Consider the following 57671-nt stretch of genomic DNA (forward strand, 5'->3'; position numbering starts at 1 on the left):
GAGCGATAGCCGTAGCAACCCCCGCTATGTTTCCTGTTCCCACTGTGGCGGACATTGCCGTCATCAGTGCCTGAAAGTGTGTGATGTCGCCGGGTTCGTCGTCGTACTCTTTGCGTTTAACAAGTGCAAGCCAAAGTGCGTAAAAAAGTTTAGTAAACTGAAGAAAACGAAGATTTAATGTGAGGTAGATGCCTGTTCCAACCAGAAGCACAAGGAGCGGTACGCCCCAGATAAAGCCTCCGATGGTATTTAATATGTTTTCAAACTGTTCCAAATAAAACCTCCTTCTTTTGACTGTGTTAAACTTAACATTAATCATAGAAAATCTCAATACATTAAGAACGTGGATTCATCTGACAGATAGGTGAAGTTTGTGATTTGGAGAAATTTAATTAAGTTTAGTTATTCTGAACAGTTCGATTCGTATGCAATCATAGCTTTTTTGCGTTCCACGCCCCAGCGGTAGCCAGTTACGGCTCCGGTCTCACGCAGAACTCTGTGACAGGGGATGAGATATCCGATGTTGTTGCGTCCCAAAGCTGTGCCGACGGCGCGGGAAGCTTTCGGCATGTTTATCATGCGGGCAATGTCGCTGTAGCTGGCGAATACGCCTGTCGGAAGGTTAAGCACTGCAGTCCATACTTTTATCTGAAAATTTGTGCCTTTCATGAATATTTTAATGCCGTCAGTATCGTTTGAGAAAATTTTTTGGACGGTACCCTGTACTGCGTTATCATTTCTCACCAAATTCGCGTTAACCCATTCGGATTTAAGCTGTTCGAGGGCATCATCGGCGAACGAGAGCCCGCATACGCCTCTTTCTGTCAGCGCAGTGAGACATGTCCCGAACGGTGTCGGTTGAAAACCGTATGTTATGGTCAGTCCCGCGCCCATGGATTTATATTCGCCGGGGGTAACCGCGTCAATGCTCACGAACAGGTCGTGCAGGCGTGACGGACTGCTCAAGCCTACGTCAAACGCGGCATCAAGAACCGGGCGGGATTCGTCCAGAAGTTTCTTTGCCGCCTGAATTGTCAGGCACTGCATGAACCTCTTGGGGCTTATCCCCGCCCAGTCCGTGAAAAGTCTCTGAAAGTGGTACTGGCTGAGGTTGAGGTGTGCCGCCACCTCGTCCAGTGTCGGCTGGCTTTCTGTGTGTGCCTCAATATACCTTATTGCCTTTTCGATACGTTCGTAGTTTTCCATGGCTCTAAACTATATCATTGCCGCAAAGGTTGCCACCCGATTCTTGCTCTATTGCACTTTTGCGAAAAGTTCCAGTATCCTGCCTGTCGAAAGTTCGCCTTCGGTCTCTGATGCCTTTTTGCATATCCTTATCAGTGCCGATGCCTGCTGACCGGAGAGGGTTATGCCTTCATTAGCGAGTATCTCTGCCAGAGCGGAACGCCCCGACTGGCTTGTGAATCCCATTCTGTCGTTTTCTGTTCTGCCGATTGCGCTGAAATCCATAGGGCGGTATGCGCCCTTTGTCATATGTTTTGTCTTTGCCGCGCCGTCCTGATGGATACCGCTTCTGTGCATGACCACCTCTTCCCCGAAAAGCGGCGCCTTCTGGTGTATGGGTGTTTCAGAAAGCTCTGCTATGCGTTTCGCCGTCTGTACGAACAGTTTAATGTTAAGCCCTGTGTCCACACCGCAGTTGTTCAGTACCGCCGCTATCTCGAACAGGTTCGCGTTGCCCGCACGTTCGCCGATGCCGTTCAGGCATGTTTCAATCTGAACGGCTCCTGCGAAATACGATTCCACAGAAGTTGCGGTTGCCATGCCGAGATCGTTGTGACAGTGGACGGAAGCCACGATGTGTTCAGGCAGAGCAGAAACCACCTTTTCCACCATATCAGTAAACAGATACGGGCGGTATCTTTCAACTGTGTTGGGCATGTTTATTATGTCCGCGCCCGCATCGGTACATGCGAGAAATGTTTCTGTGACAAAATCGAGATTTTCCATGCAGTCACCGAAATGTTCAGCGGTGAACTGCACCTCTCCTCTGTTCTTTATGAGTGATCGGGCGTATGCAACGGATTCCGCTGCGAGCTGCTTCACTTTTTGCGGGTGTATCTTAAGAACATGTTCCATGGTGAACGGACTGAGCGCCAGAACTATATGTATGCGCGGTGTCGCCGCATGAGCTATGCTCTCGTATGTGGTCTTTATGTCCTTTTCCACAGCCCTTGTGAGCGCACCCACTGTGATGTTTCCGTCCGCCACCTCGGCTATTGTCCTGCATGTTTCAAAGTCCATTGCCGATGCCGAGGGGAAGCCAGCCTCTATCTTTTCAACACCTAGCCCGCACAATAGCCCGAACACTTCCAGTTTTTCTTCCAGATTCCAAGGTTTCGCGAGTGATTGATTGCCGTCTCTGAGTGTCGTGTCGTGAAAGACAGGTGCTTTTTTCATGTCATTCCTCCTGTGGGAAAGATTATAAACCTTGCAGCAGCTGAAAATCTAACGATAATATGACTATGAATATCGTAAAACAGACAAATTTTAAACCTGTCGAAACCGGTTATGTAATCGACGGCTCAAGACCTGTAATGACCTTTGTTGCAGAGATACACGGTCAGATATGTCCTGATTTCCATGAGCATCCCAGAGGACAGCTTATGTATGCCAGTGCCGGAGTGAAGAAAGTTATAACTGAGAAAGGTATGTGGGTGGTTCCACCTCTGCAGGCGGTTTGGATTCCGGGCGGTGTTTCCCACAGAGCTGAATTTTCAGGCAGAACACTGGTGAAAAATCTTTTCTTCGACCCGTCGTGCGCCCACAGGCTGCCTGACAGATGTTTTGTTATGTCTGTAAGCCCGTTTCTACGGGAGCTGATAGCGAAATTCTGTAATACTTCAGATAGTGATAAGCTGGCTAATTTATCTGCTGTTTTAGTTGATGAGATAGCGGAAGCGAAGGAGGAGCCTTTCTGTCTGCCTGCTGCTTCCAGTCATCTTCTGGTTCGTATAATGCAGTATCTTGACGAGAATCCGTCATGCCGGAAAACCCTTGATGAATGGGCTGTCGAAGCGAACACGAGTCCGCGCAATTTCGCCAGAATGTTTCTGAAAGAGACGGGTATGACTTTCGGAGCGTGGCGGAAGCGGCTTAAGGTGATCAAGGCGGTGCAGATGATGGACAGCGGCATGTCTGTTACCGAGACGGCTTACGATCTCGGTTATCAGAGTATCAGTGCGTTCATAGAATCATTCCGCAAGGAGACGGGCAGTCCGCCCGCCAGATATTTAAAGTCTAGTGATTCTCAATAAAAGCGTCAACCTGAGCATGCCATGCGTCGGGGTCGCACTCACCAGCCGGCGTGTCGGTGCCGAACAGCAGGTCGGGCAGATAACGCGGAGTTTTCCCGCCGTTCTTCATAGCCTTAACGCAGGATACGCAATACACTGCAACGTCCTCTGCGGGCATCTCGTTCCCGCGTTCACGCATCTTTTCAATGACCTGTTCTTTTGGCAATACACCGTAAAAGCTGTCGCCGCAGCATTTACCTTCGGTTCCCGTGCGCGCCGGTTCGACGATTTTTATATTCATCTTTTCCATTATAGAGCGCACGGATTCGTGCATCTGGGGATAGAGTCTTGTGGGGCAGGCGTCAAGCACAGTCATGGTTATCCCGCCGTAGTTCGGGAAGCTGAAATCCGGGTCGCGGTCGATAAGTTCCCAAAGTGATATCGCACTGACGTCATAGTACAGAGTGTCGTAACGGCGTATGCATCCCGAACAGACGCAGACCAGCTTTGTTTCCTCTGTGACATTAGGGTCATGGTGACAGCAGGTCTCATGCACCTCGCCTATGTTGTATCTGTGTCTCAGGTATGCGGAAATTTTGTCTGCAAGGTCAATGTTATGGATGAAAAGCGCACAGCCGGGCGCGAAAACTGTTTTCATATTATTCTCCTGATGAGGATACAGATTACAGCTAAATAAGAGATGTTTCCACCCGATTCTTGCGGAAAAAAATCCGCTCTTCGGAACGATTAAAAAAAGAAGGATTCAGATCGCCGCGTCGCTGACGCTCCTCGCGAAGACGAAAACTGTCTCTGCAATGGTTTTAGCCCGAAGCAGTCTTATTGCGGAAATAAGAAAGGGCGGAGAATTTCCGCCCTTCAGAATGTGACATGTATAAGGAGGTTATTTCAGGTTCATTTTATAATTATGGCACTGATTGCAGAATATAACCGAAGGCTCATGTGTTTTGTGACACTCTGTGCAGTCTATTTCGCCTAAGTGCGAATCGTGAGGGTTGATAGCAGTTTTTCGGTAACCTTTGCCATATCTTCCTGAGTGCCGTGGCACTCCACGCAGGCTTCAACATCTGCGGGTGAATCCGGTGTTTCAGTTTTGTGGCAGTCAACACAGGCAATGCTGTTCTCTTTGTGTTTGCCCTTAAGCTCCTGTGCGACGGCACCTGAAACAACAACGGCGATGAATGCCAGAACTGTAAGTATTATTATAGCTTTAAGTTTCATAATATCCTCATCGGTGAAAAAGGGGGAGGCTTTGCTCCCCCGCAAAAATTAAGCTTTTTCTTTTGCTGCTCTTTGTGCCGCAAGTCTGCCGAATGTGAGACAGTCTGCAACTGCGTTACCGCCGAGTCTGTTTGTTCCGTGGATACCGCCTGTAACTTCGCCTGCGGCATACATACGTTTGATGATGTTTCCGTGAACGTCAACCACCTGACCTTCGGTGTTTATGCGCAGACCGCCCATAGTGTGGTGAATTGCGGGCTGAACGGGGATCGCATAAAAAGGTGCTGTGAGTATCGGTTTTGTGAGGTCGCGTCTGTTAAATTGCGGGTCTTTTCCTGCTTTAACATACCCGTTGTACTCACTGATAACTTCAACAAGAGCGGCTGGGTCGAGCTTGACCTTCTGCGCGAGTTCCTGAAGCGTATTCGCTTCAAACGCAAGACCGAGTTTGATATAGTCAGCCACTTTGCCTTCATATGTTTCCTGGCTGCCGATAAGTATCGCATACTTTTGCGGCTGCTGGAGGATGGCTGCGGAGACCACGTCCCTTCTGTCAAGATCCATTACGAATCTTTTGCACTGGTTATTTATCAGTATGAATCCTGTTCCCCGCAGCCCCTCGGTGATGAGGATATTACCCTTTCCGCTTTCAGTGCGCGAGAGGGTGGGGTGAATCTGGATATAGTTGATTCCGGCTGTGTCTGCGCCTTTGTCCATGGCGGCTACCATTGCCTCTCCTGTGGAAGCGTCTGTGAAGTTGGTTGTTGCATAGCCTTTCAGTGAAGGGTCATACCTTTCAACCATCTCCGCACTGCCTCCGAATCCCCCTGTGGCGACGATAACAGCACGTTTTACGCGGACATATTTTTTCTTGCCGTTCTGATCGACATAAAGCCCCTGCATCTCTTTTATGCCGTCTTTGTCCTCAACAATGACGAAGTCCAGCACGTTAGTTTTTTTGCGAAGCGGTATTTTGAGTTCTTTTGTCTGGTTGTAAAGCAGTTTGACAAGCCCGCCGCCGTATTCGTTTGAAACTGCGTGGGCTCTCTTTTTAACTGCGCCGCCCATAAAGATGACTTTCGGGAAGGGTGCGCCGATGGATTTAAGCCATTCGACAGAGTTTGTAACCTCGTCGGTAAGTTTTTTCACCATCGCGGGGTCGTTTTTGAAGTCGCCGCCTTTCATAGTATCCTGATAGTGCAGTTCATGGCTGTCGTCCATGATGCCGAATTTATCGCGCTGGACCGTTGTTTCAGCGGCGTTCAGCCATGCTGTTGAAAGAACGGAGTTTCCGCCCACCAGTGCGCGTTTTTCAAAGATAACGGGATCTGCTCCGTTCAGTTTGGAATGACATGCGGCTGTCAGACCTGCGAAGCCTGAGCCTATGATAACCGTGTCAAGTGTTTCGTCCCATTTTATCTTGTCCGCGTTACAGAAAACCTGTGCGGATGCATTGGGAGCCGAGAATATTCCGGCAGTAACAACAGATGCCACTGCGCCTTTGATAAAGTCACGTCTTTTAATATCACTCATCTTCGTCCTCCATAGTAGCAGTTAAGACTTTGTGACATTAAAATGACTTAAAAATTACATTAGTTCAATAATACCAAAATACTGTTGATTTTGTCATTTCCGGTGATTTTGCTCATTTTGCTCACGGGTCAGTTTTTGTAGAATATACGTTCGGGTCTGCCCACCGTTCCGTAATCTATGTCCGCATACAGAAAACCGGAGGACAAAAGATATTCCAGATAGCGCCTTGCCGTATTGCGGCTTGCTCCTATTGCTTTACCGACCTCTTCTGCCGAAAATCCTTTTCCGTCGGTGTTTTCAAAAACGCCGCATATCTTTTTCAGGGTTATCGGGTCTATCCCTTTCGGGCTGTCAGCAGTTTCAGCGGTTTCAGCCGCAGGGTGGATTATGCTGTCTATCGTCTGCTGTTCCAGAAAGGCGCATCGGGTCAGCTCGTGGCGGAAACTGCGGAATTTCTCCAGCGATACCTTGAAACGGTCGAATATCACCGGTTTTACGATATAGTCGAATGCTCCGCCTCTCAGGGCTTCCTGCAGAAGATGCACCTCTTTTGCCGCTGTTATAAGGATAAAATCAACGCTTTTCCCCTGCTGTCTGGTCTTTTTCAGAAAATCTATTCCGTTTCCGTCAGGAAAGAACAGATCCAAAAGAACAAGCTCCGGTTCCAGAACATCTATCATATATTCTCCGTCTGCAAGGCTGTTTGCTATGCCGGTGACCTCAAATCCTCCGACCTTTTCCAGAAATCGCCTGTGCAGTTCAGATATCTTTACGTCGTCTTCAATAATAAGAGTTCTGATAGAGTTCATGTTATACCTCTTTCGGGATGCTTATACGGAATTTTACACCGCCAAGTTCGCTTTTTGACATTCCTACCGAACCTTTCAGCTCTGTCAGTGCGCGGCTGACAAGATAAAGACCTATGCCTCTGCCTTCGCCTTTCGTGCTGACTCCTTTGTTGAAAATATCTTCCGGAAGTCCGCCGCCCATACCCGTACCTGAATCCTCCACAGTGAAAATAAGGGATGAACCGGTATCCTGCATGGACATTACAACACGTTTTTCCGGCGCCTCCTGCACGGCATCGAAAGCGTTGTCCAGCAGATTGCCGAGGATGGTCACAATTTTTTTTCTGTCGATGCGGGGCGGTATATCCGCCATACTGCTTTCCTTTGAAATCACGAAATCAATTTTAAGCTCCCTTGCTCTGTTGTATTTTCCCATGACAACGGCTGACACAACCGGATCCGGTATTGCAGTGTTAACGGCGGACATCATATCCTGATATTCAGCAGTTTCGGCAAGGATAATCTCCTGCGCTTCCTGATAAGCGCCCAGCTGGATAAGTCCTGATATCGTATGGAGTTTATTTGAATATTCATGTGACTGTACCCGCAGCATATCGGACAGGCTTTTTACCCTGTTGAGTTCCTGTGAAAGAACTTCAAGTTCGTCTTTTCGCCGGAACGTTATAACAGCACCCTGTATTATGTCCATATACATTACGGGCATTATATTGCAGAGAACTGAAACCCCGTTGATAAATATTTCGCTGTCCTCTGTATTTCCGCCTGAAAAGAGAACTCTGTCCACCTGCTCGGATGGGAATATTTCATTCAGGTCGCGGTCTGTTACATCGCCGCTTATGTTCAGCGCCCTTACGGCGGATTTGTTTATCAGCCGTATTTTTTTATCTGCATTGACCGCTATGACTCCGGGACGGACAGATTCTATGACCGCAGTCCGTTCTATGAAAAGATCGGCTATCTCTGTCGGTTCAAGTCCCAGAGTGACTTTTTTCTGATAGTTTGCGATGAGAACAGCGGCTGTCAGACCTGTTACGAGCATCATGAACACGAATACCAGCGGTTTTTTCTGATGCTCAAAGATTGTTGCCTGTACGTTGCTTTTAAGATAACCGACGGCGACAAATCCGACTGTTTTTCCATGGCTGAATATCGGCGTTATGCCTCTGATAGATGGACCAAGGGTTCCTACAGATTCCGAAACATATGATTTTCCTTTAAGCAGTGCGTCGTAATAATCCAATCCGCTGAATTTTTTTCCTATGTTTTCAGGATTCGGGTGTGAAAGGCGCATACCGTTTATGTCGGCTATGACTATATAACGTGCATCTGTGGATTTGCGTATACTCTCTGCAAGTTCCTGCATCCCGCCGCTTCGGTCGCTTCCGGCTGCCGCTTCCTGAACTTCCGGCAAAGAGGCTATCGTTTCCGCTATACGGAGTGCTTTGTCGCCTATCTGTATCTTAAGAAAGTCGGCAACCATTCCGGAAAACAGTATTCCGCTGAAAAATAATTGCAGAAGAACAACAAATGATATCATAATGAGCATCTGCATACGGATAGGCAGGGAGTAAAACTTCTTTTTCATATGTATCACCTTACATCATTATATTGACACACAGGTTTTATCTTGACAATCTTAGAGTGACAGGAGGCTTTATCATGAAGGTTATAGGACTTATCGGCGGCATGAGCTGGGAATCATCCGCAGAATATTACAGACTGATAAATCAGCGGATAAAGGAGAAACTGGGCGGGTTCAGCTCGGCTAAGTGCCTTATGTATTCAGTGGATTTTGCGGAGATTGAGGCTCTTCAGGTGCAAGACAGATGGGACGAGGCGGGGGATATCCTTGCCGATGCCGCAAGGCGTCTTGAGGCTGGTGGCGCGGATTTCATACTGCTTTGTACGAACACGATGCACAAGGTTGCGGACAGGATACAAAACAGCGTGAAAAGACCTTTCGTCCACATAGCTGACGCAACATGCGCCGCCATCAAAGCGCAGGGACTGAAAAAGGTGGCACTGCTCGGCACCAGATACACCATGGAACAGGATTTTTATAAACAGAGGCTTATCGACAGCGGACTGGAAGTTATAGTGCCTGAAAAAGAGGACAGGGATACAGTCCACAACATAATTTATGAAGAGCTGGTTCAGGGTGTTGTAAAGCATGAATCAAAATTGCGTTATCAGCTTATCATAAACTGTCTTCAGAAAAGAGGGGCAGAGGGCGTTATTCTCGGTTGTACGGAGATAGGATTGCTTATAAAACCGCAGGACAGCCCGATAGCGGTTTTTGATACGACGGTTATACATGCGCAGACGGCGGCTGATATGGCTCTTTAGTTTTCCAGCCCCATATGTTTCATGAACTCCCTCAGAAGCCTCGGGCGGTACTTGTCCTGATGTATGATGAAATAGAACTGCCTGTGCATGTTCATGAACGGGGTGTTCAGGGTCTTTATCCTGTTCAGCCGTATCATATCCGAAAGTACGTTTTTTGAAAGACAGCTCACCGCGTCGCCGCCCGCAACGGCGGTCATTATCGCCTCGTTGTGCTCCATTTCGCAGAGCACGTCCAGTTTTATGTCATGCGCCTTTATCTGTGCCTCCAGAACCCTTCTGGAACCGGCGCCGTATTCCCTCATTATCCATCTGCAGTTTTGCAGATCGTCCTTTGTGACCTCCTCTTTGCTTGCCAGCGGATGATTGGGGGAGACACAAATGGCAAGCTCGTCCTTAAGCCATGGGAGAGCGCGCAGTGTGGGCTGACAGCAGCATTTGTCTATTATGCCCGCGTCGTCTTCAAACCGCAGAACCCTGTCGATAATATCCTGACTGTTGCCTATGTGTATGTTGATGTTGCCCATTCTGTTCTTTTCAATGAAGCTGGTGATGTATTCCGGCATGACATAATTTGCTATGGACGGAATGGTTCCCAGAATGACGTTCCCGCAGAGGCAGGGTTTTTCAGAGAAGAAAGTGGCAAGTTCGCAGGATTTTGACAGTATTTCCGCCGTTGTTTCAAGTATGGCGCTGCCCTTGTCGTTGAGAATCAGCTTTTTGCCGACACGCTCAAAAAGCTGTTCGCCCAGCTGATGTTCAAATTCTTTCAAAGCCATGCTTGCAGCCGCCTGTGTAATGCACAGCTTATCCGCCGCAAGTGAGAGACTGCCGAGTTTTGCAGTGTAGTAAAAAGTTTCAATCTGCCTGATCGTAATGTTCATATAAGATTCCCTTATATGCGAATCAAGTATTATTGATTGGATAATAATATTTATAGTGCTATTGTTTAGTAAAAGCAAGACAGTTTTAAATTGTAATTAATTTTATCCTTCATTATTCGCAACTTGCGGCAACAGTCGCACTGTGTTCAAACATCAGTAATTCACCAATGTTCATTTAATTAGTGCGCTTAACTATGATTATGCGCAGACAGTATTTTTGCGCGGTTGGTAGGCGATGAGATAATCGCATAAATATCAATATATACTTTTAATACTTTTTTTCTGAGAGGTAACACATGAAGACTTTGAACAGAAGGGATTTTATTAAGGGAGTGGCTGCTTTGTCAACTGCCGCCGTATGCAGTGTGGCATCGGGCAACGCATTTGCGGATGAGGAAAAACCTGCCGAAACGGCAGTCCAGCCTGACGCTGTGGAGCCTGCGGCTTCGGCAGAACCCGGTCAGACGCCGAAACTGCCTTGGGGCAAATATCAGGAGCTTGATCCGGAATATGTGCGCAAGCTCGGACACCTAGGCTATTATCTTCAGGAGTGCGCAGGGGGCGCTTTCTGGGGTATAATGACAGCGCTTAAAGAGAAAGTCGGTTATCCTTATACTACTATTCCCCTGCCCTCCATGGATGATTTCATGGCGAATCTTGACAATAAAAAGCACGGGATGCAGGTTCCCATGTCATATGGTGCTGGCGGTGTCGCCGGATTCGGTACTCTCTGCGGTGCGCCAAACGGTGCGGCCTGCGCTATCACATACATACTCCCCATGGAAGAAGCTGAAAAGCTCATCCAGAGACTGCTCAGATACTATGAAGTAGAGGAATTCCCCACAAAGGAATCAAACGATATGGCAGTGCATCACGAATTTTACCCTAAAAAGATGAAATCCGATAAAGCGCTTCTGCGTTCCGCCAGCGATTCTGTCCTCTGCCACGTCAGCGTCGGCAAATGGTGTGAAAAATCAGGTTATGCCAGCGGCTCAAAAGAACGTGCCGAAAGATGCGGACGTATCACAGGCGATATTGCGGCAATGGCTGTTAAGATGCTGAACGCACACATGAAAGGCGAACTGGACGCTGTTTTCCCCATGAAGCTTTCGCACGATACTGTGGGTTGCATGACATGCCATGACAAGGGTGAAAAATTTGAAACAGGTCAGTTCACCAGAGGCAAAATGGATTGCGGCGACTGTCACGACGAAAAGATGGAACCGCACAGAGGTCCCAACACACTTAAAACAGCATACGGCACTGACGTAACCACGTTTGCGGGCGCGGCTGTTATAGGAACCATCGCGGGTATAGGTGCTCACGCCGTCAACAAACGCATAACTAAGGGGAAAAACGATGACGAAGAATAATACTGTCGAGGTCAAAAGACACAGCGTTCTTTACAGGCTTCTGCACTGGGCGATAGTCCTTGAAGTGCTTCTGCTTCTTCTTTCCGGTTTCGGTGTCAGCGAATACCTGCACCTTTCCCTTTTTACAAGGAGTGCCGGACGCAGTCTGCACCTTGTGCTTGGTTTTGCATGGATGGGAACCATTACTTTCTTTCTTTATTACTTCATCGTCAGTGGTGAATACAAATGGTTCGGGGTTTCAAGGATAGGTTATTCCATCGACTTTTTCATGCACGAGGTAAAAACCTTCGTTGCTGGCGAAAAGGTGCATAGTCCCGTAAAATATGACGCTCAGAAAAAGAGATACGTTGAAAAGATAGTCCCTACAGAGGTAGTTGCATGGTGGGGCTGGTTTGTGCTGTGGATAATGATGGTTCTCACCGGACTTGCTCTGGTGTTTCCTTCAACGTTCGACATCGTGAACAGATTCTGCCATGCAATAGTTCCCAGTCTCGGCGCGCAGGCGGCGGCAACAAGACTTGTGCATATTTTCGTATCGGTCTTTATGGTAATTTTTGCGATAATCCATGCTTACGCGTCATGGATATTCGGTATGGTAGGCTCTATGTTTTCGGGAGTTAAGCGGGAGAACACCGGACTTCCGGAAGAGCAGCAATAAACATCTCATCATCCTTTTGCCTGCCTTCAACGGCAGAAGAAAAGCCCGCCTTTAGCAAGCGGGCTTTTTTAACATCTGGTCTCTATTAATTATGAATATCTGGGACTTTTTTTACATCTGCTTTTTTCTATACTGTTCACAAATATGCAATTGTTATTGATTATTCGGGAGGGAAAAGGTGAAGCTTAAGTCCAAGATAATCTTTGCGGCTCTGTCCGTGATGGTGCTGACTGTTTTTATTATCATTTTACAGACCGGAAGAAAGACCTACAACATACAGGTAAACATGACGGAAGACGGGCTTAAAAAAGAGACCGATATCCTGTCGCACACTATAAACATGTGGGTGCAAGAGCATAAGAGCGTTATGGAAGGGATCTCGGCAAGCGTCGGGGTTGAAGGCATAACCGACGAAGAGGTTGTGAAGGCTCTGAAGCCTTTTAACGGAAAAGATGATTTCCGCTCGTTCTTCGTTCTTTTCGACACGGGCGGCAGATATGTTCAGTCGGAAGGCTGGATTGCTCCGGCAGACTGGAACCCGTATACGCTGGAATGGTATCTGGATGTCAAAAAAACGGAAAAGACGAGCATCTCGTCCCCTTTTGTACATAAACAGTATAAGGTTCCCACTGTGGTTATCTATGCTCCCGTAAAGGTGAACGGTTCTTTTGCCGGAGCGATCAGCAGTACCATGAATATAGATTCGCTCATGGATCGCGTACAGAAAAAATACGGAAAATCAGGCTACAGTTTTATTATCGACAAAGACGGGATAATGGTTGCAAACCCGAACAAAGAACTCATCCTCAAGGCGAATGCATATGACAAGATGCCAGGTTTCAGAGAACTTGTGTCAAGCTCTCCCAGTGGAAAATACGAATATACTTTCGATGGCGTGGAGAAGATTCTTTATTACTCGGTTGTATCCGAAAACGGTTGGGTCTGTGCATTTACGATAGATAAGAATGAAATTTTGGAACCGCTGAAACAGCAGACCTTTGCAGCTGTTTCTATCGGTATATTTATGCTTATGCTCAGTGCTGCCGTGCTTACAGGTGTTCTGGTTTACGGCTTTAAGCCGTTGAACAGACTGGTCAGCATGTTCAAAGACATCGCACAGGGCGAGGGCGATCTTACGAAAAGACTGGACGATAAAGGGAAAGATGAACTCAGCGAGGCGGGTCTGTTCTTTAACAGATTTATAGAGAAGCTTACACTGATACTTAAAAAGATAAATGAGCTTTCAAGCGGTGCCGCCGTGCAGAGTACGGAAATCACTAAAAATATAAATATCATATCCGGCGAGCTTAACAAACAGTCGGCTGACGTTCTGAGCCTTGCGGGCGCCATAGAAGAGATGAACACCACTGTTTTGCAGGTGGCGGAGAATGCCAACACTGCCGCTTCTCAGGCGCAGATAACCAAAAACAGCGCAAGGGAGGGACAGAATTCTGTAGTCGATACCGTTGAAATGATGAACAAAATAAACGAGTCCGTCAGCCGTTCTGCACAGGTGATTGAGAAGATGGCGGCTTCCGTCAGCCAGATAGACGAGATTACCACCGTGATTAACGACATTGCAGACCAGACAAACCTGCTGGCGCTTAACGCTGCTATTGAAGCGGCGAGGGCAGGAGAACACGGCAGAGGTTTTGCCGTTGTTGCGGACGAGGTGCGCAAGCTTGCGGAAAGAACCCAGACTGCCACAGGCGAGATATCAAGAATGATATCAGAGATACACGGAGAATCAAAAGTAGTAACCGAGAGCATCCGTCAGGGTGTGCAGATGGTTGAAGAGGGGAAAGGTGTTGCAAGAGAGGCCAGCGGAAAGCTGGGAGAGATAATTACAGCGGCTTCGGTGACCCTTGACATGGTAACGCAGATGGCGGCGGCATCGGAAGAACAGGCTGCTGCGACATCCGAGATAAGCGCCAATATATCGGATGTTTCAACGGCATCCGCAAAAGCGGCTGAACAACTTAACGGACTTGTGGATATTGCAAACGAACTCAATACTCTTTCTGATAACCTTAAGGATACCGTCGGAGTATTCAAACTTAAATAAAGTGTTGTAAACTCAGCTCCAAATGATGTTTGACAACTTTTCATCATCCTTCTGTTCTGTCTGAAAAGGCAGACAAAAAAGCCCGCTTACGGCAAGCGGGCTTTTAATTTATCAGTAGGTTTCCACATCAGGGTCGGCAACGTCCTCCGGACGCACCGGATGCCTGAATATATAATATGTCCATGCCTGATAGATAATGACTATCGGCACAAAGATAAGCACAACGAATGTCATTATGGTCAGTGTGTACTGGCTGGAAGAGCTGTTGAATGCCGTGAGCGAGAACTCCGGTGCAATGTTTGAAGGTATCAGATTCGGGAAAAGCCCGATGATGCCTGTGAACACTGTCAGCACTATCCCCGCACAGGACAGCAGAAACGCCTTCACTCCTTTCATGAATCCGGCAGCGATGAATGCCGCCGCACAGAGTGCCACAACCAGAAACCATGCGGGCAGTTCCATATAGTTTACAAACAGGTATGTGTCAAACCATGTGTAGATGAGGAAAAGCAATATCACAGCCAGCATAAGCAGGAACAGTTTTTTGTGTGTTTCTTCCGCTTTTTGCTGTAAATCGCCCGTTGTTTTGCAGGAAATCCACAAGGCACCGTGAAACGCGAAAATCAGTACGAACATGATGCCTGTCAGCAGAGCATACGGATTGAGCAGCAGAAAGAAATTGCCCTCGTAAACGAACTCTCCGTTGACCATGTTGATGGGGATGCCGCGGAAGATGTTTCCGAACGCAACTCCGAAAAGCAGAGATGCGAGGAAACTGGTTGTTACTATGACCCTGTCCCACGTCTTGCGCCATCCGTCGCTGTCTTTTTTGCCGCGGAACTCAAATGCAACACCTCTGAATATCAGACAGAAAAGTATCGCCAGAAGCGGCAGATAGAGCCAGCTGAACATGTATGCGTAGGTTGTGGGGAACGCCGCAAAGGTTGCGCCGCCCGCAGTGATAAGCCATACTTCGTTTCCGTCCCATACGGGACCAAGAGTGTTTATAATAACCCTTCTGTCGGTGTCGGACTGTGCCAGAACTGGCAGAAGCATGCCAGCACCGAAGTCGAAACCGTCCAGCATGAAATAGACAGCCCACAAAAGCCCCCAGAGGGCAAACCAGATGATCTGTAAGGTAGAAAGTTCCATCTTTGCGCCTCCTTATGCCTTTTCAGGTCCTTTTTTTGCATATTTTGCCAGAAGCATGAAATCTATTATGCCCAGCAAACCGTAGAACGCCACAAAACCCACCAGCGAAAGCACAACGTGCGCCACTGTAAGGTTTTTTGAAACCGCGTCCGATGTTTTCATCAGTCCGTATACTATCCATGGCTGTCTGCCGACCTCGGCGACTATCCAGCCCACCTCTCCCGCAATATACGGGAGCGGAATCGAGAACAGCAGAACTTTCAGAAACCATGGTTTGTCCTGAATTGTTCCCTTTCTGATGAAGAACAGCGCAAGCGCCGCCGCCAGAATGAAATAGGTGCCAAGCCCCACCATCGCCCTGAAACTGAAAAACGTCAGTCCCACGGGCGGGCGCATATCAGGCGCGAATTCTTTAAGTCCCTTCACTTCCGCATTCCAGTCGTGGAATGCAAGGAAGCTTGCCAGTTTAGGGATAGGCAGTATCTCTATTGTGTTGCGTTCATTTTTGCTGTCGGGAATCGCGAGCATATATTCAGGCGCACCCGATTGGGTCTCCCATAGCGATTCCATTGCGGCGAATTTTGAAGGCTGTGTCTCTGCAACCTGAACGCCGCTTGTGTCGCCTATGAGCGCAAGAAACAGCGAAGCCGCCAGTCCGAACACCGCGCCGAATTTAAGCGATCTTTTGAAAAAATCCGTTTCGTTCTTTCTGAGAAGATGGTAGGCGGAAACGCCCATCACGAAGAATGAAGCAACCACCCAGCCGGAAGATACCGCATGGAAGAATTTTGCCCATGCGTGTGAGCTGAAAATGAGTGCGGCGAAATCCACCATCTCTGCTCTGCCGTCTTTCAGAACATAGCCGACGGGATGCTGCATCCATGCGTTCGCTATGAGAATCCAGAGTGCGGAGAGGTTTGAACCCAGCGCCACCATCCAGACCGAAAACAGGTGTGTTTTCTTACCTATTTTTTTCCATCCGAATATCCAGATGCCGAGAAATGTCGATTCAAGGAAGAAAGCCACCGTTGCCTCAATGGCGAGCGGCGCTCCGAAGATATCGCCGACATATTTTGAATATTCCGCCCAGTTCATTCCGAACTGGAATTCCAGCGTAATGCCCGTTACAACGCCGACGGCAAAGTTTATCAGAAACAGTTTCCCCCAGAATTTGGTCATGTTCAGATACACCCTGTCTCCTGTGCGGACATACATGGTCTCCATTATGGCGACCAGAATTATCAGACCCAGCGTAAGCGGCACAAAAAGCCAGTGAAAACCGGCAGTGAGCGCAAATTGTAGTCTTGACAATGCTATAGCGTCCATCAGACTGCCTCCTGTTGTCAGATTAATATGGGCTTATGCCAATATTACACCTGATTAAAATCTTTAACAATCATTTAATTGTGAGAGATTTGAAAATGATACAAAAAAGATATTATTTTGTGGGGAGAGGCAGGTTGTGCTGTCTGAGGAAAGAGAGCTTATCCCAGTAGCCGCGCTGGAAAATTATTTTACCGTCAGATATATGGAAAAAACCGCATCCGCGCAGACCGAGAGGGTCGCGCCATTCCAGAATACCCCAGTCGCCGTCTTCAAAGATGTTTTCGACTATGCAGACCATCTCCGCCTGCTCAAAGCCGTTTTTAAACATAGCGCGGATGTTTTCTTTGCCCTGAACAGGTTCTTCCGCCACCTGGTGGTTGACTGCGTCTTCGGCGTACAGTTCTGCCAAGGCATTGTGATCTTTATCGTTGAAGTGTTTAACAAAAAGCCCGACTATTTCTTTGGGTCTCATTTGTCAGCTCCTGCTATCAGGTCATCGGCGGGTTCTTCATCCGGTTTTTTTACCAGCAGCATGGGTCTCCCCATGTAAGGGTTTTTGTGAAGGATGCCCGTTATCGGTCTGTAAGCCACCATCTTTGTATTTGTGGATGCATCCCACACCCAGACAGTTTCGGTTTCCGCATCGTAATGCATAAAAACGGCAACGTGGTCTATTTTGTCGTCGTGGTTTACATCCAGAAACAAAAGGTCGCCGAGGCTGTAGTCGAGGAACTGGTTCATCTGCGTCACCGGTTCTGCCGCCGCAACGTCATAGTTATACATATCGTTTGACGTTATGTCGTCAACTATGTCCTCGTCATTGCGAAAGCCTGCGTACCCCAGCTGAGAGTACGCCCAGACAAGAAGTCCCGAGCAGTCTATTCCCTCTTCCGGCGCGTTGCCGCCCCAGACGTACTTTGTACCTGCGGCGGATTTTACCTTTTCCACCAGAAGGGTCTTTTCGCTGTCGTCCAGTTCGCGCAGATAATAATCTATGAATTTTTCCTGAACAGGCGCAATGGTGAATCCGTTCTCAGGAGTAGGAACAAGAACGGTCTGTCTGCCGGAAAAACATCCTGTCGCGCTAAAAAGAACGAAAAGCATCAGAAAAAGGTACTTCATTTTCATAAAAGCAATATAGCACGCGACTTCTGTAAAATCAAAACGATGTTGTTTCCATTCTGCTTTACAAGCACCTTTTATGACTATAAAATCCTTTTTAATATTTATTTGAGGGTATTTTTATGCTTTTTGTCCACGAAGAGGACAAGGACAAAGAACGGGAGAGCGATCAGTACGGACATGACGACCATTTTAACGGCAGGCTGCTGTTCATGCTGCTTGTTGTTGTCATTCTTGGGCTTCTTATAAAATACATGAACTGAATTCTTTATATTCGGCAACATTATGGCATATGCTCGCGCAATATTGGTAATACTAAAATGTAAAAAGTAATACGTTTTTTATTGACAACTCCTCTGTACGGTTGTTTAATTCCGTGAACGGAAAGAGGAGGAGTTATGAAAAAATTGTTGACCTGCGTAATGGTCATGATCGCCGCAACGGCGGCGGCGGACAGTCTGATGCAGGATACTTATTACCTGGATACCATCACTGTGGAGGATACGGCTTATTCCGGCGCGGTGAACACTCTGGACAAGACAGAAGCAAAGGTTGTCGAAAAGAACCGGAGCAACAACATCGCTGATTTTGTTGCAAAAGACCCTGAGATATCCATGAAGCGTAAAGCGTCGTTCGGCGACAGCGGCGACGTTCTTTCAATCCGAGGCATGGAAAGCAAGAGGATACTTCTCAATCTTGACGGCAGAAACATAAGCTCCACCGGAAACGTGGGCGGCAATTACATAGATTTCGGCACTATCCCGCTGGACAGCATAGACCGCATTGAGATAATCAAAGGCGGCAGTTCCGCCGAATACGGCAACAGCGCCCTCGGCGGTGTTATAAACGCCTATACTGCGCATCCGTCCGCAAATCCCGCCCTCAGTCTTTACGGCACGCTGGGCGGCTGGGACAACGCTGACGATTTCCACAATATCCGCGGTTCATACGCACAGCAGTTCGGTGCTGTGGGAATAAGTCTGGGTATCAGCCACCAGCAGGCGGAAGAGTACCTGCTCAACAACGATTATGAATCTTTCCATATCGCACCGAAACTCTATGTGCAGACACCATGGGACGGCGGCGAGTTTGTGTTCGGATATAACTATACAAAAACAAGGCGCGGGCTGATACGCTCCAACCGCGCAGACGGTGTTCCTACAGGCGATTCAGACCCTACTCTTGCAGGTTATAATACAAAGATTTATGATGATTATCCCCTTTCAAGCGGCGAAACTTTTGCCGGCGGAACCCCTACCCCATCCATGACCGTCATAGGCGACGGAGCATACTGGAGCAAGGTCAGGCAGCTTCTCGATGTGAAATATTCCCAGTTCATCGGCAATGATGTGTACATTGAGGCATCCGCTTATAAAAACATTGAAGACAGACGTGAAAAGAACTATGCGGACGTGGAATCAAGACTGCTTGCCCAGACCAGTGCCTTGGACACTTTCGACCCGACGCTGACATCCGACGGCGACCTTGTTCTGGACAGAGATATAGAGGTCGACAGAAGTTACGGCTTTAAACTTAAAACCGAGATAACGAAAGGCAGACATCTGGTTGTTGCCGGAGCTGAACAGAAACATCTGAAATCCGGCGGCATAGATGTGAAATATGTCGATACGAATTACAACTCTGCCGTTCAGAACGGCTGGACAGGCAATATGTCAGATTCCGGCGGTAACGATGCGCGTACGGACGGTGTTTTTATCTCCGACACTTACAGTGTGACTGACAGATTGAGTTTAAATTTCGGAGCCAGATACGACAGATTTGATTCCGATGTTGAGGATGCTGATTTCACCGATTCAGCCGTCACACCCAAACTCGGTGCAACCTATTCTATTACCCCTTCGGACAAAGTATCGGTCTTTGTTTATCAGAACTACAGAACTCCCACGCTTCCGGAAGTTTACTGGAATTCACAGTCCAACGCGGGACAGATATCGTATCTTGAAGGCGCGCTTAAACCTGAAAAGGCAAACGCTATTGATGCTGCATACAGACACAGTTTTTCACGCAACGAGTTCGTTCAGTTATCCGCATATTACTACGATGTTGATGACTACATTATGCACAAGGCGGTTCCCGTTTCGCTTACATCAAAAAAGACGTCATGGGCGGCATATAACGCTCAGGCAGAATTCCTCGGTGTAACCCTTTCCGGAGCCCATGATATTACAAAAAAGGTGTCGGGAAATTTCGGCGTGACTTATCAGAAAACGAAGAAAGATGACGACCCCGCAGACCCCGACGGCAACCTTGACAGGGTGGACTATATACCCGATTACAAGGCACAGGCAGGACTTAGCTGGAAAATAACCGAAAAAACATGGATTGATACGGGAGTGACATATGTCGGCGAGCGGGAATATGCAATCAATACAACAGATGTCGCTACACTGGACAGCTATATAACCGTTGACGCCAGTCTGAAACATAAACTCACGAAACAGGTTACGCTTGAGCTTTATGCAGACAACATAACAGACACGGATTACGAGGAGTCGTGGGGATATCCCGCGCTCGGAATTAACATGGGGGTAAGCGTAAAATGGATACTTTAACAAAAGATCAGCAGACTAACTTCTGGGATAACAAGGCGCAGACCTTTCCCAGATATGAGGATAAAGAGGATAATTACGAAGCGGGGATGCTCGGTAAAATGAAACGCATGGGCGTCGTTTTCAAAGATGCGGACGTTCTTGATGTGGGCTGCGGAAGCGGTATGTACACCATCCGCATCGCAAAAGAGGCGAAGAGCGTAACTGCTACGGATATTTCAGGGGAAATGCTCCGTATTCTGAAGGAGGATGCGAAAGCCAACGGTGTGGGCAATATTTTGACGGTTCATACGGACTGGAAAGAATTTTCGACCGACAGAAAATATGATGTTGTCTTCTGCTCTATGACTCCTGCCATACAGTCCGACGAGGCTAGGCTGAAAGTGACTGACTGTTCATGCGGGCATGTGGCTTACATGGGCTTTGCGGGAAAGATGGATTCCGCAGTTCTGAACGGACTTTATGGGAAATTCGGCATCACTCAGAGGGATTTCAGCGACTCATTAAACATGAAGTCATGGCTTGAAAAGAACGGATACGGCTATTCTGCGGAAACGATGGACGGCGAATGGGTTGTTGCGCGCACTCTTGAAGAAATGGTCAAAAACACTTACGACATGCTTTCAACATACAATGTACCGCTGGATGAAGAGTATATCCGCGGATACGTTGAGCAGTTCAGAAACGAAAGCGGCGAATACATAGACAGAACAAAATACCGCATAGAGGTAATCGTATGGCACGTTTAACAGTTTTAGTGCTGGTGCTTCTTGTCGCGGTATCGGCTAATGCAAAAAACATAACTGATGTTCTCGGACGGAAGGTGACTGTGCCTGAAAAAGTTGACAGGCTGATAGCTCTGGGCAGCAGTATGACCTTTGTGACATACATGAAAGCGCAGAATCTGGCGGTAGCGGTTGAGGATATTGATAAGCGGGCTAATTTTCCGAAACCGTATATCTATGCGAACATGGAACTGGTTAAGAATCTGCCTTTAGTGGGCAAAGGCGGTCCCGTCCAGAGTTTCAACGCGGAAGCCATTATCAGCCACAAGCCCGATGTCATTTTCATAAACACGGACGACAAGACCATTCCGGACAACCTCCAGAGGAAGATTCGTATTCCGGTTGTCGCAGTGGGCTATGGCGGTAAGTCATTCGATCTTAAAACCTATATGCGTTCCATTTCCCTCACAGGCGAAGTGCTTGGCAGGCAGAAAAGAGCCGCAGAGGTTAACGCATATATCGGCAATATAATAAGTCGGCTTAATACTGAGCCTGCACATAAGGTTTCCGCCTATGTCGGCGGGATTGCATACAAGGGTTTTCAGGGAATAGACAGCACCTCAGGCAATTTTCTGCCTTTTAATATTGCAAAGGTCAACAATCTGGGCGCCAAGGCGGGCAGGAACAGCCAGATATTCGTGAATAAAGAGTTCGTTATCAGCCTTTCGCCGCAGATGGTATTTCTTGACGGCGAAGGGCTTGCGATACTGCAAAAGCAGTACAGAGACGATCCCGTCCTTTTCAGCAAACTGCCAGCATTCAAAAACGGCAAGGTGTTCCTTTTACTGCCGAATACGGCATATTTCGTAAACCCGGAAGTCATGCTCGCGAACTCCTTTATGGTTGCGAAAGCGGCATACCCCGAAAAGTATGCCTCTCTTGACCCCGCTTCAGAAGCGGATAAAATATTTGAGATGCTGGACGGTACTGCTCTTTACAGACAGTTTGAGAAGGATTCCGGCGGATACCGCAGGGTTGTTCTCTCAGCAGATGGTTTAAAACTGGAACCTCTTGATAAATGAGGAAAGAGATCCTTTTTTTCGCAGTAATGGCGGCGCTTCTTTTTGCCGCCGCCCTTGTCGGACTGCACAGAGGTGCGGGTGAAAGTTCATGGGGCGATACCCTTTCGGCTCTGTTTCTGAGCGGAAAGGATGCTGATCTTGAATATTTTATATACCACCTTAGACTTCCGCGGATAACTGCGGCTGTTTTCACGGGAATGACCCTTGCTGTCTGCGGTGTTATTCTTCAGAATGTACTGAATAACCCGCTGGCGTCCTCTTTTACACTGGGCTTTTCACAGGGAGCGGCGTTCGGAGCGGCATTCTCGATAATAGTTCTAGGTGCGGGAAGCACCCAGTATAACGGTTCCGGCGTGGTGCTTGGAAATCTGGGGTATGTTGCGGCAGGAGCTTTTGCGGGTTCACTCACAGCGTCGGCGGTGATATTGCTGTTCTCATTCGTGAGGGGTATGACACCGCAGGGACTTATACTTGCAGGTGTTGCTGTGTCGTCGTTCTTTAGCGCATGTACGATGCTTTTGCAGTATTTTTCCACAGACAGCCAGCTTGCGGCGGCGGTTTTCTGGACGTTCGGCGACCTTGGAAAGGGTGGCTGGACGGAGGCTTTTTCCATGGCTGGCGTGTGCTTTATCGGTGTTTTGTTTGTTCTGAAGTATAGCTGGGACTACAATGCAGTTGCATGGGGTGAGTCATATGCGGCAGGGCTTGGGGTGAACGTGAAGCGTGTTCGAGTGCTTTCACTTCTGGTCACTGCGGTGATGGCGGCATTTGCAACAGCTTTTTACGGTGTGATAGGTTTCATCGGTCTGATTGCTCCTCATATGGTGCGTCTTGTTTTTCGTCAGGCGGGGCACGGGTTTCTTATTCCTGCTTCGGGGATTCTCGGCGGCGTTCTTCTGCTTACTGCGGATATAGCCGCACAGGCTGTTATATATCCAGTGGCGCTTCCTGTCGGAGTGATAACCAGCTTTGCGGGGGTTCCTGTGTTTCTCGGTCTTCTGCTGAGGAGGTCTTTAAAAAATGCTTGATGTAAAAGGTATTTCATACAGTCTGAAGAACGGCAGAAAGATACTCGATGGTATCGGTTTTTCCGTCGGCTCCGGTGAACTTTGTGCTGTGATAGGTCCCAACGGTGCGGGAAAATCCACACTGATGAAAGTAATTACCGGACTTATAAATCCTTCAGACGGCAGTGTGCAGTTTATGAAAACAGATCTTATGTCCCTCGTGCCGAGAGCGCGGGCTAAGGTTGTTGCGTATCTGCCGCAGATAACGCACGCCGTTTCAAGCTCGGTTTCCGATGCCGTTCTGCTCGGCAGGAAGCCTTATATCAGCTGGTACCCGTCCGCAGATGACAGAGAGCTGGTTTCAGACGTAGCGTTCCGTCTTGGGATAGACCACCTGCTTGAACGCAACGTAACGGAGCTTTCCGGCGGTGAGCTTCAAAAGGTTCTGATAGCCCGTGCGCTGGTTCAGGAGACGTTCGTGCTGATACTTGATGAGCCGGTTAATCATCTGGACGTTAAGAATCAGATAGATATAATGGAGACAACCAGACAGCTTACGCGGGAGTCGGGGCTGGCGACCCTTGTGGTGATACATGATCTGAACCTTGCCCTGAGGTATGCCGACAGTGTATTACTTCTCGACGGAGGGAAACAGGCTGTTTTCTGCAGAAGCTCCGAGCTTAAAAGCGGCTGTGTCTCCGATGTTTACAACATACCTATGGATATACGGGAGATAGACGGCAGGCGCTGTGTTATCTATTGAACCCTCGGTTCAGAATTTGCCTACGTTTACCCACGCTGATGCGTCCGAATATTTTTCGAGTTCGGCGATAGACAGCTCAATACCGCTGTTGCTGCTTCCGCAGGCAGGGAAGACAGTTTTGAAACGCTTAAGAGATTCATCCAGATACACCTTTACGCCATCTTTCACTGCAAACGGGCAGACTCCGCCCACAGCATGTCCTATCTGTGCGAGAGCTTCGTCAGGGGAGAGCATCTTTGCCTTTGTGTTGAACTGAGCTTTGAATTTAGGGTTATCCACCCTTGCGTCGCCTGCCATAACAACAAGAACAGCTCCTTCCGGTGTTGAAAAAGAGAGCGTTTTTGCTATCCGCTCCGGTTCACAGTTAAGGGCTGCTGCGGCAAGTTCAACAGTTGCGCTTGAAACACTGAATTCCTGAATACGGTCTTCAATTCCGAATCCGGCGAAGTATTCTTTCACTTTTTCTATGGACAAAACATGCCTCCTTGTCTTTTTTCCAAATCCGGTGAATAATATATTACATGTTTGCGGGTATTGGCAAATTTATACTGCCCCGCACAGCAGAATTCTGGACAAATAATTAAATATAACTATAATACCGATACACAAATCTTCCTTCTTAGTTCTATGTGGGGATAAAATGTTAAAAATAAATTCAGCTTCCCGCTGATAATACTTGCCACCATATATCTGGCAAGTATATCCGCGCCTTTGAATCAGTTTAAAGTTCCCCCTGTAATGACAATACTGATGGCGGAACTGGGCATCGATCTTTCAAAGGCAGGGCTTATGATGTCTGTCTTTGCTCTTGTTGGTATATTTATCTCTCTGCCGTCCGGCTACATTGTCGGTCGAATGGGGTTAAAACTTTCGGGCATAGTGGCGGTTGCATCCCTTTTCGTTGGTTCGTTCATAGGCTGGTTTGCGGAAAACACCTCGTCTATGCTTACCAGCAGAGTTATAGAGGGAATAGGCATGTGTCTGATATCCGTTGTTGCGCCCGCGGTGATAGCGGCCTGGTTTCCGCCAGAAAAACGCGGGATGCCTATGGGAATCTGGTCTACATGGGTTGCGCTTGGCAGTATAGTGATGCTGCTTGTTGCGCCGCTCCTTAACGGCTGGCTTGGCTGGAAATCCGTATGGGGAATGACAACTATATATACTGCGTTCATACTTGTTCTTATGGTGTACCCTTTCCGTATGCCGCGTATAGATGAGGCGCCCCACTATTATGCAGGCGGGGAGCATCATGTCAGTATAAAGGACGTTTACCTTACGCCCGGAGTATGGATACTCGCTCTGATATTTATGATTTTTAATATAATGGTCATTGCTGTATGCTCCTTCACTCCGGTTTATCTTGAATCGGAGTTCGGATACTCAAAAGAGCGCGCATCCGCCATCACAAGCTTTTTCCTGATATCTTCATTAGTGACAGCTCCAGCGGCAGGAGTTCTTATACATAAGTTCAGGTTCTACAGAGGGGTTCTTTTCTTTAGTTTTCTTGCCCTGAGCCTTACGATAGTTATACCGTATCACGTCAGCGGCGTTCTTATTCCCATCTGTCTGTTTCTTGTTGGTTCTGCGGCGGGGATGATAGCGCCTGCGACCTTTTCGGCTGTGCCGGAGATAGTTAAAGACCCGAAAGCGGCAGGGGTAGGTATGTCTATCGTTGCATTCGGTCAGTATCTCGGCATGTGTCTTGGACCATTCCTCTTCGGCGCCATAGCGGAAAAGGCAGGTTGGGAGATGGCTTCCTACTCACTTGTTCCCGTGCTGCTGGCAGGTGCTGCTGCGGCGTATTTTCTCAGGATTCATCCGCGGTAATTTTCATTTACCAGGTCTCTCAGCCGGATGATGGTTTTTTCGATGTCCTGTTCCTGAATTGACGCAGGGCACAGAAGAATGTGGCTTGTGTCGTTCTTGTCGAAGAAGTAGCCTGGGTAGACGTTTGTTATGAGTTCCCTTTTGGAGAAGATGTTTTTAAAATTTACATCGGGAAAATCCAGCCAGAAGTGGAAATTACAGTTTTTTTCAATCCAGAAGCCTCTGCTTTTCAGGTGTTTTTCGCACAGGGCAAGGGTCAGCTCCTTTCTGCTGCGTATAAAAGCGCTGATGTCCTCTGTCATTTTATAGATATTTCCGCTTTTTATCATTTCATCGGCAAGAAGCTGCATTGTAAAGTTCGGTTTCACTCCTGTCTGTATGAACACGTTGCTAAGATGTTCGATAATGAACCTGTCTGCCACTATCCACGAAAGCTGAAAATCATAAGGGTGGCATTTCAGCAGGCTGCCCAAATAGATTATGTTATCGTTTCTGTCAATGGATTTCAGCGGGTTGAGCGCCGGTCTGTCGTGCCATATGTTGCTTGAATGGTCTATCTCGACCAGCGGAACACGGTATTTCTGTATAATGTTCATGATCTCCTGCCGGCGACGTTTGCTCATTACAACGCCTGTTGGTGCCTGATCCGTCGGATCAACATGAACTATCGGGCAGCATTTGCATTTTATAAGCTTCTTTTCAAGCTCAACGGCGGACATCCCGTGTTTGTCCATCTTAACGGGTATCATGTTCATACCGATTGAATGAATGTTTGATATGGTGTTTATTATATTGGTGTTCTCATAAAGAAAGTTCGAGTTTGCGTTAAGGAGTGATTCGTAAACATAGAAAAGTCTCTGTATGGTTTCGGAAGAGATCAGAATGTTCTCTGCCTTAGTTTTTATACCCAGTTTTTCCAAGTGTTTTCTGATGGATTCCCGCAGTGAAGTCAGTCCGTATTTTGTCAGCTCCGGTGCTGTTTTGCCTGCACTTATCCTTTCGGAAGCTCCCCGCATTGCGTCCACAAGATATTTTTCCATATGAAAATCGCTGCTGAGGCTGAAATTTGTCAGTCCGTCGGATTCACCCCAGTGCCTGTATTCATATACGCTGGTTTTGTGTCTTGCCATGCGGGTGTAGTCGTTCCAGTTCACTCTTCCGTTTTCAAGGTTATAGTTGATGAAATAGCCTGATTTCGGGTGAGAGGTGAGAAGCCCTTCTCTCTGAAGTTGTGAAAAAGCAGATATCAGCGTTGTTTTGCTGACGTTCAGCGAGTCCATAAGTGTCTCTCTGCCTGGCAGTTTCGTTCCGTTTTTCAGATCGCCCATTTTTATTTTCGCTCTGAAATAATCAGCAAGCTGCATATAAATCGGTGATTTCAGGTTTGTATCCGGTTTCCAGCTAAACAGCATTTTGTCAACCCCTTGTTGTGTCAATACTATGTTTGAATCATAATAATTGTGTATATCGTTATTATATTGCTCTGCATACGTTATTGTAAAGGGACTAGTTGAGACATAAACATAGAGACCAGTCTGACAAAAAAGCATCTTGGATATCAAAATTATCTTACAAAAAACACATTGTTTATATGCGAGCTTTCAGATTTTGCATAACGGTATAATTGGCTTATATATTACATTTTTTTAATTAAACTCTGTTTGAATTGTTCTTTAAAAAGACTGTTTTTATCTTGTGTTCTGGGCGCTGGTTAATTTCATTTTCTGGACCTTTTTACCTCAGTGTTTATCTGCGATATTTCCGTCAGAAACAGCTGGTTCTTTTAATTCTATAATGAGGTGCATTAATGAGACAGATTACACTTAGCAGAAGATCTGTTTTAAAGGCTGCCGGTATTGCCGGTGCCGCATCGATGATGGGCATCAATCTCAGCCCTGCACATGCGGCCGAAGCGGCGGCAAAGGACAGAACCGAACAGCTTCTTAAAGACGGGTGGCACTTTGGACACTGCCGTATGTGTATGAGAGGTACATGCCCTAACCTTTACAAAGTTAAAAACGGTGTGGTTGTGGAGATCATGGGTAACCCCAATACTCCCACAAGCAAAGGCGCACTCTGCGCGAAAGGTCAGTCTATCATCCAGAACCTTTACAACCCCTACAGGGTAAAAGCACCCATGAAAAGAACCAACCCGAAGAAAGGTCTTTCAGAAGATCCTATGTGGGTTGAAATATCATGGGAAGAGGCGATGAGCACCACTGCGGGTGTTCTTAAGAAGGTTCGCGAGAGAGACCCCAGACGTTTCATTTATCAGGTTGGCTTCGGCGATATGGATTTCTTCTGTACTTTCATGTTTTACTTTGCCGGTGCGTATGGCACACCCAACTATATTAAAAGTAACGGAACTCTCTGCGTTCTTCACTATGCTTCCGACCTTGTTCACGGTGTTTTCCCCGGTGTTAAACCCGACGCGACTTATGCGAAATATATCCTTGCAATGGGCATGAACCTCGGCATGGGTATCGCATCTTCCGACGGCGGCGTAAGAGGTCTCCTTGACAGAATAGTATACGAAAAAGATATCAAAGTTGTATGTGTCGACCCCCACTGCGGTCCCGACGCATCCAAAACAGAGTGGGTACCGATCAGACCCGGCGGAGAGCTGGCGTTCATGATGGGTGTTATCCACAGTATGATGTATGAAGTTAAAAAACTTGACTTTGATTTCCTTGCATGGCGCACAAACAGCCCCTATCTGATAGGACCCGACGGCTACTATGCAAGAGGAAAAGACGGCAAACCGCAGATACGCGACGCTGCCGACGGCAAAATCAAATCTTTTGACGATAAAACTCTTAAAAACCCTGATATCTACGCAGAGAACGTCATGGTCAACGGTGTCAAAACCACCGCTTCATTTGTTCTTGTTAAAAAGGGATTCAAAACTAACACTCCCGAATGGGCTTCTAAAATATCAGGTATCCCCGCGAAAAAGATACGCGAGATCGCAAAGGACTTCATCGACAATGCAAGTATCGGTGAAACAATCGAGATGGTCAACGGCAAGGGCGAAAAACTTGTTCTGCCGAAAAGAACATCTGTCTGCGAAGGAAAACGCGGTATCAAAAACATGAGAGACGGCGTTCCCGCTGACCTTATGACTAAAATCATGAACATGCTGGTGGGCTCCATCGACGTACCCGGCGGTATGCTCGGAACTCAGCGCGGACCGTACCTCAGCCCCGATCAGGACGGTGTTGTTGCTCCCAAAGGCGAAGCACGCTACAGAGACCCCGTGTATCCGCCCCAGCACGTCAACCTTTCCGAATATTTCCCGCACAAGCACACTCTGCCTACACTGGCATACAGAGTTGCGGCAGACCCTAAAAAATACGGTCTGGAGTATGAAATAGACGCTCTCCTTGTTGTGGGCAGTAACCCCATCGCAAGTACAACAGAGCCTTACATGGTTGCCGATTCAGTGGCTAAGATTCCGTTCACGGCTACAGTGGCTTATCACTATGATGAAATGGCGCATATGTCAAACGTACTGCTGCCCTGCCACGCGCTCCTTGAAAAAGAATCCGTAAACTGCTACGAAGGCGCGTTCGACGTTTATACAAAAGAAACAGTTACCAAAAAAGTTATGATGTACAGAGAACCCTTCACGCCTGTCTATAACTCCAGACAGCCTCAGGATATCATCATCGAACTTTGCGAACGCATCGGTATGATCGACGACTTCAACGCCAACGTCAACAAAACAGGCGTAATGCTCGGCGAAATTACCTTCGCGCAGCTTGAAGACAAGGACAAACTTGTTCCCGGCAAACGCTACACCATCAGAGAAATCTGGGATAAAGGCGTTCGCGCATATTTCCACAAGTCGCTGGAAGATATGAAGAAAGAGGGTATGCTGGTAATGGATCTTGCTGCTGCGGATGCATACAACTCTTCATGGTTCAAAAAAGGCGAAACAAGACACCCTATCTACTTCGAGCGTCTTAAAAAATCTGGGGACGGACTGCGTAAGTTCTTCACCGAATACAAAGACAAAGTCTATATTCCCGACTTCGATATGGAAGATCAGCTTCAATACTATGAAGCGGTCATCAAATGGCGTCCTAAAAAACTCACCGAAGTTAAGAAGGGCGACAAATATGACATGATCTCCATTAACTGGAAGACCCCAACCTCTCCCATGAGGATCGGCGGTAATGACCAGATGCCCTATCTGAACGAAGCGAGCGGAACTTTTGACCCCACATACGGTAAGCTCTCCATAAACACAAAGACTGCCAAAGAGAAAGGCATTAAAGAGGGAGACACTATCTGGGTCGAATCCGAGAACGGAAAGATCAAAGGCGAGGTACACGTTACCGAGCTTATCTTCCCGGATGTTGTGGGAGTTGCCGGTGCTTTGGGACGTCTTGTGGACAGTCTCGGCAAAAAAGCTGCTTCATATCCGATGTACAACAAACTGACCAACGCGAAAATATCCGACTGCTGCGCTGTGGCTATCGGTGTTTCAAACTCGGTTCCGGTCAGAATCTACAAAGCGTAACGGGAGGATGCAATGAGATACGCAATGATCATAGACAAAAGAAGATGCTATGCCTGTCAGGGATGCACGGTAGCATGTAAAGTCGCAAATGCAACGCCTCCGGGAACGTTCTGGACAAAGACGCTTTCCATTGAGAAAGGTAAGTTCCCCAACGCTCATATGGAATACATGCCCCTGATATGCAACCACTGCGACAACGCACCCTGCGTTAAGGTATGCCCCACAAAGGCTTCCAAAAAGCTTGCGGACGGAACAGTTCAGGTTACAGCTTCCGAATGTATCGGATGCCAGATGTGTATGGAAGCATGCCCTTACGGCGCAAGATATTTCAACAGCGAGGAAACTCCTACATACTGGAGCGAAGTCGGCAAACAGAACCAGTATGAAGCTGAGAGGATGAAAGAGCACGTTGTCAACACTGTTGACAAATGTACTTTCTGCGCACCCAGACGCGAAAAAGGTCTTCCCCCTGCCTGTGTTGCAACATGTGCAGGCGTGGCAAGAATATTCGGTGATCTGGACGATCCGGAAAGCGAAGTTTCCAAGATGTTCAAGAAATTCAAACCGAAACCCTATATGCCCGAAAAAGGCACAAAACCGAGGGTTTTTTACATCGACTGATGAATCACGGTGCGGCGGTGACAACCGCCGCACATTACTGAACCGGAGGTTTACATGAGCAGTGTACTTGAAACAAAGACAATAGCGGCAGAGAACGAAGCGGAAGTTTTCACTCTTCTGGCTGCTTTTTATAACATCAATCCCGACCAGAACTGCGTTGCCGCAATGCGCAATATCGACATTGAGGGAATCTGCGATGAAGATGTCAGGGAGTGTTTCAGAAAGATAACAGATTATGCAAAGGATACCGTGGCGGGAGAAGAGAGCGAGTCGCTTCTCGATCTTAAAAGAGACTGGACTAAGCTTTTCCGGGGGGTTTCTCCCGAATACGGTCCCAAAGCTCCGTATGAGGCTCTTTATGTCGGCGACAAAGGTACACAGCTCTTTTCTGAGCTGACACAGCTTTATCTGGACGAAGGTTACTGCGGATATTCAGACCTTAAAAACCGTCAGGACTATATCGGCATATTGCTTGAGTTTGCAGGTTTTCTTGCACTTCTGAAGGTGAATGCCCTTAACTGCGGAAATACGGAAGAATATGACAGACTGACCGGATGTCTTGAAAACTTCGTCGGCAAACACATCGGCAACTGGTTCCCCATGTTTTATGAGGAAGCGGAAAAACATGTGAAAACAGAGTATTTCAAGGGCGTTTTAGACCTTACGATGCTCATGCTCGGTTAAGACATAAGGAGATAATATGAAAAGAATACTTACAGCGTTAATTCCGGCAATGCTGCTTACATTTACAGCTTTTGCCGCTGATAACGTAAAAGACATGTTCACACAGGGTTCTGTGAGAGGCGACATAAGATTTCTGGATTTTACAAGGGACTTTGAAGGCAGCACAAGCACAAGAGGCGATATGGCAGTGGGCGGACTTCTTTATTACAAAACCGCACCCCTGAAAGGTATCTCTTTCGGTACTGCTTTCGGTACCGTTAACGACGTTGACAGCAACGACCACCATACCGTATACGGCACGCTTCAGAAAGATGACAACGGCGATCACCAGAGCTTCAGCCGTATGCAGGAATACTACATTCAGGGTGAGTATTTTGATACGGTAGTGAAATACGGTGCTCAGGAAATCCGCACACCCTTTATGGAAGTGCATGACCTGCGTATGCTCCCCAGAACCTATAAAGGTCTGTCAGTTATAAACAACAGCGTTGACAACCTTACCCTGTCCGCGTACTACATCACAGATTCAATGGGATGGAGCGACGATCATTTCATCTCTCTTTCAGAAGCTGTGGCAAACGAACCCGGCGGCGCATCAACTATTGATGACGAAAAAGCAATGATCATACTCGGCGCTTCATACAACGTTCCCGTTGAAGCTGTTAAAACAAACGTTCAGGGATGGTACTACACAATGGATGATGTCTATAACCAGACATTCTTCAAAGTAGCTCTGTCAAAAGATTTCAATGGTTTTACTCTTTATGCCAAACCCTCTGTTCTGTGGCAGAAATCTCAGGGTGATGAACTGAACGGCGATCTTGACACTCATCAGTACGGTATCAGCGGCGGTATCAAAACCCTCGGATTCGACGTTACTGCTTTCTATGCGAAAACAGGCGACGACGGCATAGTTGCTCCATGGGGTGATGAAAAGGCTATAATCCAGCAGATACTTGCAGCAGGCAGAGCTGAAGAGAAAGCAAAAGCTCTGAAAGTAGGCTACGACTTCGGCAAACTCGGCGTTAAAGGTCTCAGTGCATATGTGTTCTATGCCGACTATGATGTTCCCTCATCAACAGGTCAGGACATGTCTGAAATGGACTACAGCGTGCAGTATGCATTCTCCGGCGCCCTTGACGGTTTCGGAGTAAGAGCCAGATATGCCGATATCAAAGTTGACGGCGGCGAAGATTATAACGACACAAGGTACTATGTAACTTACAAATTTGCATTCGGAAATAAATAAACAATACTTTTCTCATCGTCTATGCGTAGGATAAAACGATCCTGTAGGTAACGCGTAAACGAGACGACCTCCATTTATGCAGGGCGGAAGATTCCGCCCTGTTTTTGTTTTTGGTACCTTACTTTATTAAGATTCTGGTACTTTTAATATTTATGTTTAAAATGTATTTTATTCCCATAATATAAAACAACTATGACCCGAGTTTCCGTCGCATGAGACAAAGGGTTTTAGCCTCCATAGAAAACAGGATGTTCGTGGCAGACATCCTGTTTTTTTACATTCTTGTCCCTTTCCGTATTTTTCATCTGGTACTGTGTCTTTTTGATGAGTTATAATAAAGTTTATATATGAGCAAAGATAATAATGTTTCATTCAGACATCTTGTCGTAGGCTGCGGCAATGATGTCAACAGTATAAATTTTGATAATGCCGCCACAACGCCTCCTCTTGTGAGCGTTATGGATGCCGTGCGGGATTTCGCCTGCTGCTATTCCTCTGTCCACAGAGGCTCAGGCAGACGTGCGGATCATTGCTCCGGCGTTTACGAACAGACCAGAGCGGATGTTCTGCGCTTCATGGGCGCCGATGAAAACACGCATACCGCCCTTTTTACAAAGAACACCACCGAAAGCCTCAATTTACTTGCTAATACTATCCCCACGAATAAAAAGACCGTTATCGTAACGGAGATGGAACATCATTCAAATGATCTGCCGTGGCGCAGACGTTTCAATGTCGTACATGCTATGACCGACAGAGCGGGCAGGCTTGACCTGAACAGTCTGGAATATCTGCTTAAAAAACACAGAGGCGATACTGCCATGGTGTCTGTAACAGGGGCTTCCAATGTTACAGGCTTCACCAATCCGCTCAGAGAGATATCTGCCATTGTCCACGATTATGATGCGGAGCTTTGCGTTGACGCGGCACAGCTTGCACCGCATAAGGTTATTGATATGACCGCGGACGATATAGATTATCTCGCTTTTTCAGCCCATAAGCTTTATGCGCCGTTCGGAACCGGAGTGCTTGTAGGCAGAACCGGAACTTTTGAAACCGCTTTCCCGTTTATGGCGGGCGGCGGCACAGTTGATATTGTTACAAAAAACAGCGTGTTGTGGGGCGTTTCTCCGGCAAAATTTGAGGCAGGAACTCCTAACCTGATGGGTGTGGTTGCACTTGGTGCGGCAATGAAAACGCTTTCCTCCGAAGGTCTGGCGAGTATCTATGCCCACGAGTCTGCGCTGACAGATTACGCGCTGGACAGACTTGAACGGATTGACGGCGTGCGCCTTTATTCAGACAGAAAAGGAATCGGTGTGATAAGTTTCAATTACAAAGATATATTTCATGCCGATCTTGCGACCGCCCTTTCGGCGACAGCGGGTATAGATGTACGCAGCGGTTGTTTCTGCGCCCAGCCATATGTTCAGAAACTTCTGAACATCTCATTGTCCGATATCGCTTTAAACCTTACTGACGGAAATCTGAGACGTCCGGGAATGGTGCGTATCAGCTTCGGGATGTATAATGGTTTTGAAGAGGTCGACAGATTTTGTGATGCGCTTATCAGCATCCGTGGGGTATCTCGTTCTGAATAGGGTATCCTGCGTTTATCCATGAATTTATTCCGCCGCTTAAGAAACGTACGGTTTTGCCGGGATATCTGCTTTTTATCATCTGTGAGGCAAGAGCCGCCTCTTTTTCGTCATTGGCAAGCAGCACTATTTCGTTATGTCCGTTTATTTCGTCCATTCTGTTTTTGAGATACTGCATAGGGAGATTAATTGATTTTGGGATGTGAACAATAGAGTATTCCAGATATGTCCGCAGGTCGTAATAAACAAATTTTGAAGACTTTCCCATCATCGCTGAAAGCTCCGGTGCCGATATAGAAGCCTTATTATTACGGTTGACCTGTTCCGGCGAGGAATATGAGATGCTTTCAGTGCATATTGCAAGTAAAAGGATAAGAAGAATTGTTCTCATATATCAAATTTCCTTGTGATGAGAAACGCGGATGCGGCTATTATTAACATCTCGACGGAGAACATCCAGTGTCCGGCACCTGTGAGCTGTTCCAATGTGAGACCTTTGCTGAATCCTATCGCACTCAGTTTCAGGAAATACGGATTAAAGGAGTAACCGAACAAAACCCCGCCTGTAAGAAATCCCAGAACTCCGGGAACAAGATAATCTATATTGCCCTGCCCTATTCCGGTTATGAGCGTGCCTGGGCAGACCCCTGCAATTGCCATTCCTATGCCCAGTATCGCGCCTCCTATTATGTTGCCGAGTGCATAAGTGTCCGGCATTGAAGATGCTGATAGCATGTTTTCATCGGCGAAGAGAGATATTGTTATCATTCCGAAGGCTATAGCGGACACCATGAATTTCAGCATGGTGTTGTCCCTGAAAGTAAATTGCCCGATGACCTTATAGCTGTGACCAAGCCCTGTTCTCTGAAGCAGAAAACCGAAAATAAAGCCTATTATAAGCGGTAAAAGCATACAGATCACCTCAGCCTTTTCATTATTAAAGCGGTGGGAACTGCGGCTGCAAACGCGGCTGCAAAAAATAGAAAGCCTGCCGGTGACTGCTGGATTATGCCGGAGATGCCAAGCCCGCTTGTACACCCGCCCGCAATGCTGGCGCCGAACTCTACAAGTATCCCGCAGAAGAATATCGTCAGCCATCTTTTAATTATGTCAGAGCGCGAACGTCCGCGCATACCCTCATCGGGAGTGAGCCGCAGTTTGAAATCGGACGACAGATATGCCGCAGTGAAAGAACCCAGTATCATTCCTGTAAACTGGATAAGCTGGAAGGATATCACGGGCGGTTTAACAAATTTAAAATAAAGAAGATCCTGCCATGGCATGTTCAGATATTTGCCTGCGAAGCTTGCAGCGGTTATGAAACCTCCGGAAGCTCCGAGAACGGTTTTACCGTAAACACAGCAAAGTGCGGCAAGCAAACCCGTAAGCGCACCTGTTACCCATGGTGTCCATGTTTTGGCAGTCAGTACCCGTGATATCATCCCTCCTCCCTTTTGCTGAGCTGTTCTGATTAATTTTGCTCAATAAACAGCTTTATTAAAAGGTCCAGATAGCTGAAATCAGAGGGTACCAATTTTTAAGGTTATTTCAGACTGTAGCCCTTTGCAAAATAGGTTTTCGCATGGTTGATGAATTCCTCCGCAGAAGGAGGCATATATCTGTCTGTCACCCATGACAGCCAGATCCCCCGTTCGCATTTGAAATCGTTTATATGCAGGCACGACAAAGACGAAACATCCACAGTGTCCAGCCATGAGGCAGGGATAAGAGTATTACCGAAACCTTTTCCGGCAAGCTCGCATATTATATCGGGTGTCGTACACTCGAAAGCTATTTTCGGGCTTATCTTCATCTTTTTCAGGAACGAGTCTGTTATCCTGCGCAGTCCTGTTTCGTTTGAGTGATAGACCAGCGGTTCATCCGCTATTTCAAGCAGACTGGCGGAACCTTTCCCTGCAAGTCGGTGGTTTTTTGAAACGGCTATGAGTATCTCGTCGGAAGCCTGCCTGTGACATTCCACACCCGCTTCGTCAATGGGCAGTATGGAAACGCTGAGGTCAATCTCTCCGTCAAGAAGGCTTTTCAGTATCTTCTCATGGCTTGTTATCTGTATCAGGTTGAACAGAATGTTCGGATGAACCCCCAAAAATCCGGTGAGAAGTTTCGGCATTATCCGCGCAACTGTGGAACCGATGGTTATCCTGTTCTTCCGGAGCTTCGCCATGTCGGTAAGCTCCCTCTGTGCCTGCTCCATCTCAACGAATATCCTGCGCACCCTCTTTTCAAACATCCTGCCGAATTCGTTCAGCATTATCCTCTTGCCCTTGCGCTCGAAAAGTTCGACACCAAGATTTTCTTCCAGTCTGGAAATGGTCTTGCTGAGCGAAGGCTGGCTGATATTCAGTTCGTTCGCCGCATGGGTGATGTTTTCGTACTCCGCAACAGTAAGGAAATATCTGAGCTGAATGTATTCCATATGATACCTCCTAATAGCTTAAAAGTTATATTATCATGATAAAATATGTATTTCAAATTATTAATGACAGATGTTATATTATTGCAAAACACAAGGGGGACTGACCATGTGGTGTAAAAGAATACTGGTTGCTTATGACGGTTCCGCGGCGGCTGACCTTTCTTTGAGAAGGGCGATTGCTCTTGCCGATACCTGCGGTGCCGAGATAATGGCGATTCATGTTGTTGTCGGCGCGCCTTCGGCGGAGCTTTCGGATTTTTACGATCAGGATCTGGACATAGAGACCAATGCGCTCACAATCCTGAACAATTTCAGGGGTCGTCAGAAGTTCATGATGATAGCCGGAATGTCTCCTTCCTATGCCATACTTGAACAGGCGGAAAAGACTGAAAGTGACATTATCATAATGGGCAGCCGCGGTTTGACAGGTATCAAAGAATATCTGGGCAGCGTCAGCCATGCCGTTGTTCAGCACGCGAAAGTGCCTGTTATGATAGTTAAGGAGCAATGCGCAGTATGAATTCTCAGAAAGTCTTTACCAAAGACTTTATCTTAGGAGCGTCGGTAAATTTCCTTCTGATGCTCTGTTACTTTATCCCAATGATGGTGATGACACTGTATGTTACAGAGTCATTAGGAGGCTCAATCGGCGAGGGCGGACTTGCCGCCGGACTTTTCGTTATCGGCGCGCTGATATCCAGAATGTCCTGCGGAAAATGGATGAACATCACAGGCAGATGGAATCTGCTTTTTTATGGTTCGCTTGTCTGTTTCGGCAGCGTTCTGCTCTATTTCATAAGCAGTAACCTTTATGTGCTTTATGCAGTGCGGCTGATACATGGTATAGCTTACGGAGCGTCGGCAACTGCTGTCGGAACCATGGTGGCAGGAATGATACCCGCCGAGCGCAGGGGCGAAGGACTGGGTTATTACCTGCTCAGTATCACTCTGGCATCAGCAGTGGGTCCGTTCATAGGTATGTTCATCATAGCACACGGCGGATTTAATATGATATTTTCCGTTTGTGTCGCCACCACCGCGTTGAGCGTTGTCGGTGTCGTGTTTATGAGCAGAGATAACGAAGTGCTGGTTGCTGAAAAACAGCCGGCTGCCGAAACCCGCGGCGGACTTTCAGCATATTTTGAATTTGCCGCTTTGCCTATCAGCTTCGTATGTCTGGTAATGTATTTCTGCTATTCAGGTGTTATGGCGTTCATTACACCCTTTGCAAAACAACAGGGGCTTACGACCGCCGCATCAATGTTCTTTGTCGTCTATTCCGTCGTGATACTGGTCTCCAGACCGTATACCGGCAGACTTTTTGATACGAAAGGCGAAAATGTTTCCATGTACCCGTCCTTTGTGGCTGTTGCGGCGGGGATGTGTATTTTAGGTGCTTCAAAGGGCGCCGTGGGTGTGCTTACGTCTGCGGCGCTTATAGGCTTCGGCTTCGGTGTTGTCCAGTCATGCGGACTTGCCATCGCCGTAAAGCTTACTCCGCCGGACAGACTTGCTCTGGCGAACTCAACCTTCTACGCTTTCGTGGATGCGGGCGTCGGCATGGGTCCCCTGATTCTGGGGCTTGTGATCCCCGCTACCGGATATAAAGGAATGTATTACCTGCTGGCTGTGATATCCCTTCTTTGCCTCTTTCTCTATTATTTCACACACGGCAGAAATGCCGGACAACCGCAGATCGCGGAAGAACCTATTCCGCAATATAAAGCTGTCTGACACAAGCATAAAGGGCGGCATCCTGTGCCGCCCGATACCATTAACTTCAGAATTTTTACATGCCCGTCTTTAACATCTCAAGCTTGACATTGAATTATATTATTGATATTGAAAATCAGTATCTAATTTTACAGGAGGAGAGATGGACATAGCAGATATGATGCAGAAGGGCGGAATAATGATGTATCCGCTCGCAGTCTGCTCTGTGGTACTGCTTGCGGTGTTTCTGGAACGGCTCTGGTTTTTCACCGCGAACAGAGGCAGAAAACAGAACTATGTGGATGCGGTGCATCTTGCCGTGGAGGGTAAGCCGGAAGATGCTTTGAGATGTCTGGAGGGTGCGAAAGGCGAAACCGAACGCGTATTCGCAGAGGCTCTGCGCCACGCACAGGTGAGCAGGCACGATATGGAACATATCGTCACCAACAGAGGCGTTCAGGAACTCCAGCGCTTTGCCAAGCATCTCCATGTTATGGAACTTATCGGACGTGTTGCGCCCATGATGGGGCTGTTCGGTACTGTTCTGGGTATGGCGGCGGCGTTCCGCACCGTGGCTGCATATAAGGGTGCAGTTGATCCGGCGCTCCTTGCAGGCGGCATATGGGAGGCGCTTTTAACCACCATAGCAGGGCTTTTCGTAGGTATCCCCGCGCTCATCGTGTACCACTTTTTTGAAAAGAGTCTCCACACCAAGGCGGTAAATCTGAAAGTGAAGGGCGAAGAAATGGTGCGGGTTCTGGAGCGGATGCATGATAGACTTTGATATATTCCATAAAAAAGACAGTTCGCCGGACATGACACCGATGATAGACATGGTGTTTCTGCTATTGATCTTTTTCCTGCTGACCTCCGTGTTCAGCCTTCCCGCGGTTAAAACGAAACTGCCCGAAAGCAGTACGGCGCAGCAGGTGAAACAGGATGAGCTTACCGTAGTTGTTAAATCGGACGGGAGTGTATATCTGAATGATTATCCTGTGGATGACATACATTTGAGGATGATGCTCGGCAAAAAACTTGCTGCAGCGGACGAGAAGATTGTGAACGTTTCCGCTGACGAAAGCGTAGATTTCGGGAAGATAGTAAGGGTCATGGATATTGCGAAGGAATCCGGTGCGGAATCGGTGGCGTTTCTGACAGATAAACGTTCGGATGAACAATCTTCAGAAAAACCGCATATTTCGTATTGACACTATCGGGAGATAATGATAATCAGTATCATTATGGAAATACGGTATGAGGATGGTATAAAGTACAGCTCGGCAAAGGCATATGCTCTCTGCATCCTGTTTTCACTGGGGCTGCACTTCTGGCTGAGTACTTTCAGCCTTCAGGAACAGGTTGACAGAAAAGAGGAGATCATGCGGGTTCTGCTGAAACAGAGACCCGTTGTTCAGGAGTCTGTTCCTGTTGTTCCGGAACCTGTGAAGAAACCGACACCTGTTCCGCAGAAACCAGTTCAGCAGGTCAGACCGATTGAAGAACCTGTTGTTAAAGAGACTGTTAAAACTCCTGTTGCCGAACCTGTAAAAGTTCCGGTTCAGGAGGCAGTTCCTGTGGAACCTGTAAAACCTGCTGTGTCTGTTCAGAAACCTGTTGAGGTTCCCATGCCGAAGCCTGTTGAACCTATTGTGCAGCAGCCTGCTTTCGACTATTCAGGTTATCAGAACAGGCTTGGCGGAAGGCTTGAGAGCAATAAGAAATACCCATACATGGCTCGCAGAAAGGGTATGGAGGGCGTTGTCCGTATAAAAGCGGTGATAGGTGCCGACGGTTCGCTGGTTGCATCTTCCGTTTTTCAGTCCAGCGGGTTCAGACTGCTGGATGACGAGGCGGTAAAACTTATAAGGTCTGTTTTCCCGTTTGAGAAAGGTTCGGGTGAACAGTTCAGCGTTATAATACCAATAAATTACAGGCTGACAGAATGAAAGGAAACACTAACGAGGTTATCCCCCTTTTCACAGAGGAGATCCGGTGCCGAAGATGCGGCAGGCTGCTCATGAAAGGGCATGTTCGGGCTGTTGAAGTGAAATGTCCGAAGTGCGGATACATACAGGTCATAGCGGCAGTGACAACAAAAAAATGACGCATCCCGAAAGCAATTAACGGCTCTTTTTAAGAGCTGTCCGTAAATAATTCAGAGAATCTTAGAATTCCAAAAAACCAACAGGAGATGTTTTGTATGACAGGTAAGAAACTGTTAATGTTTCTCTGCGCTCTTATGGTGTCCGTTTCCGCTATGGCGGCTGACACAACGCAGCTGAAACAGAATGAGGTTCTCGTTACGGCGACAAGAACGGAAAAAACGGCAGCCGAAGTTCCCATGACCCTTTCCGTTATCACGGAGGAGGAGATAACAAAATCCGGAGCGATGACGCTTGCCGATCTTCTTAAAGATATCCCCGGCGTTCAGCTTACGTCCACCGGTTCCGCAGGTATATTCCGCCTCAGCCTCAGAGGTGAGGGCGCTTCAAGAACGCTTGTTATGATAGACGGAGTAAAGATATCCGAACAGAAATCCATGGACGGTGCGCCTCTGCTGGTGGATATAAATTCCATTGAACGCGTTGAAGTTATCAAAGGCCCGGCTTCAGTTCTTTACGGATCAGAAGCGATAGGCGGTGTTATTAATATCATCACAAAAAAAGGCGGCGACAGGATAATTCAGGGTTCTTTCACCACGACTTACGATTCCGGTACGGAAGGAACAAGCAATTCGCTCTCTCTGTATGGCGGGTACAAAGGTTTCTATTACAGAATGGAGGCAACAGGCACCGATCAGGGCGACCGCAAGGACTCTGACGGCGACAAGGTTGATAATACAAAGTTTGAAAGCACCAACTACAGAGGCGTTGTAGGGTTTAAGAATAAGAAATACGACATAGGTGTCGAGCATACCGTCTATCGCTCTGACAACGAGGTCAAGACCGGATACGAAGATGCTGACATCACTGCCGGCGACATGAAAATGGAGATGGATCTTCCCGACTGGGACAGGGATAAAACTCAGGCGTATTTCGAGATGAACAACGAAGGCTCCGTCCTCAGCCGTATTCGTATAGACGCGTATACGCAGAACACCTATAAAAAGTTCATAAACAACATGTACATGATGATGGGACCCATGAGCACGCAGTATCTTTCCACCACAAAGAACGATCTGGATTCCGTGGGTTTCAACGCTCAGGCGAACTTCAGCTTTACTGATTCAAACCTGCTTATCGCAGGTGTTGAATATATGAAAGACGACCTTGAGGCGAAAGAGAGCATACTCAATTTCATGGCGACCTCTTACACCAATTCCACAAGCGACGCAAACCAGTCTTCATGGTCTGTTTTTGTACAGGACGAGCAGGTGCTTGCCAGTGATTTCGTCCTGACGGGTGGTCTGCGTTACACCAAAACGGATACGGAGCTTGAAAGCACAAACAAAAGCGGACAGACTCCAGGCAGTTCGGATACAGACAGCACAGTGGGAAGCCTTTCGCTCATGTATAACGGCGTGAAAAACACCGTGTTCCGTGCGCAGGTTGCCACAGGCTATAAAACACCCAACCTTCAACAGCTCTATATGGGTACAACCCACGGCAGCAGCACACCTACAAAATCCAACAAAGATCTTGATTCCGAAACAAGCACCAACTATGAAGTGGGTGTTCGCTATGCGGGAAGCGGTCTGGATGCCGACGTTGCACTGTTCTACAGCAAAGCGAAGGACTACATAACAACCCAGAAGGTTGTCGATTCAACCACCACCAGCGGATATGCGAATTTATACACCAACGTGGACGAAGCAACTACCAAGGGTCTTGAGCTGGTTTTAGGCTACACTATTGCGGATTTTCGCCCCTATGTTGAGGCGACTATACTGAAACGCGATTATGACTATGGTACCTACAGCACCACAAAAGTAGGCAGCCCTGACAAATATGCAAGATACGGCGTTGAATATAACAGAAGCTTCGGCAAAAACATTGATTTTAGCGCGGATGCATATGTCAGATATGCGGAAACTTCCGAAACTGAAGATTCAGCAGGCGATATCACAAGCGATGCGGGTTTCCACACATACAACCTGTCAGTCTCTGGTTCATACACTTTCGACAGCGGACGCAGGATGACGCTCTCCGCGGAAGCACTTAACCTGAACAATGAAGACTATTACCTTGCGGGTGCGACTGAATCTCTGGTTGAGCCAGGCAGACACTATGTGCTGAAAGCCGGAATAGAGTTTTAAGGAAACAATATGACTGTAAAGATAGTATACGCGACCCGTTACGGTTCCACGCGGCAGATTTCCGAGTGGATAGCGGAAAGGCTTGAAGCGGAAGGCTTTGCGGTCAGGCTTGAAAATGCGGAAAATTCAGAAGGGGCTGAGGGGTACGATCTCGTACTCCTCGGCTCCGGTATTTATAATCACGGCTTTCTGAAAGAGCTTGAGGATTATATCGAAAAACATTCGCAAAGCCTGATGCAGACCAATACGGCGCTTTTCGGCATAGCCATGAAGACCGAACCGATAATGCACAAGGGCAAAAGCCACGGCGGAATACTGATGCTTGAGAAATATGCTCAGAAACTAGGCGACAGCGTCATCGGATGCGGGATGCTCCACGGGCAGATGATTTTTTCTGCCATGTCTGAAAAGGACAGAAAAGGTATTGAGCAGTTTTACAAAATGATAGGTATGCCGGAAGCGGAAGCGGCAGAGAGAAAAAAGCCCAGAACGCTGATGGACAAGAGAGAGTGCTGGGAATTTGCCTGCGGAATAATTGAAAAGATAAACAGGGCAAAGGTGAGGCAATGAGCTGGGCAGAAGCGCTTGATGCCGAAAAAAAGAGATTGATATTCGGTAATGAGGATTCAACAGGGTTCGCGTCCGCATATGACAAAAAACGCACGGTACATGCCGGAAGCAAAGGACAGGTTCTGGCTCCCGAAGAGGCGGCAAAAGCGTGGATGGGCGCCTGTTCGCAGACATCCGACGTGAACAAGCTGGTGTATGTGAACGTTCCGTTCTGCCAGACCAGATGCCTCTATTGCGGATTTTTCAAGAATCTGGCGAAGGCGGACATGATGGAGGCTTTCAGCAGCGCTCTGGCTGACGAGATAAAGAGTTCCGCACAGCTTCCCATGTTCTCGTCGGGCAGCATCAATGCCGTATACATCGGCGGCGGTACACCGGGTGCGCTCAGCGCGGAGCAGATATCTCTGATGCTTGAAACCATAAAGGAACGTCTGCCTCTGGCAAACGACTGCGAATTCACTTTTGAAACCAGAACTTATCAGCTTACCGACGAGAAGATAGATGCGTGTCTGAACGCGGGCGTGAACAGGTTTTCCCTCGGCGTTCAGTCTTTTGATACGAAGGCGCGCCGCTCCATCGGCAGGGTGGACGACGGCGATACAGTTATGCGGATGATAGAGAAGCTGAAAAGCCTTAACGAGGCGGCTGTGTCTATAGACCTCATGTTCGGACTGCCATATCAGAGCGAGTCGGATTTCATAGAGGATATCCTCACTGCGGACAGGCTGGGCGTTGACGGCATGGCTCTTTATCAGCTCAACGTGTTCGACGACGGCAAACTTATGGAGAAGATAAAAGAGGAGAAACTGCCCCCTCCGCCCACAACGGCAGAGCAGGCGGTCTATTTTATAAAAGCCCACGCCGTTATGCAGAGGCTCGGCTATATGCAGCCCTCAATGGCGCACTGGGTAAGGGATACAAGAGACAGAAGTCTTTACAACCGTATGACCAAGCAGGGCAATATGATGCACGCATTCGGCGCGGGTGCCGGCGGGCGGACGCAGCAGCACGGATATTTCACCCATATGGCGCTGGAACCCTATCTGGGGATGGTGAAAGCCGGGCGTAAACCCATCATGGGTATGAGCAGAAACCACGAGCGTCAGCGGCTTCATAACCTGATATCCAGCCAGATAGACTGCGGGTATCTCCGAGGAGATATGGTTGACGCAGAGGCGGATTTCAGACTGACGGAGGTTTTTGAACCACTCATAAGTTCATGGGAAAAAAGAAAACTGGTGGAGCGGTTCGGCACAACCGTGAAGCTGACCCCGCAAGGGCAGTTCTGGTATGTGAACATGGCGCAGTCGCTCATCGACGTTACGGAGCTGTATTTCAACAGCGGATACACACCCACGGCGGCAAAGGTCGCCGCACAGAATTAAGGAGCGGAATATGTCGGAAGCGATAAAGCAATATCTGGAAGAGAAAAAGGGCGTAGCCACAGTTATGGCGGCGAGAGAACTGAATGTTCCCGAAAGGGAAGTGGTGCGCGCACTGGACGAGCAGTCGTTCGAGGTGGGCATATCAAAGTTCGGCGAGATAATGGACGACATCAGCGAGTGGGGCGGGATACTTATGATAGTCACCAACAACAGCGTGATATGCGAGGTATCAGGCGAACTGCCCAAAGGCAAATTCAGCCACGGCATGTTCAACCTGCACTCCGATACGTCGCCCATCGGCGGACATCTGATGGCGGATAAATTTGACAGCATACATTTTGTGAGCCGTCCGTTCATGGGCAAAGAGAGCCTTTCGGTTCAGGTTTACGACATTGACGGAAACGCCGCTTTCAAGATACACGTCGGCAGGGACGAGAAACATGAGCTGAAACAGGATCAGGTTGAAAGGTTCCATGCGCTTAAAAAGAGGATGATGCAATGAAAAATGTACTGGTGATAATGCTTGTTCTTCTGTGCGGTTCCGCATTTGCGCAGATAAGCTTTAAGGATTCTTCGGGACAGACCGTCACTCTGGACAAACAGCCTGCGAAGGTTGTTGTTCTGAACAGTTCAAACCTTGAAATGTATTTTGCAGCGGGCGGCACTCCGGCGGCGTATGCCATGAGTTCCACCACGCCCGTTTATATTGAGAACAGACTGAAAGGACTGCCGAACGTCGGCAGGGTAGAAAACCCTGACATAGAGCGCATCGTCGCCATGAACCCTGACCTTGTGATAGGCATGAACTTCCCTTTTCATGTTGCTCTTCGTTCCTCTCTGAACGGTGCGGGTATAAAGGTTGCGCTGTTCTCGCCTGTGACTTTGCCGCAGGTTAAAGAAACTGTGCAGATATTCGGCAATATCACGGGAAATAAAGCGAAAGCCGCTGAATCTATCGCAGATATCGACGATAAACTCAAAAATGTGCAGGACAGGCTTAAGGGCGTTAAAAAGGTGAGGGCACTGGTGCTTTACGGTTCGCCTGAAAGCTATAATATGGCGCTTCCTGACAGCTATGCTGGCATGATGCTCGATATGGCAGGAGGCGACAACATTGCCGCAGGAACGAAGGCAGATAAAAATGGACCGATGGCGGGTTCAGCCATGTCCAGAGGTTTCGCTCCGGTGAGCCTTGAAAACATAGCTATGCAGAATCCTGACTATATATTCCTGATAAATCATGACAATAAAACACAGGCGAAGAACGATTCCAGCCTTACGAAGCATCCCGCATGGAGCGGGCTGAGTGCCGTTAAGAACGGAAGAGTGGTAAGCCTGCCCTTTGAAACATACGGAAACAACCCCACCGTGCGCACAGGCGATGCGGTTCTGAGGCTGGCGAAGATGATGTATCCGGAGCAGTTCAAGTGAGAGAATTTTCAGACAGCGATACCAAAAGGCGGCTCATGACAGGAGCCGCCGGTCTGATGCTTCTGGCGGCAGGATTTGTCGTCAGTGTCATAACGGGAACGGTCGACATATCAATGGGCGATATGGCGCGCATATTCACAGGCGTGCAGACGGACGGCATGTATCATGTGCTGATGAACATCCGCCTGCCGCGTATCATAACGGGCGCTTTTGTGGGGGTAAACCTTGCTCTGTCGGGTGCCATACTTCAGGCCGTTCTTAAAAATCCCCTCGCAGATCCCGGTATTGTGGGCGTTACGGCGGGCGCGGGGCTTTTCGCTATGGCGGTGATGATACTTCTGCCCTCTTTCACGCATATGGTTCCTCCCGCTGCGTTTGCGGGGGCGCTTGTCACCTCTCTTGTAATTTACTTTCTGGCTTACGACGGCGGCGCACACCCCCTCCGGCTTATTCTGGCGGGGGTTGCTCTCGCCGCATTTCTCGGAGCGTTCATGTCCTGCCTGACAGTGCTTTACAGCGACAGGGTGCAGGGAACCGTAAACTGGATGGCGGGTTCTCTCAGCGGCAAAAGCTGGATACATGTCAAAATGATACTGCCATACACCCTTTTGGGACTTTTCGGCGCGGGAGTGGGTGCGAAATATCTCAACATTCTCATGCTCGGCGACGACGTTGCCCGTGGTCTGGGGCTTTCCGTTGAGCGCATAAAATTTCTGCTGACAATGCTTGCCGCTCTTCTGGCGGCTTCCGCTGTCAGCGTGGCGGGGCTTCTTGGGTTTGTGGGGCTTATAGTTCCGCATATAACAAGGCTCATAATAGGTTCCGATAACCGTTTTCTGATACCGTTCAGCGCAGTTTTCGGCGGCATAATCGTCATATTTGCGGATACTGCGGCAAGGGTGGTCTTCGCACCCTATGAGCTTCCCGTAGGCGTTGTGATGGCGTTTGTAGGTGCGCCGTTTTTCCTCTATCTTCTCAGCAGGAGCAGCAGATCATGAATTTTTTCTCATGTGAAAACCTCTCCGCCGGATACGGCAGAAAAGAGGTTTTAAAGAATATAACCCTTTCGTTTGAAAAGGGACATATAGCGTCTGTCATAGGTCCCAACGGTTCGGGCAAGTCAACCCTGCTTAAGTGTATGGGCAGACTTCTGAAACCTTCTGCGGGATGCGTGTATCTGGACGGGAAATCAATTTCGTCCATGACCGACAGCGCCATAGCCAGAAACGTGGGCATCCTGCCGCAGTCGCCCAACGCCCCCGGGGATATTCCCGTTCACTGTCTTGTGGCATACGGGCGCAACCCCCACAAAAAGGTACTTTCATCATTTACTAAAGACGACCGCGAAACCGTGGAATGGGCGATGCAGGCGACAGGCTTACAGGATAAGCGCTTTGTGAGGCTCGGACAGCTTTCCGGCGGTGAGCGTCAGAGGGCATGGATAGCGATGGCGCTGGCACAGCGTCCCCAGATACTGCTTCTGGACGAGCCGACCACATATCTGGATATTCATCATCAATTCGAGGTGCTTGAACTTCTGGAAAAGCTGAATACATCCTGCGGACTGACCGTTGTGATGGTGATGCACGACCTGAATCTCGCCTCAAGGTTTTCGGGACGGCTTGTCGCCATGAAGGACGGACAGGTGGTTCTTGACGGATGCGCAAAGGGTGTTCTCACCGAAGAGAACATATTCGATATATTTCGCGTGAAAAGCCGCATAGTTGATATGGACGGCAGCAAGGCGGCTATGTATATGGGTGTTGCCTGATGCTTCTGGAAGTGATGAATATCCGCAAGACCTACGGAAAGGTTGTCGCGGTGGAAGATGTTAGTTTCAGCATAGGCAGAGGCGAGGTTTTCGGCCTTTTGGGAGAGAACGGAGCGGGCAAGACCACCACTATCAAGATGCTTTCAACCCTTGCAACACCCGATTCGGGACGTATTCTGCTGAACGGCAGAGACATCCGCAAATACAGACGTGAAACCAGAAAGAGCATCGCAGTCGTTTCGCAGGATATGAATCTCGGATACGAGCTTTCCGTATTTGAAGTGCTTTACATCTATGCCCTGCTTCGGGGCATCCGCAACAGCAAAAAACTGATAGACGAGACCATTGCAAAGATGGGTATGACAGAAAAACGCAACTCAAAGGTAGGCACGCTTTCCGGCGGGCAGAAGAGGCGCGTTATGGCGGCTCGTGCCATGCTTTCAGGCGCAGAGCTGATATTCATGGACGAACCAACCATAGGGCTTGACCCTGCAGTGCGGCGCGAGATGTGGGATATCATAAGACAGATGCAGGCGGACGGGCGCTCCATTCTGCTAACCACCCACTACACCGACGAGGCGGAATACCTCTGCGGACGGGTGGCGATCATGGAAAAGGGGCGCATCGTGAGCATGGACACCCCTCAAAGCCTCATCGACTGCGCCGGTGCGTTTGCCGTGGACATAAACAGCCGCACACTCCTTTTCAGAGACAACGATGCGGCTGACGATTACATTGCGAAAGAGAGCCTTACGGGACACAGAGTGAGAAGAACAAAGCTGGACGACGTGCTTGTCAGCAGTATAGGCAGGGCAGTATGACTGAAGCGTTAATGGGTACCTACGCGGTTTTTTACCGCGAGATGCTGATTTTTAAATATAAACTCATGAGGCTGGGTTACGTTTTTTACAGCGTTTCCACGCCGATACTCTATCTTCTGGCGTTCGGGCTTGGGTTCGGTTCCAGAGTACAGATACCTGATTACGGCGCTTTCCTTATTCAGGGTATAGTATGCATGAGCTCCATGACAAACTCGTTCAACATGGTTTCCGTGTCGGTGGGCATGGGCAGGCTTCATTCAGGTGAGTTTCAGACAGTTCTGACATCTCCAGTAAAGGCATCGGCTATAATGCGCGGACTTGTGCTTTCCGGTGTCGTGCGCGGGCTGTTCGCATCCACCATGATACTTCTGGCGGGGCTTTTTGTGTTCCATGTGTTTCCGTTCACATTCGTGGCTTTCGTTGCTTTGGTGCTGAACACAGCCTTCTTTTCGGCGGCAGGTGTAATTATCGGTGTTGTCATAGACGACATGGAGAACCATGCCGTGCTGACAAATTTCATAATCATGCCTATGGCGTTCTTTTCGGGAACATTTTACCCCGTTGATTTTCTTCCGCATTGGCTGCAGAAGCTCGTATGGCTGCTCCCTTTGAGCCATGCGAACAAACTTATTCGTGCGGGTGAATTGAACGCTGAAACATTGCCGTCCTTCATCCTTCTTCTTGGACTTACTGCGGTCTGTTTCACAGCCGGAACCTTTATGCTGAACAGGTATAATGAGTGAGCTATGTTCTTAATAACATAATATTCAATTGACACTGATTTCCCTTCTTGTTAGGCTCATAATATATTCAAATTAACACAATACGTGTTTCGCATCTTCTTGTTGATGCATTTCAAGTTTTGCCGTTTTGCGGGGATGGCTCTTTTTTTTCTCGGGTTTTGAGGAATTATGCTTAATTTTCTTATCGGAGTATAATATGAACAGGTTTTTAAAATCGTCGTCAGGTCAGGTTCCGCCATTTTCCAAATTCATTGTCATGGCAATTATTGCTTTTGCCGCTTTGAATGCTGTGCCTGCATACAGCGATACTATCTCGAGCAGTACCGACGTATCCGTTTCAGTTTTCGCCGGCAATTATGATTTTATTGAACTAAGAACCGACAACGACAGCGTAAGCGACATAACACAAACTCTCATTCTTTCAGGTAATACAACAATTAACAACCCGACTTACAGCGGTGTCATAATGCAGACCAACTCTGCAAACCGCGATGCTATAGTGAGCATAGGTTCTGACGTCAGTATAACTTCCAACGGCGGATTCGGTGCCGTTTGGGTGCGCAACGATACATCGGGCGACATTACTATCACAAATAACGGTACTGCTATTGCCAATGCAACAGGAGGACCCGGCATTACAGCGACAACCAATCTGGGTTCTGTCGTCATAGTGAACAACGGGAGTTCAACATCAGTTGACAACTGGGGCATATATGGGGACGGGGGATATAACAATACAAGTGCCGATCCTGCCACTGTGAGTCTGACAAACACGGGAACAGTGACTTCATATCTGGCAGGGATGCGCGCTATCAACTATCAAGGTTATGCATATATAAACAACAGCGGAACAGTTGAATCCGCAACACGTCAGGGGCTTGTAGCGTGGTCGGATGACGGTAATGTAGGTATAGAAAATACCGGCTCCGTTACATCCGGAGACGACAGTGCTATCCATGCGATGAGCGAAAACGGCGATATAATTGTTGTTAATGAAGGAACTCTTACCGCCTCCGATGATGACCTTATTGTTGCCACCAGAGCTGGATATGCAGGTATACTAGCATATTCCGAATACACAGGCGATATAGGCATCGTTAACACCGAGGACGGCATAATAAACGCAGCAGATGATTTCGGTATATCTGCCGAAGCAACTGCTGGGAAAGTTTCGATAGTAAACATCGGAACTATCAACGCACTTTCAGGAGTAACCGGGACGGCTGCGGACGGAGCTGTTGAAATTGTAAATGCCGGAACAGTGACTGCAACGACCAAAGGTATTGTTCTGAACGGATCAACTAATTATCTGGTAAATGTTGGTTCGATAACTGTCAGTTCCGGTGCGGCAATTGAAACGGGCGACGGAGATACCACCATTATAAATGAAGGAACAATAGATTCAGGAAGCTCTGACAATGTGGCTATCGCTTTCGGTGATGGAGATAACAGACTCGTTATAGATGCGAATTCTGTAATTGTCGGCAAAGTGACGTCAGGAACAGGTGTCACAACTCTTGAACTTTCTGGAGCAGGGACACTTGATACTGATCTGATAAGCGACACAGGACAATATCAGGGTTTTGACAATGTTGAAAAAACAGGTGACGGGACATGGGAGATAACAGGTGATTCCGATAACGTCAACTGGAGCATATACGGCGGTTCGCTTTCCATAAACGGTTCTGTTAAAAACGTAGACGTTTACGGCGGCACTCTCAGCGGTTCCGGTAATTACGGCGATATAGTTGTGGATTCCGGCGGCGTGCTTGCACCCGGAAACTCAATCGGAACGATGAATGTCACCGACGTGACATTTTCAACAGGTTCTACATATGAAGTTGAGATAGACAAAGACGGCAGCAGTGACAAAGTAAACGCCACGGGAACCGTTACCATTGAAAGCGGTTCAACCATAAACGTATTGGCAGAAGACGGAACCAGCGACGGTTCCGATTATGATCCCTATACGAAATATACCATAATAACCTCAGAAGATGGAATCACAGGTACTTTTGACACGGTCACAGACAGTTTCGCGTTCCTTGACGTTTATTTGCAGTATGATGAGAATAACGTTTACATAGAACTTTTGCGCAATAATATGGATTTCACCAGCTATGCCAAAACAAGCAATCAGGCTGGTGTTGCAAAGGCTCTCGGAACACTCGGCATAGACAGCCCTCTCTATAAGGCGGTTCTTCCTCTAAGCGAAGCGAAAGTTGCTGATGCCTTCTCCATGCTTTCTGGTGAGGCTTATGTTTCCGTTCAGACAATGCTTCTCGACGACAGCCGCTTTGTGAGAGATGCGGTGCTTTCGCGCGCTCCCATTGAAACAGGAAGTTACCGGTTCTGGTTCAACGCATTCGGCGCGAAGGCAGACTGGGAAGGAAACAGCGGGACTTCCACACTCAGCCGCACAATCGGCGGTCTGATTGTCGGTGCTGAAAAAGCTATAAACACCACCACAAGCGCAGGTCTTGTTTTCGGTGCGGAAAATACCGACTATGACGTGGATTCCCTCTCCTCTTCCGGCTCGGTTAAAAGCTATTATCTTGGCGCATACGCTGAAAAACTTATAAACGACATCACGCTCACTTTCGGCGCAGCATACGGATGGCACAATATAGATGCTGACAGAACTGTCAGTTTCGGCAGTTTAAGTGAACAGCAGGATGCTGACTATGATGCGGACAGCTACCAGTTCTTCGGTGAAATAAGCTATGATATCAAAGACGGCAACAGCAAAGTCACCCCTTTCCTGAACGCCGCATATGTGAAACTTGACACTGACGGTTTCAGCGAGGACGGAGGCAGTTCTGCTCTCCGCGGCGATTCATCCGACATGGACACTGTTTTTGCCACAGCGGGACTTCGTGTGGAAACACAGACAGTGCTTGGCGGTCTGAAACTGAAACCCAACGGCTCTGTCGGGCTTAAACACTCTTTTGGCGACAGAACACCCGAAACCACAGTTGCACTTGAGGGCGCCGATGCCTTCACAACAGAGGGTACGCCCATTGCCCGCGATACGGTTGTTTTTGAGCTTGGCGTTGACAGCAGCGTATCTGCCAGAACGTCTGTGGGAGTTGCCTACAAAGGTAATTTCGCAGGAGAATCAACCGACCAGAGCATCAATGCCGATCTGACCATAAGATTCTGATAAACACAGGGGCGGGAATACCGCCCCTCATGTTGTTGGTAAGCTGGTTAAAAGTTAATGAGGTTGCCTTGCCATCCTTTATGGAGAGTTTTTCAGGCTCTCCCTTTTTCTCCTGCCACTTTGCATGATCAAATTTTTTTTCTTGAAAATTTCTCTTTTTTAGTCGTCCTGTGTGTCGTTTTATACTGAGATTTTAATAATTTAATCAATAATTAATTATTATGCATCGGGAAAGATTTTATATTTCCAACATTGCCTTTTTTATGAAATATATCGCAAATAATCTTGATTTAGTAACTAAGTAGGGGTATTTTTAAACATAAGACATACATAATTACATATTTGCCTTGGGTATTTAAGCCTGACAAACAAAAAAACATGCGGTTTGTTAATGGTCTCAGGGAGGATTCTGATGATTCGTTTAATGTCCATCAAATTTAAAATTATACTTCTTGCTACACTTGTGTCCATTGTTGTTCTTCTTGTAACTTACCTTATAATGGCTAATGCCGCAGAAAAGATTGAAAAAAATATCTATTCTTCGTCTGCTGCCAGCCTTAACGGTACCTATCTGGACAAGCTGAATACAAAGATGCAGGTCGGTATTACAAACGTGGTCTCTTTTTCAGATGATCCGGTTATCATTTCTTCACTGCTAAGCGGGGATCGACAGGCAGTAATTAACAGACTTAGCGGTATTTCAGATCTTTTTAAAAAGAATACTGAATATAAAAACATCAAAATACACGTTCATACGTCTGATTACAGGTCGTTTGTAAGATCATGGGCGCCGGAGAAATACGGAGAAGACCTCAGTCAAACCAGACCTTCGGTTAAAATGGTTAAAGCTGAGAAAAAAATTGTTGCCGGTTTTGAGGTCGGCAATGCCGGATTTGCTCTACGGGCGATTGCTCCTGTTATGAAAAACGGGGAATATATCGGAGCCGTTGAGTTTATACAGGGTTTAAACTCAGTTGCAAAAGAGTTGAGCGCATCTGATAAGAGTATGGCGCTCCTGATGAACAAGGATCTGACAAGTCTGGCATCCGATCTTGCTTCCGCTCCGACTGTCGGCAATTACATTCTGGCGCAGAAAACTGATGATGAAGATCTTTTAAACATCGCTCGCGAGAACCCATCGATATTTGATGGCAAAGACGGTTATCTTATGACGGATAAATACTTTATAACCGTTATTCCGATCGCGGACATCAGCGGGAAAAATGTCGGAGCAGTGCTTCTCGGTGAAGATTCAGGGATAATAAAACATTCCCTGAACCAGTCCGAACATATGATAAGGGTTGCTCTGCTCGCGGTTTTAATAACAATTGTTATAATCAATGCGGTAATAATTCTGCTTCTGATCGTTTTTTTCAGACCGGTGAATATCGTATCAGAAAAAATGAGGGAATTTGCCAGGCAAAACGATTCGGATGTTTCAAAACGTATTCCGCTTGATGAAGTGCCGGACGGTAAAAAAGTCGGTTCTGAAACCTATCTGCTTTCAAAAAATTTCAACAGCTATCTTGATAAGGTTGAAAGCGAGATGCTTGAAAGCCTTGCAAATATCAGCAATGCCATGCAGTGTGTGGTTCCCATGACAGAGACCATAATGGACGTCGCGAGTGTTATCGGCGCTACCGAAGACCTTGCCCGTCAGGTTGCCACGGCGAGTGAAGAGATGAGCGCCACTATAAACGATATTTCATCGAACGTAGCAGGGTCGGCAGATAAGGCCGGTCACTGCGTTAAACTTGCGGAAGACGGAAGAAAGGCTGTCGGCGGTGTTTGCGAAGTCGCTGAGAGTATAGATGCAAACGTCGGTGCGCTTGTGGAAGAAGTGAACAGCCTGAGGGAAAAGACAGAGCAGATCAGGCTTATTATCAGTGTTATTTCCGATATATCCGACCAGACAAACCTTTTGGCTCTCAACGCGGCAATAGAAGCCGCCAGGGCGGGTGAAGCTGGGCGTGGATTTGCTGTTGTTGCCGATGAGGTCAGAAAGCTTTCGGAAAAGACCAAACAGTCTCTGGACGAGATAAGCTCAACAGTGAGAAATATCCTTGAAAGTGTTGAAAGCGCAGGCAGCAAATCAAAGGGCGTTGCCGAGTCCATAGTTTTACAGAGCAGGGAAACAGAGAATACAAGAGCGAAGTTTGAGGAGATATCCGCCTCAGTGGAAGAGCTGAACGGTTTGATTATCAGCATCTCATCCGCTGTTGAGGAACAGTCTGTCGTTACGGAGCAGATTACTCAGAATATCGCTATGACAGCGGAACATACAGCGAAAGTTTCAGAAAATATGGATAAGCTTTACGAAGGTATCGGCGATATGCAGAATGCCGTTGTCGGCTTAAGCGAAAAAGCAAAAAATACAAAAATGAGTAAAAAAGCACAGATTTTTCTGCTTGCCAAAATAGCTCATATTGTTTTTGTTTCAAAAATTCTTAATCACCTGACAGGAAAAACTGTTCTGACCAGTATTGATGACCACAAAAATTGTGCATTCGGAAAAATGTATTACAGCGATTCCTGCGCATCCTGTTCCTCCGATCCGGATTTCAAAACGCTGGAACCTCTGCATATCAAAGTGCATGACCTTGGCAGGCAGCTCATAAAAGAGTATAATTCAGGAGACAGGCAGTCTCTTGAAAAAGATTTTAAAGAACTTACCGCATGCGTTACTTCTCTGTTAAGGGTTTTGGATAAGCTTGCGGCTAAAAATTAGAATAGAATCATTTCAATTCATCTATATGTCAACAGGAGCTTGTGATAAAGCTCCTGTTGGCGTTTTTAATCAGCCTGATACAGAAAATATTTCTGGTGATATATCACATAAACCCAGAAGCGTTATCTGCTGTTTTGAAAAGGCATAAACTCTATTTTTTATTATAGTATTAACTGGTCATAAAAAAAGGAACAGCCATGGGAAATACAAACGCTAAAAAACTTTATGATGCGGAAGTCAGGATTGCTGAACTTGAGAAAGAGCTTGGGTCGATAAAAGGCATGTATGACAAAATGATTAATCAGAAAAATTACGTCAATATGATACTGGATAACATGCCTATCGCTGAGTTCCGTATGGATGAGAACAATATTATCACCGGTGTGACCCATACCGATGATACCTTTCTCGGGTATAAACTTGATGAATTCATCGGCAGGCATTTTTCCTCTTTTCTGACACAGGATAACGATTCTCTTGCCTACACCAGCGATATGATGAAGTCTTTTCATACGTCGAAAGACGTTACCTACAGAATGAAGCGGAAAGATGGCGGAGTGGATTATGTTGAGGTGTTTACGGTTATAATAGGCGGTTCGCCTTTTAAGAAAAGTATGGCTATCAACATAACGGAGAGAGTCAGGATAAATGAGGTGCTGCATAATCTTGAAAGGGAGAAGGCTGCTATTCTGGATGCATTGCGCGATTGCGTACTGTATTTAAACACAGACCTGAAGATAGTCTGGGCAAACAAAGTTGCGGGCGAAATGCGTGTGGCAACGTTAGACATGATGATAGGGAAAGAGTGTTTCAAGGTCTGCGGTATGCTTGGGCGATACTGCGGCAATTGTCCTGTGACCCTCGTTAAAAAATACGGAACAAGACATGACAGCAATATCTGTATAAATGACAGGTCTTATCTTTGCACAGCCACACCGGTGCATGATGAAAAAGGATGCTTTATAGGGATAGTACATGTTATACGCGATATTACAGAGCGCAAAAGGCTTGAAAAAAAGATATTAAGCATAACAGGAGAGGAGCGTATACGGATAGGTCAGGAACTGCATGACGGGTTAGGGCAGATACTGACCGGTATCTCCTATACCGCTAAACTAATTGAAAAGCGGATAACTGAAAAAAAGAGGTTGAGATATCGTCTGCTCAGCTTATATCAGAGAACGTATTAAAAGCAAGAAAGCTTGTGAGAGACATTCTGAAAGGGCTCAGACCTGTTGAGAACGATCCGGAGGGACTTATTGCCGCTGTCAGAGAGCTTGGAACGAATATCGCCCAGATGTATGGGATCGAGTGCAATGTTTACGCTTCTGAGAGTTTTTCTGTCAGCGACAGTGAAACTGCGACACATGTCTTTTTTGTTATTCAGGAAGCGGTATGCAATTCTGTAAAACATTCTGAATGTTCAGTCATTGATATTTATCTGGAAGAGAGCAGTCAATCTCTGGTCGTAATTATAAAAGATAACGGGAAGGGGTTTGACTTAAATACCTCTTCAAAGCTTGGAATGGGGGTCAGCGGAATGTATTACAGGGCTTCGATACTCAGCGCATCATTGATTATTACAAGCAAACCGGGCGGCGGTTGCATGGTCAGATTGGAGAAAACACTTGAGCAGTGTCCTTAATATTTTGATGTTACATCATATGGAGGTTCTATGCAGAATAAACGAAACGTATTTATTGTCGATGATCACCCGTTTGTGATGGAAGGAATGGCAAAGTTAATCAATGAGGAGGCGGATCTGAATGTCTGCGGAGTAGCGGGAAATCCTGCGAGCGCGATAAAGGAAATTGATAAGCTTTTGCCTGATGCGGTGACCATAGACATTACATTAGGCAAGAAAAACGGTCTTGATCTGATCAAAGAGCTGAAATACAGATATCCTTCCATGCCGATGCTTGTTTTGTCCATGCACGATGAGAGGGTATATGCCGAACGTTGTCTCAAGGCAGGAGCATCCGGATATGTTATGAAAAGCGAAGACCCTTCGGTTCTTATTGCAGCACTGAGAAAGATACTCAAAGGTAAAGTATATCTCAGTGAAGTCATGACCGATTATATGCTTATGAAAGCGGCAAACCAGAAGAAGATCGCTGCTGAAAGTCCGGTTGAATCACTTTCTGACAGAGAATATCAGGTTTTTACATATTTAGGTCAGGGCATGAAGAATAAGAATATCGCGGAAATACTGAATTTAAGCGTTAAGACCGTTGATACGTTT

General features: G+C 47.4%; 55 protein-coding genes and 1 pseudogene (2 of these 56 cut by a window edge). 37 read left to right on the plus strand and 19 right to left on the minus strand.

Annotated elements, in window-relative coordinates; genetic code table 11:
• The 3 genes from LRY47_RS05970 to leuA2 all read right to left on the minus strand — a co-directional run.
• Positions 1–274 carry the beginning of a sodium:alanine symporter family protein gene (locus tag LRY47_RS05970; RefSeq protein ID WP_295223439.1) on the minus strand. 1067 nt of this gene lie to the left of the window's left edge, so only the first 274 of its 1341 coding nucleotides appear in the window; it begins with the start codon at positions 272–274; the stop codon falls past the left edge of the window.
• A gap of 128 nt (positions 275–402) precedes the next feature.
• Positions 403–1206, minus strand: a complete 804-nt coding sequence (locus LRY47_RS05975; protein ID WP_295223440.1) for a methylated-DNA--[protein]-cysteine S-methyltransferase — start codon at positions 1204–1206, stop codon at positions 403–405.
• A 48-nt stretch (positions 1207–1254) separates the two neighbouring features.
• Complete coding sequence (gene leuA2, locus LRY47_RS05980) at positions 1255–2421, minus strand: 2-isopropylmalate synthase LeuA2 (RefSeq protein WP_295223441.1); 1167 nt, start codon at positions 2419–2421, stop codon at positions 1255–1257.
• A gap of 65 nt (positions 2422–2486) precedes the next feature.
• On the opposite strand from leuA2, the gene LRY47_RS05985 reads away from it, so the two are divergent.
• A complete protein-coding gene (locus LRY47_RS05985) occupies positions 2487–3278 on the plus strand; it encodes a helix-turn-helix transcriptional regulator (RefSeq protein WP_295223442.1) in 792 nt (263 codons plus the stop codon).
• Here the strand turns inward: LRY47_RS05985 and LRY47_RS05990 are convergent.
• The 5 genes and pseudogenes from LRY47_RS05990 to LRY47_RS06010 form a co-directional block, all read right to left on the minus strand.
• Positions 3262–3915, minus strand: coding sequence for a (Fe-S)-binding protein (locus tag LRY47_RS05990; protein WP_295223443.1), 654 nt, complete (start codon positions 3913–3915; stop codon positions 3262–3264). The two genes, LRY47_RS05985 and LRY47_RS05990, sit on opposite strands and share 17 nt — an antisense overlap.
• A 243-nt stretch (positions 3916–4158) precedes the next feature.
• Positions 4159–4496: pseudogene (locus tag LRY47_RS05995) on the minus strand (cytochrome c3 family protein).
• A 48-nt stretch (positions 4497–4544) separates the two neighbouring features.
• Positions 4545–6029: a flavocytochrome c gene (locus LRY47_RS06000; RefSeq protein WP_295223445.1), complete on the minus strand. Its 1485-nt coding sequence runs from the start codon at positions 6027–6029 to the stop codon at positions 4545–4547.
• 128 nt (positions 6030–6157) lie between these two features.
• On the minus strand, positions 6158–6838 hold the full coding sequence (locus LRY47_RS06005) for a response regulator (protein WP_295223446.1): 681 nt from the start codon (positions 6836–6838) through the stop codon (positions 6158–6160).
• A 1-nt stretch (position 6839) separates the two neighbouring features.
• Entirely contained in the window at positions 6840–8423 is a 1584-nt protein-coding gene (locus LRY47_RS06010; protein WP_295223447.1) for a sensor histidine kinase, read from the minus strand.
• A gap of 74 nt (positions 8424–8497) precedes the next feature.
• Between LRY47_RS06010 and LRY47_RS06015 the strand changes: the two genes are divergently transcribed.
• The gene (locus LRY47_RS06015; RefSeq protein ID WP_295223449.1) at positions 8498–9184 is read left to right on the plus strand and encodes an aspartate/glutamate racemase family protein; all 687 of its coding nucleotides are present in this window, start codon (positions 8498–8500) and stop codon (positions 9182–9184) included.
• Here LRY47_RS06015 and LRY47_RS06020 read toward each other — a convergent pair.
• Positions 9181–10065 carry a LysR substrate-binding domain-containing protein gene (locus tag LRY47_RS06020; RefSeq protein WP_295223451.1) on the minus strand — a complete coding sequence of 295 codons (885 nt, stop codon included), beginning with the start codon at positions 10063–10065 and terminating at the stop codon, positions 9181–9183. The two genes, LRY47_RS06015 and LRY47_RS06020, sit on opposite strands and share 4 nt — an antisense overlap.
• 296 nt (positions 10066–10361) lie before the next feature.
• Between LRY47_RS06020 and LRY47_RS06025 the strand changes: the two genes are divergently transcribed.
• From LRY47_RS06025 to LRY47_RS06035, 3 genes are all read left to right on the plus strand, one after another.
• On the plus strand, positions 10362–11438 hold the full coding sequence (locus tag LRY47_RS06025; RefSeq protein ID WP_295223452.1) for a C-GCAxxG-C-C family protein: 1077 nt from the start codon (positions 10362–10364) through the stop codon (positions 11436–11438).
• Positions 11425–12096: a cytochrome b/b6 domain-containing protein gene (locus tag LRY47_RS06030; RefSeq protein ID WP_295223453.1), complete on the plus strand. Its 672-nt coding sequence runs from the start codon at positions 11425–11427 to the stop codon at positions 12094–12096. Before LRY47_RS06025 ends, LRY47_RS06030 begins: the two co-directional genes overlap by 14 nt.
• Before the next feature lie 178 nt (positions 12097–12274).
• Positions 12275–14161, plus strand: coding sequence for a methyl-accepting chemotaxis protein (locus LRY47_RS06035; protein ID WP_295223454.1), 1887 nt, complete (start codon positions 12275–12277; stop codon positions 14159–14161).
• A 111-nt stretch (positions 14162–14272) separates the two neighbouring features.
• On the opposite strand, the gene cydB is transcribed toward LRY47_RS06035, so the two are convergent.
• From cydB to LRY47_RS06055, 4 genes are all read right to left on the minus strand, one after another.
• A complete protein-coding gene (cydB, locus tag LRY47_RS06040) occupies positions 14273–15313 on the minus strand; it encodes a cytochrome d ubiquinol oxidase subunit II (protein WP_295223456.1) in 1041 nt (346 codons plus the stop codon).
• A gap of 12 nt (positions 15314–15325) precedes the next feature.
• Complete coding sequence (locus LRY47_RS06045) at positions 15326–16639, minus strand: cytochrome ubiquinol oxidase subunit I (protein WP_295223457.1); 1314 nt, start codon at positions 16637–16639, stop codon at positions 15326–15328.
• Positions 16640–16751: 112 nt separating this feature from the next.
• Complete coding sequence (locus tag LRY47_RS06050; RefSeq protein ID WP_295223458.1) at positions 16752–17111, minus strand: nuclear transport factor 2 family protein; 360 nt, start codon at positions 17109–17111, stop codon at positions 16752–16754.
• Positions 17108–17767: an NlpC/P60 family protein gene (locus LRY47_RS06055; RefSeq protein ID WP_295223459.1), complete on the minus strand. Its 660-nt coding sequence runs from the start codon at positions 17765–17767 to the stop codon at positions 17108–17110. The genes LRY47_RS06050 and LRY47_RS06055 overlap by 4 nt, the downstream gene beginning before the upstream one ends.
• Before the next feature lie 116 nt (positions 17768–17883).
• On the opposite strand from LRY47_RS06055, the gene LRY47_RS06060 reads away from it, so the two are divergent.
• The 6 genes from LRY47_RS06060 (at position 17884) to LRY47_RS06085 (ending at position 23908) form a co-directional block, all read left to right on the plus strand.
• The gene (locus tag LRY47_RS06060) at positions 17884–18024 is read left to right on the plus strand and encodes a hypothetical protein (RefSeq protein WP_295223461.1); all 141 of its coding nucleotides are present in this window, start codon (positions 17884–17886) and stop codon (positions 18022–18024) included.
• A 135-nt stretch (positions 18025–18159) separates the two neighbouring features.
• Positions 18160–20334 (plus strand): TonB-dependent receptor, encoded by a 2175-nt coding sequence (locus LRY47_RS06065; protein ID WP_295223463.1) that lies wholly within the window; start codon positions 18160–18162, stop codon positions 20332–20334.
• The gene (locus LRY47_RS06070) at positions 20322–21080 is read left to right on the plus strand and encodes a class I SAM-dependent methyltransferase (RefSeq protein ID WP_295223464.1); all 759 of its coding nucleotides are present in this window, start codon (positions 20322–20324) and stop codon (positions 21078–21080) included. Before LRY47_RS06065 ends, LRY47_RS06070 begins: the two co-directional genes overlap by 13 nt.
• Positions 21068–22138: an ABC transporter substrate-binding protein gene (locus LRY47_RS06075; RefSeq protein ID WP_295223466.1), complete on the plus strand. Its 1071-nt coding sequence runs from the start codon at positions 21068–21070 to the stop codon at positions 22136–22138. The genes LRY47_RS06070 and LRY47_RS06075 overlap by 13 nt, the downstream gene beginning before the upstream one ends.
• The gene (locus LRY47_RS06080; protein ID WP_295223468.1) at positions 22135–23166 is read left to right on the plus strand and encodes an iron ABC transporter permease; all 1032 of its coding nucleotides are present in this window, start codon (positions 22135–22137) and stop codon (positions 23164–23166) included. The genes LRY47_RS06075 and LRY47_RS06080 overlap by 4 nt, the downstream gene beginning before the upstream one ends.
• Positions 23159–23908 carry an ABC transporter ATP-binding protein gene (locus LRY47_RS06085; RefSeq protein WP_295223469.1) on the plus strand — a complete coding sequence of 250 codons (750 nt, stop codon included), beginning with the start codon at positions 23159–23161 and terminating at the stop codon, positions 23906–23908. Before LRY47_RS06080 ends, LRY47_RS06085 begins: the two co-directional genes overlap by 8 nt.
• Positions 23909–23917: 9 nt before the next feature.
• On the opposite strand, the gene LRY47_RS06090 is transcribed toward LRY47_RS06085, so the two are convergent.
• Positions 23918–24382: a YbaK/EbsC family protein gene (locus LRY47_RS06090; RefSeq protein WP_295223470.1), complete on the minus strand. Its 465-nt coding sequence runs from the start codon at positions 24380–24382 to the stop codon at positions 23918–23920.
• Between the two features lie 225 nt (positions 24383–24607).
• On the opposite strand from LRY47_RS06090, the gene LRY47_RS06095 reads away from it, so the two are divergent.
• A complete protein-coding gene (locus LRY47_RS06095) occupies positions 24608–25735 on the plus strand; it encodes an MFS transporter (RefSeq protein WP_295223530.1) in 1128 nt (375 codons plus the stop codon).
• On the opposite strand, the gene LRY47_RS06100 is transcribed toward LRY47_RS06095, so the two are convergent.
• Positions 25723–27147, minus strand: coding sequence for a PLP-dependent aminotransferase family protein (locus LRY47_RS06100; RefSeq protein ID WP_295223471.1), 1425 nt, complete (start codon positions 27145–27147; stop codon positions 25723–25725). The genes LRY47_RS06095 and LRY47_RS06100 overlap by 13 nt on opposite strands.
• A 395-nt stretch (positions 27148–27542) precedes the next feature.
• Here LRY47_RS06100 and LRY47_RS06105 point away from each other — a divergent pair, with 395 nt between their 5' ends.
• From LRY47_RS06105 to LRY47_RS06125, 5 genes are all read left to right on the plus strand, one after another.
• A complete protein-coding gene (locus tag LRY47_RS06105; protein ID WP_295223472.1) occupies positions 27543–30260 on the plus strand; it encodes a molybdopterin-dependent oxidoreductase in 2718 nt (905 codons plus the stop codon).
• A 12-nt stretch (positions 30261–30272) separates the two neighbouring features.
• A complete protein-coding gene (locus LRY47_RS06110) occupies positions 30273–30881 on the plus strand; it encodes a 4Fe-4S dicluster domain-containing protein (RefSeq protein ID WP_295223473.1) in 609 nt (202 codons plus the stop codon).
• Between the two features lie 54 nt (positions 30882–30935).
• Positions 30936–31565 (plus strand): molecular chaperone TorD family protein, encoded by a 630-nt coding sequence (locus tag LRY47_RS06115; RefSeq protein ID WP_295223474.1) that lies wholly within the window; start codon positions 30936–30938, stop codon positions 31563–31565.
• 16 nt (positions 31566–31581) lie between these two features.
• Positions 31582–32814, plus strand: a complete 1233-nt coding sequence (locus tag LRY47_RS06120; protein ID WP_295223475.1) for an OprD family outer membrane porin — start codon at positions 31582–31584, stop codon at positions 32812–32814.
• 347 nt (positions 32815–33161) lie between these two features.
• Entirely contained in the window at positions 33162–34415 is a 1254-nt protein-coding gene (locus LRY47_RS06125; RefSeq protein WP_295223476.1) for an aminotransferase class V-fold PLP-dependent enzyme, read from the plus strand.
• On the opposite strand, the gene LRY47_RS06130 is transcribed toward LRY47_RS06125, so the two are convergent.
• The 4 genes from LRY47_RS06130 to LRY47_RS06145 all read right to left on the minus strand — a co-directional run bounded on the left by LRY47_RS06130 (position 34384) and on the right by LRY47_RS06145 (position 36849).
• Positions 34384–34803, minus strand: coding sequence for a rhodanese-like domain-containing protein (locus LRY47_RS06130; RefSeq protein ID WP_295223477.1), 420 nt, complete (start codon positions 34801–34803; stop codon positions 34384–34386). The two genes, LRY47_RS06125 and LRY47_RS06130, sit on opposite strands and share 32 nt — an antisense overlap.
• Positions 34800–35324 carry a YeeE/YedE thiosulfate transporter family protein gene (locus LRY47_RS06135; protein ID WP_295223478.1) on the minus strand — a complete coding sequence of 175 codons (525 nt, stop codon included), beginning with the start codon at positions 35322–35324 and terminating at the stop codon, positions 34800–34802. The genes LRY47_RS06130 and LRY47_RS06135 overlap by 4 nt, the downstream gene beginning before the upstream one ends.
• A gap of 5 nt (positions 35325–35329) precedes the next feature.
• The gene (locus LRY47_RS06140) at positions 35330–35854 is read right to left on the minus strand and encodes a YeeE/YedE thiosulfate transporter family protein (protein WP_295223479.1); all 525 of its coding nucleotides are present in this window, start codon (positions 35852–35854) and stop codon (positions 35330–35332) included.
• Between the two features lie 101 nt (positions 35855–35955).
• Positions 35956–36849, minus strand: a complete 894-nt coding sequence (locus LRY47_RS06145; protein WP_295223481.1) for a LysR family transcriptional regulator — start codon at positions 36847–36849, stop codon at positions 35956–35958.
• 106 nt (positions 36850–36955) lie between these two features.
• Between LRY47_RS06145 and LRY47_RS06150 the strand changes: the two genes are divergently transcribed.
• From LRY47_RS06150 to LRY47_RS06245, 20 genes are all read left to right on the plus strand, one after another.
• Positions 36956–37369 (plus strand): universal stress protein, encoded by a 414-nt coding sequence (locus LRY47_RS06150; RefSeq protein ID WP_295223483.1) that lies wholly within the window; start codon positions 36956–36958, stop codon positions 37367–37369.
• Positions 37366–38583, plus strand: coding sequence for an MFS transporter (locus tag LRY47_RS06155; protein WP_295223484.1), 1218 nt, complete (start codon positions 37366–37368; stop codon positions 38581–38583). Before LRY47_RS06150 ends, LRY47_RS06155 begins: the two co-directional genes overlap by 4 nt.
• A 142-nt stretch (positions 38584–38725) precedes the next feature.
• Positions 38726–39346: a MotA/TolQ/ExbB proton channel family protein gene (locus tag LRY47_RS06160; protein WP_295223486.1), complete on the plus strand. Its 621-nt coding sequence runs from the start codon at positions 38726–38728 to the stop codon at positions 39344–39346.
• A complete protein-coding gene (locus LRY47_RS06165) occupies positions 39333–39770 on the plus strand; it encodes a biopolymer transporter ExbD (protein ID WP_295223488.1) in 438 nt (145 codons plus the stop codon). The genes LRY47_RS06160 and LRY47_RS06165 overlap by 14 nt, the downstream gene beginning before the upstream one ends.
• 33 nt (positions 39771–39803) lie before the next feature.
• A complete protein-coding gene (locus LRY47_RS06170) occupies positions 39804–40508 on the plus strand; it encodes an energy transducer TonB (protein ID WP_295223489.1) in 705 nt (234 codons plus the stop codon).
• A complete protein-coding gene (locus LRY47_RS06175) occupies positions 40505–40666 on the plus strand; it encodes a Com family DNA-binding transcriptional regulator (RefSeq protein ID WP_295223490.1) in 162 nt (53 codons plus the stop codon). The genes LRY47_RS06170 and LRY47_RS06175 overlap by 4 nt, the downstream gene beginning before the upstream one ends.
• 96 nt (positions 40667–40762) lie before the next feature.
• The gene (locus LRY47_RS06180; RefSeq protein ID WP_295223492.1) at positions 40763–42817 is read left to right on the plus strand and encodes a TonB-dependent receptor; all 2055 of its coding nucleotides are present in this window, start codon (positions 40763–40765) and stop codon (positions 42815–42817) included.
• A 9-nt stretch (positions 42818–42826) separates the two neighbouring features.
• Positions 42827–43387, plus strand: a complete 561-nt coding sequence (locus tag LRY47_RS06185) for a flavodoxin domain-containing protein (protein ID WP_295223493.1) — start codon at positions 42827–42829, stop codon at positions 43385–43387.
• Positions 43384–44772 (plus strand): heme anaerobic degradation radical SAM methyltransferase ChuW/HutW, encoded by a 1389-nt coding sequence (hutW, locus tag LRY47_RS06190; protein ID WP_295223494.1) that lies wholly within the window; start codon positions 43384–43386, stop codon positions 44770–44772. The genes LRY47_RS06185 and hutW overlap by 4 nt, the downstream gene beginning before the upstream one ends.
• A 10-nt stretch (positions 44773–44782) precedes the next feature.
• Positions 44783–45274 carry a heme utilization cystosolic carrier protein HutX gene (gene hutX, locus LRY47_RS06195; RefSeq protein WP_295223496.1) on the plus strand — a complete coding sequence of 164 codons (492 nt, stop codon included), beginning with the start codon at positions 44783–44785 and terminating at the stop codon, positions 45272–45274.
• Positions 45271–46203: an ABC transporter substrate-binding protein gene (locus LRY47_RS06200; RefSeq protein ID WP_295223497.1), complete on the plus strand. Its 933-nt coding sequence runs from the start codon at positions 45271–45273 to the stop codon at positions 46201–46203. The genes hutX and LRY47_RS06200 overlap by 4 nt, the downstream gene beginning before the upstream one ends.
• 35 nt (positions 46204–46238) lie before the next feature.
• A complete protein-coding gene (locus LRY47_RS06205; RefSeq protein ID WP_366043364.1) occupies positions 46239–47201 on the plus strand; it encodes an iron ABC transporter permease in 963 nt (320 codons plus the stop codon).
• Positions 47198–47974 (plus strand): ABC transporter ATP-binding protein, encoded by a 777-nt coding sequence (locus LRY47_RS06210; RefSeq protein ID WP_295223499.1) that lies wholly within the window; start codon positions 47198–47200, stop codon positions 47972–47974. The genes LRY47_RS06205 and LRY47_RS06210 overlap by 4 nt, the downstream gene beginning before the upstream one ends.
• Positions 47974–48795, plus strand: coding sequence for an ABC transporter ATP-binding protein (locus tag LRY47_RS06215; RefSeq protein ID WP_295223500.1), 822 nt, complete (start codon positions 47974–47976; stop codon positions 48793–48795). Before LRY47_RS06210 ends, LRY47_RS06215 begins: the two co-directional genes overlap by 1 nt.
• Positions 48792–49538, plus strand: coding sequence for an ABC transporter permease (locus LRY47_RS06220; RefSeq protein ID WP_295223502.1), 747 nt, complete (start codon positions 48792–48794; stop codon positions 49536–49538). The genes LRY47_RS06215 and LRY47_RS06220 overlap by 4 nt, the downstream gene beginning before the upstream one ends.
• Before the next feature lie 196 nt (positions 49539–49734).
• On the plus strand, positions 49735–52701 hold the full coding sequence (locus LRY47_RS06225) for an autotransporter domain-containing protein (protein ID WP_295223504.1): 2967 nt from the start codon (positions 49735–49737) through the stop codon (positions 52699–52701).
• A 412-nt stretch (positions 52702–53113) separates the two neighbouring features.
• Positions 53114–55429: a methyl-accepting chemotaxis protein gene (locus tag LRY47_RS06230; RefSeq protein WP_295223506.1), complete on the plus strand. Its 2316-nt coding sequence runs from the start codon at positions 53114–53116 to the stop codon at positions 55427–55429.
• Positions 55430–55626: 197 nt separating this feature from the next.
• The gene (locus LRY47_RS06235; RefSeq protein ID WP_295223508.1) at positions 55627–56619 is read left to right on the plus strand and encodes a PAS domain-containing protein; all 993 of its coding nucleotides are present in this window, start codon (positions 55627–55629) and stop codon (positions 56617–56619) included.
• 14 nt (positions 56620–56633) lie between these two features.
• Positions 56634–57074: an ATP-binding protein gene (locus LRY47_RS06240; protein ID WP_295223509.1), complete on the plus strand. Its 441-nt coding sequence runs from the start codon at positions 56634–56636 to the stop codon at positions 57072–57074.
• Between the two features lie 30 nt (positions 57075–57104).
• Positions 57105–57671, plus strand: the 5' portion of a protein-coding gene (locus LRY47_RS06245; protein ID WP_295223510.1) for a response regulator transcription factor. The gene runs 93 nt beyond the window's last position; 567 of the gene's 660 nt are visible here — the first part of the coding sequence; its start codon is at positions 57105–57107; its stop codon lies off the right edge, out of view.

The organism is Seleniivibrio sp. (assembly GCF_021209385.1).
Lineage (GTDB): Bacteria > Chrysiogenota > Deferribacteres > Deferribacterales > Geovibrionaceae > Seleniivibrio.

Excerpts from the sequence above, each read along its gene's own strand:
- LRY47_RS05975 (WP_295223440.1), bottom strand. The coding sequence starts at position 1,206 with ATGGAAAACTACGAACGTATCGAAAAGGCAATAAGGTATATTGAGGCA.
- leuA2 (WP_295223441.1), bottom strand. The coding sequence starts at position 2,421 with ATGAAAAAAGCACCTGTCTTTCACGACACGACACTCAGAGACGGCAAT.
- LRY47_RS05985 (WP_295223442.1), top strand. The coding sequence starts at position 2,487 with ATGAATATCGTAAAACAGACAAATTTTAAACCTGTCGAAACCGGTTAT.
- LRY47_RS05990 (WP_295223443.1), bottom strand. The coding sequence starts at position 3,915 with ATGAAAACAGTTTTCGCGCCCGGCTGTGCGCTTTTCATCCATAACATT.
- LRY47_RS06000 (WP_295223445.1), bottom strand. The coding sequence starts at position 6,029 with ATGAGTGATATTAAAAGACGTGACTTTATCAAAGGCGCAGTGGCATCT.
- LRY47_RS06005 (WP_295223446.1), bottom strand. The coding sequence starts at position 6,838 with ATGAACTCTATCAGAACTCTTATTATTGAAGACGACGTAAAGATATCT.
- LRY47_RS06010 (WP_295223447.1), bottom strand. The coding sequence starts at position 8,423 with ATGAAAAAGAAGTTTTACTCCCTGCCTATCCGTATGCAGATGCTCATT.
- LRY47_RS06015 (WP_295223449.1), top strand. The coding sequence starts at position 8,498 with ATGAAGGTTATAGGACTTATCGGCGGCATGAGCTGGGAATCATCCGCA.
- LRY47_RS06020 (WP_295223451.1), bottom strand. The coding sequence starts at position 10,065 with ATGAACATTACGATCAGGCAGATTGAAACTTTTTACTACACTGCAAAA.
- LRY47_RS06025 (WP_295223452.1), top strand. The coding sequence starts at position 10,362 with ATGAAGACTTTGAACAGAAGGGATTTTATTAAGGGAGTGGCTGCTTTG.
- LRY47_RS06030 (WP_295223453.1), top strand. The coding sequence starts at position 11,425 with ATGACGAAGAATAATACTGTCGAGGTCAAAAGACACAGCGTTCTTTAC.
- cydB (WP_295223456.1), bottom strand. The coding sequence starts at position 15,313 with ATGGAACTTTCTACCTTACAGATCATCTGGTTTGCCCTCTGGGGGCTT.
- LRY47_RS06045 (WP_295223457.1), bottom strand. The coding sequence starts at position 16,639 with ATGGACGCTATAGCATTGTCAAGACTACAATTTGCGCTCACTGCCGGT.
- LRY47_RS06050 (WP_295223458.1), bottom strand. The coding sequence starts at position 17,111 with ATGAGACCCAAAGAAATAGTCGGGCTTTTTGTTAAACACTTCAACGAT.
- LRY47_RS06055 (WP_295223459.1), bottom strand. The coding sequence starts at position 17,767 with ATGAAAATGAAGTACCTTTTTCTGATGCTTTTCGTTCTTTTTAGCGCG.
- LRY47_RS06060 (WP_295223461.1), top strand. The coding sequence starts at position 17,884 with ATGCTTTTTGTCCACGAAGAGGACAAGGACAAAGAACGGGAGAGCGAT.
- LRY47_RS06065 (WP_295223463.1), top strand. The coding sequence starts at position 18,160 with ATGAAAAAATTGTTGACCTGCGTAATGGTCATGATCGCCGCAACGGCG.
- LRY47_RS06070 (WP_295223464.1), top strand. The coding sequence starts at position 20,322 with ATGGATACTTTAACAAAAGATCAGCAGACTAACTTCTGGGATAACAAG.
- LRY47_RS06075 (WP_295223466.1), top strand. The coding sequence starts at position 21,068 with ATGGCACGTTTAACAGTTTTAGTGCTGGTGCTTCTTGTCGCGGTATCG.
- LRY47_RS06080 (WP_295223468.1), top strand. The coding sequence starts at position 22,135 with ATGAGGAAAGAGATCCTTTTTTTCGCAGTAATGGCGGCGCTTCTTTTT.
- LRY47_RS06085 (WP_295223469.1), top strand. The coding sequence starts at position 23,159 with ATGCTTGATGTAAAAGGTATTTCATACAGTCTGAAGAACGGCAGAAAG.
- LRY47_RS06100 (WP_295223471.1), bottom strand. The coding sequence starts at position 27,147 with ATGCTGTTTAGCTGGAAACCGGATACAAACCTGAAATCACCGATTTAT.
- LRY47_RS06105 (WP_295223472.1), top strand. The coding sequence starts at position 27,543 with ATGAGACAGATTACACTTAGCAGAAGATCTGTTTTAAAGGCTGCCGGT.
- LRY47_RS06110 (WP_295223473.1), top strand. The coding sequence starts at position 30,273 with ATGAGATACGCAATGATCATAGACAAAAGAAGATGCTATGCCTGTCAG.
- LRY47_RS06115 (WP_295223474.1), top strand. The coding sequence starts at position 30,936 with ATGAGCAGTGTACTTGAAACAAAGACAATAGCGGCAGAGAACGAAGCG.
- LRY47_RS06120 (WP_295223475.1), top strand. The coding sequence starts at position 31,582 with ATGAAAAGAATACTTACAGCGTTAATTCCGGCAATGCTGCTTACATTT.
- LRY47_RS06125 (WP_295223476.1), top strand. The coding sequence starts at position 33,162 with ATGAGCAAAGATAATAATGTTTCATTCAGACATCTTGTCGTAGGCTGC.
- LRY47_RS06130 (WP_295223477.1), bottom strand. The coding sequence starts at position 34,803 with ATGAGAACAATTCTTCTTATCCTTTTACTTGCAATATGCACTGAAAGC.
- LRY47_RS06135 (WP_295223478.1), bottom strand. The coding sequence starts at position 35,324 with ATGCTTTTACCGCTTATAATAGGCTTTATTTTCGGTTTTCTGCTTCAG.
- LRY47_RS06140 (WP_295223479.1), bottom strand. The coding sequence starts at position 35,854 with ATGATATCACGGGTACTGACTGCCAAAACATGGACACCATGGGTAACA.
- LRY47_RS06145 (WP_295223481.1), bottom strand. The coding sequence starts at position 36,849 with ATGGAATACATTCAGCTCAGATATTTCCTTACTGTTGCGGAGTACGAA.
- LRY47_RS06150 (WP_295223483.1), top strand. The coding sequence starts at position 36,956 with ATGTGGTGTAAAAGAATACTGGTTGCTTATGACGGTTCCGCGGCGGCT.
- LRY47_RS06155 (WP_295223484.1), top strand. The coding sequence starts at position 37,366 with ATGAATTCTCAGAAAGTCTTTACCAAAGACTTTATCTTAGGAGCGTCG.
- LRY47_RS06160 (WP_295223486.1), top strand. The coding sequence starts at position 38,726 with ATGGACATAGCAGATATGATGCAGAAGGGCGGAATAATGATGTATCCG.
- LRY47_RS06165 (WP_295223488.1), top strand. The coding sequence starts at position 39,333 with ATGATAGACTTTGATATATTCCATAAAAAAGACAGTTCGCCGGACATG.
- LRY47_RS06170 (WP_295223489.1), top strand. The coding sequence starts at position 39,804 with ATGGAAATACGGTATGAGGATGGTATAAAGTACAGCTCGGCAAAGGCA.
- LRY47_RS06175 (WP_295223490.1), top strand. The coding sequence starts at position 40,505 with ATGAAAGGAAACACTAACGAGGTTATCCCCCTTTTCACAGAGGAGATC.
- LRY47_RS06180 (WP_295223492.1), top strand. The coding sequence starts at position 40,763 with ATGACAGGTAAGAAACTGTTAATGTTTCTCTGCGCTCTTATGGTGTCC.
- LRY47_RS06185 (WP_295223493.1), top strand. The coding sequence starts at position 42,827 with ATGACTGTAAAGATAGTATACGCGACCCGTTACGGTTCCACGCGGCAG.
- hutW (WP_295223494.1), top strand. The coding sequence starts at position 43,384 with ATGAGCTGGGCAGAAGCGCTTGATGCCGAAAAAAAGAGATTGATATTC.
- hutX (WP_295223496.1), top strand. The coding sequence starts at position 44,783 with ATGTCGGAAGCGATAAAGCAATATCTGGAAGAGAAAAAGGGCGTAGCC.
- LRY47_RS06200 (WP_295223497.1), top strand. The coding sequence starts at position 45,271 with ATGAAAAATGTACTGGTGATAATGCTTGTTCTTCTGTGCGGTTCCGCA.
- LRY47_RS06205 (WP_366043364.1), top strand. The coding sequence starts at position 46,239 with ATGACAGGAGCCGCCGGTCTGATGCTTCTGGCGGCAGGATTTGTCGTC.
- LRY47_RS06210 (WP_295223499.1), top strand. The coding sequence starts at position 47,198 with ATGAATTTTTTCTCATGTGAAAACCTCTCCGCCGGATACGGCAGAAAA.
- LRY47_RS06215 (WP_295223500.1), top strand. The coding sequence starts at position 47,974 with ATGCTTCTGGAAGTGATGAATATCCGCAAGACCTACGGAAAGGTTGTC.
- LRY47_RS06220 (WP_295223502.1), top strand. The coding sequence starts at position 48,792 with ATGACTGAAGCGTTAATGGGTACCTACGCGGTTTTTTACCGCGAGATG.
- LRY47_RS06225 (WP_295223504.1), top strand. The coding sequence starts at position 49,735 with ATGAACAGGTTTTTAAAATCGTCGTCAGGTCAGGTTCCGCCATTTTCC.
- LRY47_RS06230 (WP_295223506.1), top strand. The coding sequence starts at position 53,114 with ATGATTCGTTTAATGTCCATCAAATTTAAAATTATACTTCTTGCTACA.
- LRY47_RS06235 (WP_295223508.1), top strand. The coding sequence starts at position 55,627 with ATGGGAAATACAAACGCTAAAAAACTTTATGATGCGGAAGTCAGGATT.